Genomic DNA, 57,671 nt, shown 5'->3' on the forward strand with positions numbered 1-57,671 from the left:
CCCGGCAATCATGCTGCTCGACCTGGAGATGCCCCGGCTCGACGGCATCGACGCCGCCCAGCGGCTGCTGGGGCTGGTGGACACCCAGGTCATCATCGTCACCCGGCACGCACGGCCCGGCACCCTGAAACGGGCCCTCGCCGCCGGGGTGCGCGGCTTCGTGCCCAAGTCCACCCCCGCGTCAGAGCTGGCCACGATCATCCGCTCGGTCGCCGTCGGCGAGCGGTACATCGACGCGCGCCTGGCCACCGCGGCGCTCACTGAGGAAGAGAACCCGCTCACGCCCCGGGAGGTGGACGTGCTCCGGCTGGCCCGGGACGGCCTGGCCACCCGGCACATCGCGAAGCAGCTCGGCCTGGCGCACGGGACGGTGCGCAACCACATCTCCGCCGCCATGGCCAAGCTCGCCGCCGACTCGCGCACCGCGGCCGCGGCGGCCGCGTGGGAGCAGGGCTGGATCTAGCCAGCGCGGGAATGCTGGCCTCGCCTTGGCGCGCAGAGCGGCGTAGCCTGCGAGACCCAGACCCTCACCGTGTGCGCGCCAGAGGAGCGGAATGCAGGTCGGGGAATCCACTACCGTCAGCGGCCTGTCGACCCGTGAGCGGTTCGCGCTGGTCGAGCCTGTCGAGACCCCGTGAGCCGACCTACGAGATGGGCGCGCCACGCAGGCACGTCACCGGGTGTCGACACGCTCAACCAGCGAAGTGGCCGCAGGCATGCGTTCAGGCGGAGACGCGCGCCACAATCGCGCCGTGCGGGCGGTGCCCAGGTCCCGTGCGCGTGTAGGTCTCGACGATCTCGAAGTGAGCGGAGCGCAGCTCGTTGCTCAGGGCGTCGACGGGCCAGCGATAGGCGGTCGTGACGGCATGCTCGAACTGCTCGAGCACCGGGCCCTCGAAGAATCCGAGCAGGAGTTTGCCGCCTGGCCGCAGAATGCGGGCGAACTCGGTCAGCGCAGCCCGGAGGGAGCCTGGTTCGTGGTGGATGAGCGAGTACCAGGCGAGGATGCCCGCGACAGTACCGGGCGGGTTGGGCAGCTCGCCGATGTCGCCGACCTCGAAGGACACCCCAGGATGGGCCCGTCGGGCATGGTCGACAAAGCTCGAGACACCGTCCACGCCCCGCACATCGACACCACGAGATGCAAGGTGCCCGCTCCACTGCCCCGGGCCGCAGCCGGCATCGATCAGAGGACCATCAAGCTGGGCGGCCCATCCGGTGACAAACTGCAGGTCCGCCGGGTGCACCGACGCCATCGAGCCGAGCTGCTCCGTGTACTCCATGGCACGGCGGGCATACGCGGCAGTGATGTCGGCTGTCATGCTTCCGAGCCTAGAGAGTCACGGCGCTCACGGGTGGGGGCGCGTTGGTCTCGTTGGTCTCGTTGGTCGAGCGTGTCGAGACCCCGCGAGGTGTCTGCGTACCGGGTTCACTGGTTCCACGGTTCGCAGGTTGTCTCACCAGGTTTCGACAAGCTCAACCAGCGAAGGGGCGCGTTGGTCTCGGCGGTCGAGCTTGTCGGCGGGCCTAACGCGCCGCGAGGGTCGTGAGCAGCGCGGCCGGCAGCTCCGGCTCGGGCAGCGTCACCGCGAACAGGGTGCCGTTGGTGCGCTCCACGACGAGCGCGGGACCGCTCGCCACCACGATGGCCGAGCGGCCGGGGCGGATCCGGTAGCCCCAGCCGCCCCACTCCATCGGCGCGATGGTCTCGGCGCGCGCCGACACGATCTGGTCGAGCCGCAACCGTCGCAACGGCAGCCCAAGCAGCGCCGACATCACCCGCAGTCCGCGGCGGTCCACGCTCACCCGCAACCGGCCGAAGGCCAGGCACGACAGCGCCACCAACCCCACTGTCACCGCGCCGCCGGACCCCGGCCCACCGAGAACCGCACTCAGCACCGCGAGCGCCACGGTGGCCAGGCCCAGAACGCCGGCGAGCCAGAGGAGCAGCGGCACCCGGACGGTGGTGAACCAGGCGCCGGTCTCGCTCGCCGCCAACGGCACCGAGACGGGGGAGTACGGCTGCGGCTCAAACGGGCGCCGCGGCGACAGCACGAAGGGAATCAGGCCGAAGGCGCCGGCCAGCACACCGAGCAACGGCCAGCCGCCCGCGTCGGGTTTCGACGACCCTGTCACCAGGACGAGCCCGGCGGTCACCAGCCAGATGCCCGTGCCCAGTCCGGCGGCACAACCCGCGACGAGCAGCAACGTGCGACGGATGTCGGCGGTGCGGCGGGACAGAGCGGCCAGCCCCGCCAGCGCGGCGAGCAGGGCGATGCCACCGGTGATCGCCAGCATTAGCGCGGTCGGCGAGGTGGACGTCACCTCGGTGCCGTTCCACTGCCGAGGCAGCTCCGCCGGAAGCCGGTCGTGCCACTGCAGCGCCGTCACCACGACGGTGACAACCGGCAGCCACAGCAACCCGACCGCAAGCCGGTCGCGACTGGTGGCGCGCGGGTCGAGTGCCGGGGCGGCGTCGATGGTGGTCTGGTCTGGCATGGCTCAGCCTCTCGTTTGGATCAGGGTCAGCACGTCCGGCAGGGTCACGCCGAGCTTGCGGGCCTCGGCGAGCAGCGCGTCGGCCAGCTCGGTCAGGCGCACCGTTCCGGCGTCGGCATCCGCTCGCACCGAGGCGCCGCGGCCCTGACGCATCTCGAGAATGCCGTCGTCGCGCAGCTGCTGATAGGCGCGCAGCACGGTGTGCATGTTGATGTCGAGGGCGCTGGCCAGCTCGCGGGCCGGCGGCAGCCGGGTGCCCGGCGCCAGGGTGCCGTCGACCACCGACGCGCGCACCTGCACGGCCAATTGGTCGGCGATGGACACCGACGACGCCTGATCAACCCGAAACAACATGTTTGCAATGTTACTAGAACAATGCCGCCTGTGTTGACCCGCTAGGGCACACCGGCATCCGCGGCGGGCGCTCACTACGCCGTGCCAGCGTCACTGCTCCTCGTACCGTTGGCCGCGCCCGCTATAGCGGGCGCGGTCGCCCGTACGAGGTGCAGTGACGGACGGCGTTCCGTGTCCTCACCCCTCCCGAGATCAGGACAGCGGGGGCTGCGGCGCCGGCGGCTCCTGTTCCGTGCGGAACCCGATGGCCTTGTGGCTGCCGTCGCAGAACGGCTTGAGCGAGGAGACCCCGCAGCGGCAGAGAGCCACGGTCTTCCGCCGCGGCGGAATCACCTTGCCCGTGGGCGTGAGGATCTCGAACGGTCCGCGCACCAGCAGCGGACCGTTCGGGTACGCGGTGATGCTCACCGGCTCGGTGGCACCGGTGTCGGGCTCGTCGTCCCACTGGTCGTCAAACCGGGTGGAGGGCCGAGCAGTGGGCTGGGCGTCGGGCTCGGTCACGCGGGCACCGCGGCACTCTGCGGCACCCGCAGGGCCGAGGTGCCGGCCGTCCAGGCGTCGATCTGCTGCGCACCGGCCAGGCCGTCCACGTAGAGTCCGGCCGCGGCCCCGAAGAAGACGTCCTCGAGCAGCTCCGGTTCGTCGGTGGCGAGGGACCCGGCCAGGTCGCGCGCGGCGATCTGCTCGTGCACCGCATCCGCTTCGACGTGCTCGTCGAAGTAGAAGGTGACGTCGGCGTCGTAGCCCAGCCGCCTAAACCCGTTGCCGTAGAGGCGGTTGGGCAGCGACGAGGTCATCTCGAAGGCGGCGAGGTGCCCGGCGATGGCGCCGCGCAGCCGGCGGTGGGTGCCGAACATGGTCATCATGTTGCTCGAGGCCAGTGTGATCGCCGGCACCACGTCGACGTAGTGTCCGTTGGTGGCGTCCAGGCCCACGCCGCGCAGGGTGCGGGCGAACAGCTCGGCGTGCATGCGGTCGAACCGGCCGCCGCCGTACTCGTCGGCCTGGATCTCCACGAGCGCCGCCTTGGCGTGCCGGCGCAGGCGCGGGATCGCCCAGGTGTGCGGGTCGGCCTCCTTGAGCTGGTAGATCGAGCGCAGGATGAGGAACTCCCGCGCCTGCTCGTCGGTGGCCTTCTTCGCCAGGTAGCGGGAGACGCTCGGGCCGGTGTCCGAGCCGGTCAGCTCGAACAGCGCCGCGGCGACGCTCTCCAGTCCGGGTTCGGGCAGGTCGGGCACGGATGCGCGTTCGCGCAGTGCCTGTTCAAACGGGGCTTCGATCGCCGCGCAGAGCGCGAGCACCTCTGGGTGCCATTCCCAGTCGTCGTCGACGCCGTGCAGGCCGCTGTATCGCAGCTCGTAGGCCAGGAACAGGGCAGTCTGCAGATCGTCGTCCTGCACGATGTCGGCCGTGTCGGCCAGGGCGGCGGCGGTGCGCTCGCGTAGCGCTGAGGCAAGACCGGTGTCGGGGGCGGTGGGGGAGGTGTCGAGAAGTTCGAGCAGGGCACCGCTGACCGGGCCTCGGGAAGTGGGGAGTCGCATGTGCGTTACCTCGCTAGTCGGCTGGCTGGGCGCGCCCGGGTGGCATCGCCGCCAAGGTGGACGACGTTACACGCGACCACCGACACTGGTGTCGCGCCGCGCCCTTCGCGTCTGATCGCCTGGTCGTCAGGGCGCTTCTCGTCCGCCGAGGTGGGCTACGCGCGCCGGAACGTCATCCGCCAGTTCGTCTCCCACGACAGCCCTGCATCGTTCGAGAACGCCTGTTGCCAGGTGGGCTCTGGTCCGGTCGCATCCCAGATGAAGCGCACGCGGATGGGCACGCCGTGCAGCACGTCCTCGGCCAGGAAGGTGCCGATCCCGTCGGCGAACGCCCCGCGCACGGGTGTATCGAGCGCAGTCGGGTTGCGGCCGTCGAGCCACCAGATCGACCACTCGGCATCCGCCGTGGAATACGAGCGGAGGGCGACGGCCCGATAGTCGCCCGCCGGATGCCGGAGGAGGTTGTCTTCGAGGTTGCCCAACCCGCCCAGAATGCTGCGCGTGGAGGAGAGCCCCTCGAAGGTGGTCCAGGTATCGGCGCCGCTGAAGATACCGTCCAGCTTTTCGTGCCGAACCGTCCAGTCGCCGAGGATGAAATCGAAGTCGCCGGGTGCCTGTGGGCCGTTCGTCGACATAAGACTGTCCTTTGCTCGATGCGCGATGTGCCGGGCCGGGTCATCGTTTCGCCGATCGAATGACGGATGTCGGATGCTCGGCCCTGACAACCCTCCCAGCTTCCGAGGCCGCCCCCAAGGCCACTTGGCGGCGAGAGTGCTGGACCACTGCATCGGTGGTGCTCCCCGGCCTACTCGGTGCGCCCCGTGTGGCTGGATGCGCCACCTATAGCTGGCGCATCCAGCCACACGGGGTGCAGCGAAGCCCAAACGGATGCGTGGCACCCCGCGGCCGGCCCACCCGGGTTCAGTCGGTGCGAGACGCCGCCGACCGAATGGCCTGGGCCAGGTCGCCGGGGCGGCTCCACATCGGCCAGTGGCCGGTCGGGAGGTCGACGACGTCGAGGTGCTCGAGGGTCGCGACCTCGGCGAACATGGGATGGCCTGATCGGGCCAGCTCCAGCATCTGCGCGCTCGGGATCGAGCAGCACACCAGGGTGGTCGGAACCGCGCGCCGGGCATCGTTCGTGAGCCCGAGGGGCTGACGCAGCACGGGGCCGGGCTCGGGGACCGCCCGGGCCCGGAAGCGCCCGAGGGCCTCCGCGCTCAGCCCGTCGAGGCTCGCCTGCGGGGGGAATGCGTCGAAGGGCGGCAGCGGAAGCTCTTCCATTCCCTCTGGAAGGTCGGGGGCGAAGACGCTTCCGGCGGCGACCGGCCCGGAGTCGACCCACACCACTCGCCGCACAAGCTCCGGGTGCCGGTCGAGCACGAGGCTGACGGGAAAGTTCGCCCCGCTGTGAGCGACGATGATCGCGGGCTGCTCCGCGGAGACCCCGAGTCGAGCGAAGAGCTCCAGGATCGAGGCGGCTTGATCGTCGAGGGTCTTCGTCGCACGATCGGGGTCGTCGCCGTCGAGACCGGGCAGGGTCATCGCGACGGCCCGGGCATGGTCGGTTGTCAGATGGTCAAGGACGTCATCCCACGCCCACGCGCCGAGCCAGTGGCCGGCGATGAGAACGATGGTGGGACTGCTCGTTGTAGGTGTCATGTCACTACTCTCGTAGGCGCTACCGGCAGGTGTGTGTCACTATTTGTGTCATGAATTTGCTGCGAGTCGAACGGTGAAGCGAACTGAACGGCTCCACGCGTTGTCCGAGATGCTACGCCGCAACGGCTCACGGGGCTGCTCCGCCGACAGGCTGGCGAGAGAGTTCGACGTCTCCGTTCGCACGGTCAAGAGAGACCTCGCCGCGCTCGAGCGCAGCGGCGCGCCGCTCTGGTCCCGCCCCGGTCCGGGCGGCGGCTTCGGGATGGCCGTGGGCGCATCCTTGCCACCGGTCAGTCTGTCCCCGGCCCAGGCCGTCGCGCTCCTGGCGGCCGTGTCGGCCGCGCCCGATGCCCCCTACGCCGATCTGGCCTCGGCCGGCATCCAGAAGATCCTGGACGTGCTCGACCCCCGCACCCGAGCACGAGCCGACGAGCTGGCCGAACGGGTCTGGGTCAACCCGCCTCCCTCCTCGTCGCGAGCAATCAGGTCGGCTCTGGAGCAGGCGATGGCCGAGCAGCGCGTCATCCGGCTTCGCTACACGGCGGCAGACGGTGCCACCAGCACGCGTGACGTCGAACCCCTGCTCTTCGCCTCCACGAACGGCCAGTGGTACCTGGTCGGCTGGTGCCAGCTGCGCGACGCAATCCGCTGGTTCACCGTGTCGCGCATCGAGCGCGCCAGCGTCACCAAGACGGCCTGCAGCGGCCATACCCTCCAGGAGGTTGGCGAGCCCCCGGCGAACGCCAGACCGGTACACGCGCGCGGCGAGTGAGCCGCGCAGCGCCGCCACCGCACGCACTGAGAGCACTCGACCACACCGGGTAAGAAAAAGGCAGGGTTTAACCCTGCCATCGATCTGCCCGCACCTCCCTACTCTCAGGGACGGAGCCGAATTGTCTCCACAATCTCGGGAGTCTCAATGCGCGCAGCATGGTTCGGTCAGTCACAGGCGTCAGCACCATCAGCGCTCGGCAAACACCGGATGCGCCGCCTCCTCGCGCAGGTGACCGTCGCGTCGCTGCTCCTGGTCACGCTGGGCCTCGCCGGCCTGCCAGACCCGGGCAGTCAGGCATCCGCGGCGCAGACCGGGCTCGGGCAGCACGACGACGACGGCTCGGGCGGTGGCGAGGGGCCCCCGACGGCGCCACTACTGGTGCCGCCCACCTTCACCGCCGACTCGCCGCCCACCACCGCCACTGTGGGGACGGCGTTGTCCTACTCGTTCAGTGCGACCGGCACGCCGTCGCCCACCTTTTCCTCGGGAACTCTGCCCGACGGCCTCACCCTCACCTCCGCCGGGGTGCTTTCCGGCGTGCCCACTCAGAGTGGCGCGTTCACGTTCACCGTCGCAGCCGACAACGGAGTCGGCCAACCAGCCACCGTGACGCGCACGATCGACGTCGCCGGGCCCGGCACCGTCTCGTGGGACGCTCCACCTCCGGCCACGGTGGGCGTGCCGTACTCCTTCGCCATTCAATACACCGGATACCCGGCTCCCACCTTCACCACCTCCGAGGTGCTCCCACCCGGGCTGACGCTCTCCGCGGAAGGCGTGGTCTCCGGCACCCCCACCGCAGCGGGCAGCCGAGTGGTTACCTTCAATGCCGCCCAGCTGGTTAGCGGCAGCTCGCTCATCATGTTGGAGTTCGTCGTCAACGCCGCGCTCGCGCCTGACGCCGCCCCGATTCTCACCGCGGATGCCCCGCCCGCCACCGCGGACGCCGGCCAGCCCTACAGCTATACCTTCACCGCGACCGGAGTGCCCGCGCCCACCTTCCACCTGTCCAGCGGGCTGCTGCCCACCGGCATGACCCTCACCGCGGATGGCCTGCTGTCCGGGTCGCCGCCCAGCGGCGGCGCCTGGGACTTCACTGTGAGCGCCACCAACAGCGTCGGCACCGTCACGGGAGGGCCGCACACCATCACGGTGTCCGCAGCCGAGCCAGGCTATGTCGTCGGCTGGGGCAATGACTTCTTTGGTCAGGTCAGTGGCGTCCCCGCGCGCTCCGATATCACCGCGATTAGCTCGTCGTACTCGACTGCCCTGGCGCTCACCAACGCCGGCACCGTGATCGGGTGGGGTGATAACGCCGACGGAGGACTAGATGTTCCGAGCGGTCTCACCGGGGTGACTGCGATATCTGCCGGGATTTTTTCTTCGCTGGCATTGAAGAGGGACGGCACCGTCGTAGCCTGGGGGTCGGACCTCGCCGTGATGAGCTTCGCGGCAGGCTTGAGCGGGGTGGCGGCGATCGCAGTGGGGGACGACCGTGTTCTTGCCCTCAAGAACGACGGAACGGTCGTCGAGCAGATAGGCAGTTGGGCTGGAACTCGGCAACCAATGCCCGCCGGCCTTTCTTCCGTGACGGCCATCTCCGTGGGGGAGTTTCACGCCGTGGCGTTGAAGGCCGATGGGTCGGTTGTGATGTGGGGCGACGACCAGTTCGGTCAACTGAATCAAGGACTCACCGACGTCGTGAAGATCACGGCCGCAGGTCTCTACACTCTCGTGTTGCATCGCGACGGCACTGTGGAGACGGTGGGCACCGAGGCACCGAAGGGGGCACCGGCGCTGAATGGCGTTGTGGCACTCGCCGGCAATGATCAGGTTTCTTTCGCGATCACCACGGGCGGTGTTCTCCACGTGTGGGGCTCCGGGCCACCGCTTCCTAAGAATCTGGCCAATGTCATCGCGGTCAGCCCCGAGTACTACGCCAGCAACGCACTTATCGGGCGCGCGGCCCCGGCGTTCACTGCCGCCACACCACCGACGGCAGGCCACACCGGCACGCCCTACTCCTACACCTTCACCGCCACGGGCACCCCCACGCCCACTTTCTCAAACACGGGAGTCCTGCCGGCCGGCCTCACCCTCAGCCCCGAGGGCGTGCTGTCGGGCACACCCACCACGGGCGGCTCATTCGACGTCACCGTGACGGCGTCCAACGGGGTGGCCTCCCCGGCCGAAGCCCCTGTCACCATCACCGTTGACGACCCGCCGGCTTTCACTGCGTTCACCCCGACGGATGCCTCGGTGGGCACCGCCTATTCGTATCAGTTCACGGCTACCGGCTACCCCGCACCCACCTTCACGGTCCCGTCCAGCGACCTGCCGCCGGGCCTGACCCTGAGCCCCGAGGGCCTGCTCAGCGGAACGCCCACCGCCGCCGGCGACTACTCCTTAACCGTCACGGCCAGCAACAGCATCACTCCCGACGGCGTGCCCGCCAAGGTCAGCATCCGCTTTACCGCACCGCCCGTGTTCACGGCGGATGAGCCCCCGGCGGCCGCGCTCGGCGTGCCCTACTCCTACACGTTCACCGCCTCCGGCAGCCCGGCGCCCACGTTCACCCGCACGGCCGGCGCTCTGCCGAAGGGCCTCACCCTCAGCGCCCAAGGCGTGCTCAGCGGAACTCCCCAGGTGAGCGGTGACTGGCGCTTCACCGTCACCGCGGACAATGGCACGGCAACACCCGCCGTGAGCAAGGAACACGTCCTCCAGGTCAGCGAGGCCGCCGTCTTCACCGCGGACACCCCGCCGACCGCAACCATCAACCAGGCCTACTCGTATACCTTCACGGCATCCGGGCATCCGGCACCCACCTTCGCGAAGTCCTCCGGCACCCTGCCGGCCGGCCTCACCCTCAGCGCGGACGGTGTGCTCTCGGGCACCCCCACGGCCGGTGGCATCTCCTTCTTCACTATCACCGCTGACAACACCGTCGACCTGCCCGCATCCAGCACGCACCGATTTGTCGTCAGCGCGCCGCCGGTGTTCACCGCCGATACTCCGCCGAACGCCGAGCTCGGCCAGGCCTACTCCTACTCGTACCTGGCCACCGGCACGCCTCGACCAGACCTCAATTTGTCCTCCGGCACGCTGCCGGCCGGGCTGACCCTGACCAACGGGGTGCTTTCGGGAACGCCCACCGAGCAGGGCACCTTTGAGTTCACGGTGTCCGCCGACAACAGCATCGGTTCTCCGGTGCTGGCCGGCCCGCGCACGCTTGTCGTCACCGCGGCACCGCTCTTCACCGCGGATGCGCCGCCGCACGCGACAGCCGGCACGGCTTACGACTACAGCTTCGCGGCATCCGGCACCCCGGCACCCCGGTTCAGCGTGACCGCGGGCACCCCGCCCGCTGGCCTCACCCTCACAGCTGACGGACGCCTCAGCGGCACGCCCACCACCGGTGGCGTGAGCACCTTCACGGTGTCCGCCGGCAACGGCATCGGCGCACCCGCCACCGCGGAGGTCACCTTCACCGTGGAGCAGGCCCCGGTGCTCACCACCGCGACCCCGCCCGACGCCACCCTGAACGCGCCGTACTCCTATGCGTTCACGGCCACGGGCACCCCGGCGCCCACCTTCGCCCTCAGCACGGGAAAGCTGCCCGCCGGGCTCACCCTCAGCGACGGGGGACTGCTCACCGGCACGCCCGTCAAGGGCGGTGAGTTCGAGTTCACGGTGACCGCTGACAACGGCGTCACCCCGGTCGCGTCCAGCCGTACGCTCACGATCAGCGTCACCGATGCCCCGCTGTTCACCGCGGTGACGCCGCCGTCCGCGGTGGCCGGCGAGCCATACTCGTACGCCTTCGCCGCCACCGGCAGCCCGGCGCCCACCTTCGCGCTGACCGCCGGCACCCTGCCGGCCGGCCTCACCCTCACTCCCGACGGGGTACTCTCGGGCACCCCCACGGCGGCCGAGTCGCCGTCGTTCACCATCACCGCCAGCAACGGGGTGGGCGCCGACGCGGTTTGGGTGGTTCCGGCGCTGCTGGTCAACCCGGGCGAGCTCGACACGGTGATCGTGGCCCCGCCGGCCACCGGCGGAACCGGCTACCCCGTCGTAGCGGGCGCGCCGTTCACCTTCGGGGTCGACGGGCAAGACGCCAACGGCAACCCGTTGCCAGGCCAGGTCGCCACCTTCAGCGTTGCTGCCGGCAGTGTGTTCCCCGGCGTCGTCAGCGGCAACACCATCACCTTCATCAAGGCCGGCACGCACACCATCACGGTGACTGTCGGCACGGTCAGCACGACCATCGAGGTGGTCGTGGCCGCCGGCCCGCCCGCCGAGGTGACGCTCGTGCCCAGCACGCTCACGGTGAAGCAGGGCGGCTCCATCACCCTCGCCGTCTCCGGGGCGGATGCCTACGCGAACGACACCGGTGACCTCACCGGCCAGGCCGTCTTCACCAGCGACTGGGATGTCGACGTCATCGACGGCGCCACGATCACCTTCCCGCACGCGTCCCCGCACGTGATCACGGCCACGCTCGGCACCCTCACGAGCAGCGTCACGGTGGAGGTGGTGCCGACCGCGGTCACGCCCACGCCCACGCCCACCACGCCGCCGACCCCGGAGCCCACGCCGACCACGGCGCCGACCCCCGAGCCCACGCCGACCCCGGCGCCGACCCCGCAGCCGACACCGACCGCATCCGCGCCCGGTGTAGCGACTTCCTCGCCCACGCCGACGTCAGCGGCACCCCACGATTCCGGGCTCGCCAAGACGGGAACGGACCCGCTGCCCGGGATCATCGCCGGTGGGGCATCCGTGCTCCTCGGACTCCTGGTGCTGATGCTGGCCCGCCGGCGCCGCGCCATCCGCTGATCGAAGGGCGCCTCGGGTGACTCAGTGCACCCTGTGTGGCTGGATGAGTCCGCTATAGCGGGATCATCCAGCCACACGAGGTGCAGCGAAGCCCGGGCGGGCCTGCCGCCGGTTCTACTTCGGCGCCGCCCCGATCGACCAGATCCGGGTGGGCGGCGTACCGTTCACGGCGTAGTCGCCCACGATCCGCGCCTTGAACACCCACGGGTTGTGGCTGGCCGCGGTGCGGGCGTTGCGCCAGTGCCGGTCCAGGTTTCTCGACCGGGACACCCCGGACGCCGCCAGCGCGTCGAAGATGTCGGAGGTGGCCCGGGTCGCCAGCGCCACCAACACCACCTGCGCCTGCGCGGTTGCGAGCTCGGCGAGGTCGTTGAGCCGTTCCTCCTCGACCACATCGTCTAGGAACGCACCCTCATAGACCCCTTGCAACGCCCAGGCCGCCTTCTCCATGATCGCCTCGGCCGCGAACGCCTGCGCGGACACCTCGCCGACCACCTGCAGAATCTGTGGGTCGGTGGCGAAAGATGGCGCGTTGCCGTGCGAGAAGATGCGGGTGCGGGCCTTCACCTCGGCCGCGATCTCCACCTCGGCGGCCTTGACCGTGCCGGCCAGCACCGCCAACAACACCGCCTGGTAGAACGCGGTCTGGTAGGTGAACCTGGTGTCGAAGTCGATCACGTTCTCTTCCGTCACGACGGCATCCACGAACGTGCTGGTGCCGCTGCCGGTGGTGCGCTGGCCGAAGCCATCCCAGTCGTCGCTGTGCGTGACGCCGGGCTGGTGTGCGTTCACCACGGCGATTACGTTCTTGCCGCTGTCGCCCACCTGGGCGAAGGTGTCGATCCAGTCCGCGAAGATGCTGCCGGTGGAGTAGTACTTGGTGCCGTTCACCACCAGCTCGCCGGGCCGGCCGCCCACCTTCGGGCGCACCCGCGTGATGACGTCACCGATGGTGACGGTGCCCACCTCGGTCCAGGAGTTGCCGACGATCTCGCCGTTCACGAACCGGGCCAGCCACCGGTCGCGTTGGGTGCCGGACGACACCAGGCGGTCCTCGACGAAGGCGAAGTGCCCCCGCAGTGCCTGCGGAATGTTCGAGTCCGCGGCGGCGAGTTCGGTCAGCAGCCGAAACAGCTGCGGCAGGCTTGCGCCGAGGCCGCCCGCGGCGACGGGCACCCGCAGGGCACCGAACCCGGCTGCCGTGAGCTCCTTGATCTGCTCGTACGGCAGCTGGTGGTCTTGTTCGCGAGCGGATGCGCCGGCGGCGATCCGGGCGAAGATCGGCCGGAATCTCGCGGCCAGGTCGGCGTACTCAACGGCGGCAACGGGGGAGGAGGTGAGCGTGGTCATGGGAAGGACACTAGGTCAGCGGTCGCTGGAGCCGCGCGGAGATGACGGTTCGAGTCTGCGGAGATGACGGTTCGTGTCTGCGGGACGCCTGGCTCTGGTCGGTCGAGCTTCAGCGATGACGGGTCGCATGGCTCTCGTCGGTCGAGCTCGAGAGACGTCGGGGTGTGGGGCAAGGCCGGTGCCACGCTCGGATGGCGCCGGTCTGTTCAGTACTCGATGTGCGGTGCGGCTACTGTGCCGGGCGTAGAGCCGACAGGATCGTCGCGTAGCGGAGCAGGAACGTGGGCTCGTCGAGGTGCTTGCGGCGCAGCCATCCTGTGACCTCGTTGTTGTGTTTGCTCGCGTTGCACGACGGGCAGGCGGGAACAACGTTCTCGAGGGTGTACCGGCCGCCCCGGGAAATCGGCATGACGCAGTCACGCTGGAGCGCCGGACCCTGGGCCTGGCAATAGGCGCACCCTCCCCAGGCCGTGAGGAGGTCGGCCCATTCTGAGGCGGTGAGGTCGTTGTCGACGCGGGCGAGTCGTCCGCGCCGGCGCTTCGCATATCGTGCGCTCGCTGCCGCCGACACCTTGGTCGGGAATTTGCGGGGAGAGGGCACATCTCAACGGTACTCCGGCCGCTCCTGCCGCGCGTGCCGCTGGCCTGCAGCGCTCAGTCGAGCGCGACAGAACCCAGAGCGGGGAAGTCCGGCGGTGTGTAATCGCTGACCGTGAGCGACTGGATCGCCGACATGTCCCACGCGCCGGGTACCTCGATCTCCTGCGTGCTGGCACTCGGGTCGATCACGGCGATTTCGTAACCGCCCGCGGCGGAGCCCCAGTACCCGTCTGCATCCTGAACGAGCGCATCCTCGTTGAGATAGAGACGCAGATCTGCTGCGTCTCCGGTGTGAAAGTTGTCGAGCAGGACCCAGACCGACCCGTCACTGCGGCGCTCAATGTCGACGGTGCCCTCGGTGGTTGCTCCTTGCGAGACGAACGTGCCGCTGAGCGGGAGTTGCTGTTCGAACGCGCTGAGCTCTGAGGCTTGGGCGTCCCCGGAAGTTGTCGGAGAGCTGCTGGAGGTGGCGGTCGGTGACGGGACAGGGTCCGCGGCCACGGTGCATCCGCCCAACAACACGGCGACCGGAATCCCGACTGCGCCAACCCACCGAAGTACTCGTCTCCGCCCCATGCTGTTCACCCTAGGTGCCAACCGCCGTAACAGCCCCTAACTGGGGTAAGTGCGGCAAACCCGCCGCCCGCCGCGCCTGGTTTGCCGCACTTAGGCTGACAACAGGAATCACCGACAATAGTTGGGGGACTAACGTAATGAGCCCGGATGGATTCGGAGCACTGCTCGCCGCGTACGGCGGGATCCTGGTCACAACGGTTGGCCTACCATTTGCAGCGTCCTTCCTCTTGGACGGCGTCGTTCAAGTCGTTCGGAACAACGGCTTGAGACTCTTCTTGGGCGCCCTGGGTTTGTCCGTGTTGGTCGCCCTGGTCGGCTACCTGCTCTGGCAGTACGGCAGTACCAATGCCGCCCTTGCCCCGTCAACGCTTGAGAGCATGGGAACGATCGCGCAGATGCTGTTGACCTTCTCGACGGGCCTAGCGCTGATCGCATTCGTCAGCCGCACGGCAAGACTGCTCTGGAAGTCGCGGCGCGCGGCATCATGAAGGCTGTTCCATCCACGCGACCTCGTGAGAGTCCCTGACCCGGCGCGGTCCTGGCGCCGGGGTGCAGTCGGTACCCACGGCGTGACGTGACCCTTCGCGAGGTGGGCCCTCGGCCCAAGTCGGCCTGCAATCACCTCCGCCGCTTGAATCGCAGCCACAGCGGCCGTCCCGGCATTTCCACCCGGAGCCCCGGCGAGCCTCCCGCTCGCCGGAGCCGGGCGCTCGCCAGGTTCTTCACCGTGGAGGATCAGAACGTACGCCCTGCAGCCGCGCGATGGCGTCCGCCGACTCCACAGTCTCTCGGTGGTCGGCGCCCAGCACGCGCGACTGGTCGTCGATGAGGTGCAGTCTGGCCGAGAGCGCGCTGTCATCACCGAGTTCTTCCAGCACATCTGCGATGTAGGCTCTGGCGCTCAGCACGTCGGTGTGGTCTGGCGGGAGCGTCTCGCGGAGTCCTCCGAGAACCTGCAGGTGTACCCGCAGGGATTCCGGGTAGCGCTCAGCCATGCCGAGCGCTTGCGCGAGATACCCCTGGGTCTGAAGCGTCAGATTGTGCTTGGGTCCGAGTATTCGAATCTGATCCTGAACGACCTCTTCAAAGCGCGTGATCGCCTCTTCGAAGATGTCCTCCTCCCAAACCGCGACTGCCATATCGGCTCGCAACTTCAGAGCTTCCTCCGAGCTGGCGGGCAGGGTTGCGAGCTCCTGCGCCCACAGCGCGAGCATGACCCGTAGGCCGTCAGGCGAGAGTCCAGCGGACTTGGTGGCGATATCTCGGGTCAATGGATGGTCGTCACCAAGGACTCGGCGAGCATCCTCGAGAAGGACCGAATAGTCCTCTCTCGCCTGATCGATGTCGCCACTAAACCACAGCGCACGGGCGATGGCGGCCCGAATTCTGAATATCAGGTAGTCCTCGAAGGGAACGAGAGCAGCGTAGAAGGATAACGTCGTGCGATATTCGAGAACGGCCCGCCGAGCCAGTTCTGGTCTGGGGCTTCGCAGGTTATCGCCCAATGCGCCGTTGGTTAGCACGTCGGCCAAGAGCATCCGGTCATGCGCGGTATCGGCGTCATCCGAACCCCATCGCCCGATCAGTTCTTCACCAACGGCGACAGCCTCGTCGGTGCGATGGCTGTCTGCCAGCGCGCTCATGTAGCTGCGCAGTAGTTCGCGCGACTCGATTCCGGCCTCTAATGCGTACGTGATGAGCTTGAGACGCTCTGGAAACTCGCGGTAGGAGTCGAGCTCGACCAGCAGCATGAAGATTGCGGTCTGCAACGTGGAGGGCGGAATCTCGTAGCCTGCAGCGTGCAACGCGATGGCGAGTCGCGCCACAAAACTGTCGGGGGAACGCGGCGAGTTGGGTTCGGGATCGTCATTCCGGGGGTCGAGAGCCCGCGTGACTTCGGTAGTCAGCAGCTTGCGCACTTCCCTGCGGTCCGACTCCCAGAGCAAGGCATCGTCCGCGGCGGCAATCTGCCTCTGCTCTGCCGCGGCGAACTGCCAGAGGTCGAGTCCGGCGGCTGGTCTCGCCCACGCCCTGCTGGAGACCCGTCCATCGAGAACTCCGGCCGATTCGTCGATTTCACCGGCATCAAATTTCTCGATCACATCGAGCAGCAACGACGAGCTCCACTCCGTCGCGCGCCCATGCTCGTGGTTGATGAGTTCCGGAATACCCAGAGCTGCGATCACCAGGCCGCGCCGAACTGGCTCGTCGAGGTCGTCCCATTGCTCTTTATACAGACCATGCAGCGTGTCGGGCATGCCCAGCAGGTCGTTCTCCGTGAGCTCAAGCTCGCGAGCCTGAAACCGCTTGAGCTTCGGGATCTCGCAGAACAGCTCGAGCGCGAGCGGATTGGGGTACTTCGCGAGGATTCTCGCGCTGGTCGCGCTGGTGACCCGAGGAAAGTAGAACTTGAGGATCTCGGCCAGCCCGGCCTCCGGAAGTGGGCCCAAGTCGGCGTTGAGGGGGAAGAGACCGTCGTCGTCGCCCAGCACCCCGTCGGGCGTGATCCGGATGGTTCGGGCGCCGGCCATTGCCGCTCCGGTCGATGACCCGGGGTCGATATGGCCGTTCCAGGCCGTCGTTACGATGAGAACGGAAGCGTTCCCGCCGGCGAGGTGGTCAAGCAACTCGATCAATGTCTCGTCAGCGGTGTGTAGGTCTTCAACGAACAGCACAAACGGCAATGCCGGAACCGCGAAACGGCCTACTGTCGCGACAGTTTCGGTGATGAGGTCGCCATGGTCCGGGGCGATAGCGTCTTCCCTGCGGAGTTGCCCCGTTCGGGCGACCTGGTTGCGCCCCGCTTGATAGGCGCGCGATGCCAGCCACTCCACCAGGCCGAGACCCGGGATGGTCGCACCTGCAGCTGCGAGTATCTGGGTCTTGAGCTCGTCGCCCGCTTCCCGGAAGCCGGCCACCCCGAACTCGCGCAGCAGCTGCTTGAAGGCATGGCCCCGAGATTTTTCGAGCCAGGCAAGATCGAGGTACGCTGCGTGAGCCTGGAGGTAGCTGAGGTCCTGGCTGAGGGCTACCGTCGGAACACTATTGCGGATGCTTGTCGATACCCCCCACCACATGTAAGTGGGTAAGCTCCCGCTTTGGTGGGTCACGACTGGGTTGACGACTTTGCGTCGCGCCGCCACACCACCCGTTTCGTGATGCAAACTGAGCATCGTTCTCGGCCAGTAAGCGGGTTCAGTTTGCCGTCCGGCCAGGGCTGCGTAGAACTCGCGTGCGATGCGGGTCTTTCCAGTGCCTTGCGGTGCCTCGATGCTGATCCAGATCGGTGCTGCGCCTGTGGAGATCTCGTCGAACGCCGCGAGTATCCCGTCCACGATGGCTTGGCGTCCCTCACCCTGGAATTCAGGCTCCCGGACAGTCGCGCGATTCGTGCTGTCATTTACATCGTTCACTTTTTCCCCCTTGACGATTTTGAAACCAGCAAGCCGAATCTTGCTGCTGCTAACGGTTAAGTTCAAAGACGTTGTTGGTCCACTCCGACCATGTCGGCTAGAACTGAGTCCCTCTGGGCGCGAAGCAAACCGTCGGCCACTTCATCGGGTGATGGCTGTCGGCGACGGGACTGGACCCGCGGCCACGGTGCATCCACCTAACAGCACGCAGACCGGAATCCCGACTACGCCAACCCACCGAAGTACCCGTTTCCGCCCCATGTTGTTCACTCTAGGTGCCCCGCGCAGTCACGGCCGCGAATAGCGGTCTGACCGGGCGGTCTATTCTCGTGAGGCGAAGCCGGTGGGAACGTGTGTGGCACGGCGGCTCTGGGCCCACTGGGGTCAGGGCGTCGGCGCGACGGCCCCTCCGGTGAGGACGATTTTCGCCTGGTAGTCCTGGAGAATCTCGACCGTGATGCCGGTCAGAGCAGGGTCGGCGGCGAGTGGTTGCAGGTGGGCGAGCATCGGTTCTCGACCGGTCGAGTCGCCGATGGTGACTGCCAGGGACCTGCACACACTCAGGTCAACCCCGGCCACCGCGGGATCGGTGATGAGCGTATCGAACGCCGCGAGCAGCAGACCGGTCGAGGCGCACGGCCGCCCGTCGTCAGTGACCAGCATGAAGGCACCGTGCTCGTCGCTCTCGGTAGCCATCACCGCCACGGGCACCTCCGTGCCGTAATCCCGGAAGACGGCGGTCATCGTGGCGGGTGCCGTATACACCAACGGGACGTCCCAGCCCAGCCCGGCGGACTCCACACGGTCGTCGTGGAGCACGGTGAACACCAGATCGGCGTCCTGCTCGGCCTGCTGAGCATCCGTGCCCACCGACAGGGTGACGTTGTGGTAGTTCAGAGAGATGCGCAGGCCATCGGCCGTGGAGTCGGCCAGGTAGGAGGTGGCGTCCTGCACGAGCGCTCGCACGTCGCCCTCGGTGGCGTCGTCCGCGATGGTCCCCTCAACGCGCGGATCACACAACGCCTCGCAGCCCGTCAACCTGAGCTCGGTGGACTCCACGATCGGCTTGCTCGCCAGCCAGGAGTTCGCCTCATTGCCGGCGACGGAGCAGCCGGTCAGGATTCCCGCCGCCACCAGGCCCAGCAGCACGGCGACGGCCAGCCTACGGGTCGACCGGCCGCCGTCACGCGACAGCAGCGTACTCATCCGTGTGGTCATGCCTGCAGCTTAGGGGTGTGCTGGGACGCATCTCGGGAGCAGTGCTCAGTAGTGAAGCCCTGGCTCACTCCGGCGGGCATCGCCCTCAGGTGTTCCCGAGTCCCGGTCTTCGGACTCGGTCCTTCCCGGTAGCAGAGACAGTGGGGCGCCCGCGGCAGGCGGCAGGCGGCAACCGGCTCCGCTGCCGCGCTGGACACCATCTCGAACTCGTCGCCGGCTCCGACGGCTACGGCCATAACCAAGCCGAAGGCCACGGATGCGACCCAAACTGTGCCGTCGCGTGCGAGCCCATCGCATCCGACGTTGATTGCGCCGGCGCGCCAGCCAGCGATGCGGGTTCTCGGCGCGCTCGCCGCCCGGTCGTCGTGCAAGGCTTGCCCCTGTGAGAGAGAAACCACAGACCGAACTCAATGTCGGCACCACATGGTCTTCGAGCGTGGTCTCCGCGGCGCTGACGTTCCACTGTGGTGCGTTCCTGTTGTTTCTGATCAGCATCCCCGGTTTCGGGCGCTGGAGCAGTGCGCCCGAGAATCTCTGTACCGGCTCGATGCAGGCCCTGGCTTCGTCGGCCTCGGCGCCGTCTGCAGAATCCTGAGCAGCTCGGTGCTGCGCTCGTCGACCTCGGCGTCCCGGGTGGTGCTGGGCGACCTCGGCGTGGTGGTGCTCGCCATTGCAGTGCTCGCTGCGATCAGCATCCCCTCCGACACCTCAGGCGCAGTGTTTCTGGGCATTATGGTCCTGTTCCTACTGGGGGTGCCCGTGACGGCCGCGCTGAGTGGGATGTCGGTGTTGGTCGAGCAGTATCGGTGGTTGCAGATCGTGGTCACGGTGACCTTGGTTCTCAACGCTGGCGTGGTCGTGGTGGGCTTGGGTCTTCAGATCGCCGGCTAGATCCAGCCGGGCAGACGAAGAGGGTGTGACCCACCGTGGTCGATCACACCCGCTCCTGCTGCAGCCGGATGTCGCGGTACACCTTGATCGACTTGGGTGGAGAGTGCCAGGTTCCTTTCGTTAGGCGGGCGCACTGCGTTGGTCGAGCCTGTCGAGACCCCGCGGGGTGTCTGAATACTGGTCCCGCGGCGCCCGCAATTCGTCTGTTCTGTCAGTAGGTTTCGGCAGGCTCAACCAGCGGTGCGGTCGCGATTCGCTTGTCGTCTTACTGGGTTTCGACGCGCTTGATCAACGGGGGTTCGGCAAGCTCGGGTGCAACTGAGCGAACGCACGCACCAATCCGCCCAAAAGGAAGGGTTTTACCCTGCCATCGATCTGCACCCCACCCCCTAACGTCGAGCACGGAGCCGCAAAACTCCACTATCTCGGGAGTCGCTAATGCGTGCAACACGGTTCGGTCGGTCACAGTCATCGATGCGCCCAGCCTCTCCGCCAGCGCGTGCTCAGCACCGGATGCGCCGCCTCCTTGCGCAGACCACCATCGCGTCGATGTTGCTGGTCACGCTGGGCCTCGCCGGCCTTCCGGGCTCGCTGAACCAAGCATCCGCAATGCAGACCGGGGTGCCGGCGCCCGGCGACGACGGCTCGGGCGGCTCGGATCCCACAATGGCTGCCCCTATCTTCACCGCGGCGGCGCCACCTGCCACGGTGGACGTGAAAACGCCCTACAGTTACGCCTTCGCCGCGACCGGCACACCGGCGCCCACCTTCTCGCTCTCCGCCGGGAGCCTGCCCGACGGTCTCAGCCTCACCCCCGCCGGAGTGCTGGCCGGCACGCCCACCCGTGGCGGCAAGTTCACCTTCACCGTCGCGGCCGCGAATAACGCCCCGCCCCAGGCTGAATCTCCGCAGGTTATCGAGGTTTTCGCTCCCGGCTACATTGAGCCGGTCGCCGACCAGTTCGCCACAGTGGGCGTTCCCTTTTCATTCACGCCTCAGATCAGCGGCTATCCCACGCCCAACCTGCTGATGCAATCGTGGGGAGACTTTCCTGAGGGGTATTGGTTCGCTTCGGACGGCACACTCTCGGGAACGTTCACGGTCCCGGGAAAGTACGACTTGGGGTATTTCGTCTACCGGCTGGACGACGATGGCAGTGGTAATGGCACGGTCACTTCCTACGCGAGGTACACATTAACTGTCAGCCCCGCCCCCGGCGCGGCCCCCGTCCTCACCGCGGATGCACCGCCCGCCACCGCAGCCGCCGGCCAGCCGTACAGTTACACCTTCGCCGCCACCGGCACGCCCACGCCCACCTTCAGCGTGTCCAGCGGTGTGCCGCCCACCGGCATGACCCTCACCCCCGAGGGCGTGCTCAGCGGCACGCCCACCGAGCAGGGCAGCTTCACGTTCGCCGTGGCCGCCGCCAACAGCATCGGCAGCCCTGCGGTGGGCGCCTCGCACACCCTCGTGGTCACCGCCCCGCCGGTCTTTGCCTCGGATGCGCCGCCCCGCGCAACCGCCGGCACGGCCTACGACTACACGTTCGCGGCATCCGGCACTCCGAAGCCCACGTTCAGCCTGACGGCGGGCACCCTGCCTGACGGCCTCACCCTCACGCTTGCCGGAGGCCTCAGCGGCACGCCCTCCACCGGCGGCGTGAGCACGTTCACGGTGTCCGCGAGCAACGGCATCGGCGCCCCCGCCTCCACGGAGGTCACCGTCACGGTAGATGAAGCGCCCGCACTCACCGCCGCGACCCCGCCCGACGCCACGCTAGGAGCCCCGTACTTCTACGCGTTCACGGCCACGGGCACCCCGGCGCCCACCTTCGCCCTCAGCACGGGAAAGCTGCCCGCCGGGCTCACCCTCAGCGACGGGGGACTGCTCACCGGCACGCCCGTCAAGGGCGGTGAGTTCGAGTTCACGGTGACCGCTGACAACGGTGTCGCGCCGGTCGCGTCCAGCCGTACGCTGACGATCAGCGTCACCGACGCCCCGCTGTTCACCGCGGTGACGCCGCCGTCCGCGATCGCCGGCGAGCCCTACTCGTACGCCTTCGCCGCCACCGGCAGCCCGGCGCCCACCTTCGCGCTGACCGCCGGCACCCTGCCGGCCGGCCTCACCCTCACTCCCGACGGGGTGCTTTCGGGCACCCCCACGGCGGCCGAGTCGCCGTCGTTCACCATCACCGCCAGCAACGGGGTGGGCGCCGACGCGGTTTGGGTGGTTCCGGCGCTGCTGGTCAACCCGGGGGAACTCGACACGGTGATCGTGGCTCCGCCGGCCACCGGCGGCGCCGGGTATCCCGTTACGGCGGGGGACCCGTTCACCTTCGTCATCGACGGGCAGGATGCCAACGGCAATCCGTTGCCGGGCCAGGTCGCGACCTTCAGTGTTGCTGCCGGCAGTGTGTTCCCCGGCATCGTCAGCGGCAACACCATCACCTTCATCAAGGCGGGCACGCACACCATCACGGTGACGGTCGGCACGGCCAGCACCACCATCGAGGTGGTCGTGGCCGCCGGCCCGCCCGCCGAGGTGACGCTCGTGCCCAGCACGCTCACGGTGAAGCAGGGCGGCTCCATCACCCTCGCCGTCTCCGGGGCGGATGCCTACGGGAACGACGTCGGCGACCTCACCGGCCAGGCCGTGTTCAGCAGCGATTGGGATGTCGACGTCATCGACGGCGCCACGATCACCTTCCCGCACGCGTCCCCGCACGTGATCACGGCCACGCTCGGCACTCTCACGAGCAGCGTCACGGTGGAGGTGGTGCCGACCGCGGTCACGCCCACGCCCACCACGCCGCCGACCCCGGACCCCACGCCGGCCACGCCGCCGACCCCCGACCCCACACCGACCACGCCGCCGACCCCCGAGCCCACGCCCACCACCGCGCCGACCCCGGAGCCCACACCGACCGCTTCCGCGCCCGGTGTAGTGACACCCTCGCCCACGCCGACCTCAGCGACGGCGGCACCCGCCAAGGCTGGTCTCGCCAAGACGGGAACGGACCCGCTGACGTGGCTTCTGGCCGGTGGGGCGTCCGTGCTCCTCGGACTCCTGGTGCTGATGCTGGCCCGCCGGCGCCGCGCCATCCGCTGATCGAAGGGCGCCTCGGGTTGCTCCGTGCGCCCTGCATCACGCTGCCGATCAGCTGCGGATGCCGCCGCTGCAGCCGCGACCCCGAGCCCCCCAGTGTGGGGGTGTGATCCCCGATGATCTGGGCCTTCAACCCCGCGGGCGGTGTCTGGCTTTGGTGCAGGCGCTGTGCCCGTGCCGGTCCAGACCCTCTGAGGAGCCGTGTGTCCACTCAGCGTGATTCAGCCCTCGCGCTAGGCGAGTCCTGGTCAGCCTCGGGAGGAGACCGTGAGGTCGGGCCCCGGATGCAACACGGCATTGACGATGGCACGGACGGCCAACTCGCTGGCCTCGGCCAGCTCGATCTCCGTCGGATGCAGCAGCCACTGCAGCTGCAGTCCGTCCATCACGGCGAGGATGCTCGGCGACGCGGCGTGGATCGTCGCGGGTTCCGTGACGCCCTCCTGCCGGCACAACACTGGGAAATTCAGTTGTCGGCGTCAGCGCCCACCCGCGACAGGAGCTTGAAGTCCGTCAAGCATGATGCGCAGAAGGAATCGGCTCTGCGGACTGTCTGCCCCTGCACGCGCGGCACGAGCGGAGTGAGCGATGCCGCAGAGGAGTAGGACAACGTCTGACGCCGCGACATCCGGCCGCCGGCGACCAGCTCGGCGCCCCGAAAGATCATTCTCCGGTCATTCTCACACGACAGTCCGGCAGCGGCCCAGGATGCCTCTTGTCCGGTCCGCTTCAGGTTAGGCGGCGGACTCGAGCCAGGCGGCGACGGCGGCACGGGCGGCCGCAGGTTGCTCGTGGAAGAGCAAATGGCCGGCACCTTCGATGACGGTGAACCGGGCCGTGGGCATCGCGGCGGCCATTTCTTCGGCGCTGTCGAGCGGGATGAGCCGGTCCTGGGCTCCGTGGATGATGGCGGTCGGGCAGGTGATAGACGGCAGCATCGAGCGCAGGTCGGCGCGCTGCACCACGGCCCGTTGCTGACGGAGGAACGCCGATGGTCCGACCGGCTCGGTCATCGCACGCCAGGTAGCCAGAAGAGAGTCGTTCGATATGTTCTCCGCGGCGACAACGCCGGCGAAGGCAGCATCCACCAAGGCGGAGAACTGGCCGTCTTCGACCAGCGCGGACTGCCGTGCGCGCGCCTGCACCTGTTCGGCGGTATCGGCGCGGGCGGAGGTGCTCACCAGGGCCAGCGCGGTGACCCGCTCGGGCGCCTGGCGAATGACCTCGAGGGCCACATACCCGCCCATGCTCGTGCCGAGAACGGCGATCTCACCGGCGTTCTCCTGCAGGATGCGGGCTGCCATCTCCGCGATCGTGTCGTCTCGACGGGTGTCGGCGAGGGTGACCTGCCCGTGCCTCCAGACCGTGTCGAGCACGGGCGCGTACGCGAGGGGAGAGCAGAGCAGCGGTGGGATCAGAACGATGTTCACGGGGGCAGTCTCGTTGCGGCCACCGACATCCGCCCCGCGCGGTCGTGGATGATTCGGGCAGCGTCACCGCGAACAGGGTGCCGTTGGTGCGCTCCACGATGAGGCCGGGGCCGTCGGCCACGACGATGGCCGACCGGCCGGGCAGCACTCGGTACCCCCAGCCGCCCCATTCCATCGGAACAATGTTTCGTTGGGGCACGAGTCAGCGCGAGCCGTGCCGGCGCGATCCTGCTTCCGCCACCCGGTCGACGAGCCGTTGCAGCGAATCTTGGAGCCGTCGAAAAGATCCGGGCTGCAACGTGACGCTCGCCTCATCCATGTAGGTATCCCGCCGAATCTCGAGCATGACCGAGCTCACTCGGGTGTCGCGGTGGTAGTGCTTGAGCGGCACATAGGCGCCCGCGAACGGCGCGTTCGAATTCGTGGCGAGGTGGCCGAAGCTTTCCGTGACGGCGCCCAGCAGGTCATCGGATGCATGGAACGAGTCGAACCCCACGCACAGCGGCGCCCGGTAGCCACCACCGTGAAGCTCATAGGCAAGCTCGTGTTGCGGGTAGGAGTGCACGTCGATGATCACCGCGTGCCCGTGCGCAGCCAGGGTCGCGTCGACCAGCTCCGTGAACCGCGCCGAGTAGGCGGCGAAACGTTCGAGGAGCGGTGCGGTGTTGCCGGGGGAGACCCGGCGGATCTCCTGCCTGTGGGAGCCGTGGGTGTACAGCACGCCCATGCCCACCTGGTTCATCTCCTCGGACTCGTCGGGAAACCGCTCCACGTCCACGGCAAATCGGGAGAGCCCATTGATGACCGCGCTCGCGCCGGTCGTGCCGGCGACGAGGGTGTCGGTGAAGTGGTCGGTCATCGCATCCTTTTCCACCTCGAGCTCATCTGCCGAGATCAGGAAGTCGCTCAGGTACTCGGCCGGGATTGCTCGCCCACCGTGGGGCGCGTGCAGGATGATCGGGGTGCTGGCGGACTTGTCGATCACCCGGAAGAGCTCGTCAGTGGTGTGAGTTGGTGCGGTGTCGGTCATTCGGGTCCCCTTCGTCGATGCCGTCGAGACCGAGTGTCGCAGGGGGCACCGACAGTGCGACCGTCGACATCGGTTCGGTGCATGCGCCGACGGTCGCTTGGTCCTCGGCGGAGCCCCAGACACCGTCCGCATCCTGAATGAGCACATCTCCTTTCAATAGAGACGCGGATCTACGGCGGCGCCGGTGTGGAAGTTCGTCAGCAACACTTAGACGGACCCGTCACTGCGACACCCAGCGCCGAGGGTGCATATCGCAAACAATATAGAAAACAGATGATCTCACTCTGATACGGTCTACCCATGCCCGCTCCACACCCCACCCCGCCCGCAGACACCACCCCCGAAATCGACTGGACCTCCGACGGCATCGAGACCGAGCTGGGCTGGTCGCTCACCGCGATGTACCAGGGCCACTCCCGGGCCGGCAGTGTCGCCGTGGCCAAGGTGCCCGGCGGCCCGCGCGGCTACCAGGTGCTCGTGGCGATCACCACCGAGGAGCCCACCTCGCAGCTCGCGTTGGCGAACCGGCTCGGCATCGACAAGACCGCCATGACCTACATCATCGATGCGCTCGAGACGGATGCGCTCGTCGAGCGCCGCCCCGACCCGCGCGACCGGCGAATCCGCCAGGTGTACCCCACGGAGGCCGGTCGGGCCCGGCTCGGCACCGCCCGCGTCGCCCTTCGTGCAGTCGAGAGCACGCTCATGGGCGGACTGTCCACCGACGAGCAGACCCAGTTGCGGCGGCTGCTGGCCAAGGCTGCCCTCGGCGCCGGCGCCACCGCGGCCACCCTCCCCGCTGCCCCGCACGACTCGAACGTTCCGGTGCCCGCCCCCGAGCGATCCCGTCGCCGCCCCACACCTCCCACAGAAACAGAGACCCCCTCATGACCACTTCAGTTCTCGTCGCCGGCGCCACCGGCGACCTCGGCCAGCGCATCGTGCGCGACCTACTCACCCACGACACCCGCATCCGCGTGCTCACCCGCCCGGGCAGTGGCACCGCCGCCGCCCTCTACGGCGCCAACGACCGCATCGACATCGTCACCGCCGCGTACACCGACCCCGCCGCCCTCACCGCCGCCGTCTCCGGCACGGATGTGGTCGTCTCGGCCGTGAGCGGCACCCGCCCGGTGATCGTCGACGCGCAGCGTGCCCTGCTCGCCGCGGCCGTCGCGGCCGGGGTGCCCCGCTTCATCCCCTCTGATTACTCGTCGGACTACCGCCAGATCGCGCTGGGCAGCAACCGCAACTTCGAGCTGCGCCGCGAGTTCGCCGCCGACCTCGATGCGGCCCCGATCCAGGTCACCTCCGTGCTCAACGGTGCCTTCGCCGACATGCTCACCGGCACCGCGCCGATGATCGCGTTCGGCCGCCACAAGGTCATGTACTGGTCCTCCGCCGACCAGATCCTCGACTTCACCACCAAAGACGACGTCGCCCGGGTGGTCGCCCTCGTGGCCCTCGACGCCGACGCGCCCCGCGTCGTGGAGATCGCCGGCGACCGGGTCACCGCCCGCGGCGTGGCCCAGACCATGTCGGAGCTGACCGGCACCCCGTTCAAGCTGCAGTTCGCCGGCACCACCGGCACCCTGTCGCTGCTCGCCAAGGCCGTGCGCCGCTTCTCCAAGACCACGGATGCGCCCTTCCCCGTCTGGCAGGGCATGCAGTACTTCGTGAGCATGTTCAGCGGGCAAGCCCAGTTACACCACGTCGATAACGACCGGTACGGCGACCATGAGTGGACGACCGTGCGCGATGTTCTTGCCGCATACGTGGCCAGTCAGCCTGAGGTATAGCGGGCAGCCGTCGAATCCGTGGAGTTGGCGTCGAATGTGACCTTGGAGAACTGATGGTCGACCCGGGCGAAACTGCCGAAGCGAAGGAGCATCTCCTCACCAGGAGCGAGGCCGTCGCTCTCCATGACGCAGACTCATGCGGCTCAGGCGCTGCGGGTGCTGCCGCGAATCGAAAAATCTAGCCTCACTTCCACCCAGGTGCAGCTCTGGACCGAAGCCTTCGCCACAGCCAGTGCCGTGCCTCTCAAGACGAAGGGGTGGCTCGCCACCGAGTTCTGGCCCCTTAGGAGCTGGTTCTCGAGCTCGTCGATGTCGCTTTCATACTGCCGTCACCTCGATGATTGCGTTAGAAAATTGAGTGGAGCGTCACGTAGGTGAGCAGGACCGCGCACAGCCCACCAAAAATGGAGAGACTATGTCCCCACCGAACATAGGTGTCTTGGTGTCGCTGGCCCTGGTAAGAGTCGGCAACGGCGTGTAGAAAGAATCCCACGAGAGAAACGGTGGCAGCCCACAATGCAAGACTCGCGGTGACTAGACCCGAAATATCAAGGCTGATCATCACATTTGTTGCGCCGACGAGGGCTAATAAGATGACAGCCGCGAGTAGCCAGAGCCTGTGCTTGAAGGCGAGGCGCTTAATCCCTGTGTATGGATACCTTCTCTGCAGAGTGAGACGATCCGTCTCGGACGCTACCACCTGACTTGGATTCTGCGCGTCTCTGTTCGCGAAGTCAGGCGGTGTTGCTATCTCCGACCACGTAGACCCGAGCTTGTCCTCGTGCTTCAGGAAGAGGAGGTACTGCCGTGTGTGCAGACGAAGAACGAACGACTTCCACGCGCCGCCGTCGTCGATGCCTAGACTCTCGCCGTATGCGTTGCGAAACTGAATTACGTTTCCGACGATCTCATCGAGATTCCACGTAAGGAAGCCGGATTTCTTTGTCTCCCATTGCCATCTCCATGGTTCGCGATGGCGGCTCGACAGAGGCTTTCTGGCGTCGCGACTGATTTTTCTATCAACCTTCCTAGGGCTGTCCGGTTTGGCGTGCACTTGCGCCACATTGTCTACCCGTTCCACGCACCAATAAAGCTGAAAGTACGCGCGGATCAATGTGGCCCTGTGCGAAACGTCGGGCACCGAACACGAATATAGGGCAGTGGCGATCGTGTCGCGTGCTTCGGCCACTTCGCCTGTTGTTAGCTCTCGGTGGATATCCGCAAGCGCTTTCTGCTTTTCTCGCTTGCGAGTGCCTAGCATGTAAAAGCCTGCGACGACGGCTATTGCGACCGGAGTTGCTGCTCCAATCCATGAAACAACCTCGTCCACTGTTCCCCCTTGTTAGCACCCTGAACCTAGCAGGCTGTTGCGCGCCTTCGCGCCCAAGTCGAAGTGGCCCCGCGGTGCTCGTGAGGCTCGCAGGAAACATTGAAACGGACTCCCCTAAAGCGACGGTTTGGTGAAGAGACCGCCGACCATTCACGACTGCACGGGCACCGTCTGAGGACAATCGCAATCGCGGCCGGGCGAAACGTGAAAGCTCAGTGAGCGCCCGCGTCTCAGGTGGGTCGACACGCGTAGGGCGCTGACCTCGGCATTGTGCTGGTTCGCTCCGGTAGCATCGGGAAGGCTGGCCTACTCGGGCCAAGCGAAGCAGACGGGGGCGTCGTGACCAAGCCGTGGCTATCCGCAGATGACTCTGCTGCCCGTAATGAAGCCCATAGTCGCACCGCCCGCACCTGTGTCGCCAAGAAAAGCCAACTAGTTCGGAGAAGCGCCCGCCGGCGCGAGTTCCAGACCGCCACGTCGGACGACTGGGTAGGCGCCGACTGCGCCACCAAGTCGGGCCGTGACGAGGCAGGGGTCTGACAGCTTGCGCATCATCAACAACGTTACCGATCTGCTCGGAGACGACCTCAAGGCCGAGATCACCTCGGCCTCCAAAGTTCGCATCGCCGCATCCACCTTCTCGATTTTCGCGTTCGAGGCGCTCCGCAAAGAACTTGAGCACGTATCTGAGTTGCAGTTCATTTTCACCTCGCCCTCCTTCGCGACGCAGGAAGTCACGGATAAACTGCGCAAAGACCGACGAGAGTTCTTCATCCCGGAGGGGAATGCAGAATCTAGCCTGTATGGCAGTGAGTTCGAGATAAGACTCCGCAACAAGCTCACCCAGCGCGCTATCGCCAAAGAGTGCGCCGATTGGGTGCGCCGCAAGGTGACCTTTAGATCCAACGCAACAGGAAACCCGATGCAGCCCTTCGCAGCGGTCGACGATGGTGCGGCGTACTTCCCGATCCAGGGTTTCACAACGACCGATTTGGGGTACGAAAGTGGCCCCGCCGTCTCAAATGTTGTTACCAAGTTCGAAGGGCCGGCCGAGACACAGCAGTTCCTCGACTTGTTTGACCAAATCTGGAACAACACCGGCCAAGTCCGCAACGTCACTCAAGCGGTCTACGAGCACATAGCGAGCGTGTACGCGGAGAACTCACCCGCGCGTATCTATTTCCTAATTCTCTACAACGTGTTCGCTGATTTCCTTGAGGACATCAGCGAAGATGTATTGCCGAACGACCGTACTGGTTACCAGGAGACGAAAATTTGGCAGAGCCTCTACAACTTCCAGCGCGATGGCGCCACCGGCATCATCAACAAGCTAGAGACTTACAACGGTTGCATACTTGCCGACTCGGTGGGTCTTGGAAAGACTTTCACCGCATTGGCAGTGATCAAGTATTACGAGCTGCGCAACAAGTCGGTGCTGGTCCTTTGCCCAAAGAAGCTTGCCGAGAACTGGACCAACTACAACGCCAACCTCACCACCAACGTTTTCGCGTCCGATCGATTCAACTACGACGTCCTGGCTCACACAGACCTGTCGCGTACGAGCGGCGAGTCGCTTGGCTTGCGATTGGATCGAGTCAATTGGGGCAACTACGACCTAGTTGTGATCGATGAATCGCACAACTTCCGAAATGCCGACTACGCCGAGGAGAAGGAATCGCGTTACCAGCGCCTCATGAGGAAAGTCATGCGCGAGGGCGTAAAGACGAAGGTGCTGATGCTCTCGGCAACTCCGGTGAACAACCGGTTTAACGATCTGAAGAACCAGCTCCAGCTCGCCTACGAGGGTGAGTCGGAGAACCTAGCTCAGCACCTTAATCTGTCCACAACCGTGGAGAAGGTCTTCTCTGACGCACAGCGGGTATTCAACGAGTGGTCAAAGCTGGGACCCGAGCAGCGTACGGCCGATCGCATCCTTCAGATGCTCGACTTCGACTTCTTCGAACTACTTGACGCAGTTACCATCGCTCGCTCCCGCAAGCACATCCAAGCGTTCTACGACACATCCGAGATCGGCGCGTTCCCGGAGCGCCGCCCTCCGTTGTCGATCCGTGAACCGCTCACTGATCTACCAGATGTCCCGGGGTTCAACGAGATTTTCGCGCAGCTGCAAGAACTCACGCTAGCCGTCTACACGCCGCTGGCGTATGTGTTCCCGAGCAGGCTTTTCAAATACGAGGACCTCTACAACGTCACTACCGGAAACGCCCGGTCCAACCTCGGACAGGCCGGCCGCGAGCAGGGTCTCAAGAAGCTCATGACGGTTAACCTGCTCAAACGGTTGGAAAGCTCAGTCGAGGCCTTCCGTCTGACGCTCGTGAAGATTGAGCAGGCGGTGGATACAAAGCTCCGGCGTTTGTCGGCTCACAACGGTCACTTGACCGATGACCTCGATCTGACTGACTTCGATTTTGATGTCGACGATGAAGATGACGCCAATATTGAAGCGATTTCTTTCGGTGAGAAGATCAAGATCGACCTCAACGACATTGACATCGAATCCTGGCAACGCGACCTCTGGAATGACCGGGAGACGCTTCGAGAGCTGCTCGATGAGATGCGCAAGGTCACCCCAGACAACGACCGCAAGCTCAGCAAGCTCAAGCAGCTCATTGAGAACAAGGCGCGTCAGCCAATCAACGATGGCAACCGCAAAGTCCTAGTGTTCTCGGCGTTCGCTGACACCGCCAACTATCTCTATCGCGAGCTTGCCGACGTGCTCGTTGCAGTAGGGCTGGAGGCGGCCGTTATTACAGGTGGCAGCCATGGGGCAAAGACCACGCTCGGAACCGGGTTCGACTTCCAGCAGGTCATGGCGATGTTTTCACCACGATCGAAACAGCGACACCTAACCATGCAAGACGAGACTCGTGACCTCGACGTGCTCATTGGCACCGACGTGATCAGCGAGGGCCAGAACCTCCAGGACTGCGACTACCTGATCAACTACGACATCCACTGGAACCCGGTCCGTATTATCCAACGCTTCGGCCGCATTGATCGCATCGGTTCTCACAATGCTCAGATACAGCTCGTGAATTTCTGGCCCGACATCTCCCTCGATGAATACATCAATCTCAAGGAGCGCGTCGAGAACCGCATGGTGATCGCAGACCTCGCCAGCACCGCAGATGACAATCTTCTCACCCTCGAAAACCCCGATGCGGCGTTCCGTAGAGAGCAGCTCCGCAAACTCCAAGACGACGTCATCGAGCTGGAGGACGTGCGAGCCGGGGTCTCCATTACGGACCTTGGGCTAAACGACTTTCGAATGGATCTGCTCGGCTACGTCAAGGTATATGGTGACCTCGCCACGGCTCCCAAAGGACTACACGCCGTCGTGCCGGCCGACCCGGGTGCAGGTCTCGTGCCGGGGGTGATCTTCGCGCTGCGCAACGTAAACGCCGATGAGAAATTCAACCGAGGCAACCGACTCCACCCGCACTACCTTGTCTACCTCGATGATCAGGGACAAGTTGTCGCCGACCACACGGAAGCCAAGCACCTACTTGATCTGATCCGGGCAGGGTGCCGCCCCTTCGATGAGCCCGTCGCCGGCGTTGTTCAAACCTTCAACGTCGCGACTGGCGAGGGCTCCCAAATGGGGCAGTACTCTTATCTGCTCACCAAGGCGATCCATTCGATGATCGACGTTACCGAGGAACGCGATATCGATAGCCTCTTTACCGGAGGTCAAACCTCGGCCCTGACCCAAACGATCACGGGACTCGATGACTTCGAATTGACGGCGTTTGTCGTTGTCGTCGACCCCGTCCAAGCGATGGAAGTCAATGGTTGATCTGCTGTATAGGTGGCCTGCCGCAGCCAAATTCGGCGGCCGTGTGCCCAAGGACAAGTTCTACGAGTACGGCAATGTGAGCTCCGCTGTGCGTGAGAAATTCGTGTCCGAGGTTCAGCGCATTACCTGGGCCTACAAGCTTGCCGAATCTACTATCAACCTCCACGGCAGCACGAGCGTGCCTGAGTTACAGGTCTTTCAAATTGACACCAAGATCGGCGATGTCGCCGATCAGGTCCTGTCCGCGATCGACAGGGCGATTCAATACCCGATTATCTTCGAGATCACGCGAGCAACCTCCGGGGAACGGCAGGTCCGGATGGTCGCAGCATACAAGCAGCTCAGCGCGGGTGCTTTGAAACTTAGCGCCTACTACTCGACCGGTTGGCACCCCGCCGATGCAGAACGGCAGTCGCTCCCTGCAGCAATTAGCTTGCCTGCCCTTTACTCGGCGATCCTGGTGTCGCTGACGCCGGTGACGGTACGGCACGATGAGGAGATGCCAGAGCTGGCCAACAGGCTGGTAACCGTGCGGAAGCTCGAACGCGAGATCACCGTCCTAGAGCGCAAGCTCCGAACCGAGCCGCAGCTCAACCGCAAAATTGAGCTGCGCCGCGCCCTCAAAACTAGACAACAAGAACTCGAACAGCAGAGGTAACCCGTGGAGAAACTACGCATGACGTCGGCAGACTTGACCGACGCCAATATCGACAGGCTCGCCGTCCTGTTCCCGACCGTCGTGACTGAGTCGATTGACGCTGACGGTAACGTCCAGATGGCCGTCGATTTTGATCTGTTGCGCCAGGAGCTCTCCGACCACGTTGTTGAGGGGCCTCAGGAGCGTTATCGGCTCGATTGGCCGGGCAAGCGAGCAGCCGCGTTCGCTGCCAACGCGCCCATCGCCAAGACTCTACGTCCGGCCCGTGAGGAGTCCGTCGACTTCGACTCCACTAAGAATCTGTTCATTGAGGGTGACAATCTGGATGTGCTCAAGCTGCTCCAGGAGTCTTACCTCGGCAAGGTCAAGTTAATCTACATCGACCCGCCATACAACACTGGACGCGACTTCATATACGACGACGATTTCGCGGAGACAACAAGTGAATATCTCCTTCGTTCTGGCCAAGCAGACGAAGAAGGACAAAGACTGGTTGCGCTGACCGACAGCGATGGTAGATATCACTCTGACTGGCTGAGCATGATGTATCCCCGGCTCAAGCTCGCGCGCAATCTGCTTCGCGAAGACGGTGTCATTTTCATCTCGATCGACGATCACGAAGTCGACAATCTGCGAAAGGTCTGCGCGGAAGTGTTCGGAGCACAAAACTTCGTGGCACAAATCATCTGGCAGAAAGTTTTCTCTCCAAAGAACTCAGCGCAGTGGTTCTCAGAGGACCACGACTACATTCTGGTGTTCTCCAGAGACAAGTCTCGGTGGGTGCCCAACTCGCTCCCAAGAACCGACGAGATGGACGCCCGGTATAAGAATCCTGACGAGGACCACAGAGGGCCATGGACCTCGTCAGACCTTGCTGCTCGCAACGCCTACGCTGCCGGACTGTATCCGATCACGACGCCAAGCGGACGGGTCATTGATGGTCCTCCACGCGGACGATACTGGGGTATCTCGGCGGCACGGTTCAAAGAACTTGATGCTGATGGTCGCATTTGGTGGGGCGAGGCAGAAGACAATATGCCGCGATTGAAGCGGTTCCTTTCAGAGATGTCGGGCGGACGTACCCCGCAGACTCTCTGGCCCTACTCTGAGGTTGGGCATACTCAAGAAGCCAAGAAGACGCTTCTCAAGTATGTGCCGTTTGAGCACACGGAGAATGTGCTGAACTCGGTGAAGCCCGTCCGACTGATCCAGCGCATCCTTCAACTTGCTACGTCACCTGACACGCACGATATCGTTCTCGACTTCTTCAATGGCAGCGGCACAACACCTCACGCTGTATTCGCTCAGAACGCTGCAGATGGAGGGAACCGCCGATTCATCTCTGTGCAGATCGATGAGCCGCTTCCGGTTCCTGAGCCTACGTTCAACTCGATTCTCGGGATGAGTCTTGAACGTATCAAGAACGTCGCTGCTGAACTCGCCACGGGGATTTCCGTCGGTGACCTCGGGTACCGATTGGCACGTGTGGACACGACGAACATGGCAGATGTATTGCGCGTGCCTGATGACACGAACCAGCTCGCGCTCGACTCGCTTGAGGGCAGCATAAAGCCAGGTCGCCGTGGCGAGGATTTGTTGTTCCAAGTTTTGCTGGACTGGGGCCTTGAGCTCACGGCGCCCATAAGCGTCGAGCAGATTGAGCGGAACGAGGTGTTCGTCGTCGAGGATGGTGCCCTGATCGCCTGCTTCGACGAGCAGGTCAGTCCAGGGGTCGTTCATTCGATCGCGAAGCGTCAGCCGCTGCGCGCTGTGTTTCGCGATTCCGGCTTCGCCTCGGATGACGCGCGGATCAACGCGGAGCAGGTCTTCCGTGAGGTGTCTCCGGCGACCGACGTGAAGGCGATCTGATCGGGATGAAACTACAGTTCAAGGTCCAGAAGTACCAGACCGACGCTGTTGACTCGGTCGTCGAGGTTTTCGAGGGTCAACCCAAGCGCGACGGCATGTCCTATCGAATCGACCCAGGCAAGGTGATGCCTGCTTCGAACCCGACGCTGTTCGAGACGAACGATACGCCGGAATCTGGTCTTCGGAATGCAGACATTGCGCTCTCCTCTGCTCAACTGTTGGAGAACGTTCATAAAGTTCAGCGGTCTCGTAACCTCCCGCTTTCAACGACACTTATCGACAGCAAGGCGGCCCCCGGGGCTCCGAACCTGGACGTTGAGATGGAGACGGGAACGGGCAAGACATACGTGTACATCAAGACGATCCTGGAACTGCACAAGCGGTACGGCTGGTCGAAGTACATCATTGTTGTGCCCTCAGTTGCGATCCGTGAGGGCATCAAGAAATCCCTCGATGTGACAGCGGAACACTTTCAGCAGCACTATGGGACGAAGCCACGGTCGTTCATCTACAACTCCTCCCAATTGCACGAGATCGAGCGGTTCAGCTCCGATGCTGGGGTGCAGGTGATGATCATCAACATTCAGGCATTCAACGCGACAGGTAAAGACAACCGCCGTATCTACGATGTGCTCGATGACTTCCAGTCGCGGCGCCCGATCGACGTAATAGCGGCGAATCGACCTATCGTCATCATTGACGAGCCGCAGAAGATCGGCGCTGCGAAGTCCCTCGATGCTCTCTCGCGCTTCCACGGCCTCATGATGTTGCGCTACTCGGCCACTCACAAAGTTGAGCACACAAGGGTGCACCGCCTCGATGCCTTGGATGCATACAACCAGAGGCTTGTGAAGAGAATTGCGGTGCGAGGCATCACAGTAAAGGGGCTAGCCGGATCCACCGCGTACCTATACCTGGTTGCGATCGAGATCGCCAAGGGTGCCAAGCCGCGTGCTCGGATTGAGCTCGAAGTTCAAACCCAGACTGGCATCAAACGTCAGTTCAAGCGCCTCGACGTCGGTGCGAACCTGCACGATGTGTCGAACGGCATTGAAGCCTACAAGGGCTTGTTCATCACGGAGATCGACGCGAGCCGTGACGTGATCGAGCTGAGTAACGGTGACGTTGTGATCGCCGGACAGCTTGCCGACCGCGACGTCACGGAGGAGACGAAGCGGCGCATCCAAATTCGCGAAGTCATTCGCGCCCACCTCGATAAAGAGCGTGCGCTGTTCAGCCAAGGCATCAAGGTACTTTCGCTATTCTTCATTGATGAGGTCGCCAAATACCGTGACTACGGCCGCGAAGACACCCTCGGCGACTACGCCCGCATATTCGAGGTGGAATTTGCCGCGATTCGCGACGAGGTGCTCGGCGAGCTGGCGATCGATGACGTAACTGGGGAATTCCAGCAGTATTTACGGCGCGATGAGATTCGACGGATACACGAAGGCTACTTCTCGATCGACAAGAAATCCAAGCATCAAGTGGACGGCAACGTCTCCGGCCGTGGCGACGACAAGGGCCAGTCGAACGACATTGATGCGTACGACTTGATATTGAAGGACAAAGAGCGACTGCTCTCGCTCACAGAGCCAGTCCGATTCATCTTCTCCCACTCCGCGCTACGCGAGGGCTGGGACAATCCCAACGTGTTCGTTATGGGCATGCTCAAGAAGAGTGATAACTCTATCTCCCGGCGCCAAGAGATCGGCCGTGGCCTGCGACTCTCCGTAGACCAGCACGGCATCCGCATGGACAACCCCGCGACTGTACACGATATTAACGAGCTGACGGTGGTGACTGATGAGTCGTACACCAACTTTGTTGCCGGTCTTCAGAGGGAGATTTCGGAGTCCCTTGCTGGCCGACCACGCAAGGCAACCCCCGAGTACTTCGTTGGCAAGACTCTTGAGGATCTTCCAACCGGAACCATTCACGCGATCACGCTAGATGAGGCAAAACAACTTCAGCACTGGTTGACAATTAATGCGTTTATCGACTACGAGCAGCACCTCACCGACAAGTGGCTCGGTCGCGCCGAATTGACTGAGATGCCCGAGCTACCAGCCTCGCTGCAGCCGTATTTTTATCAGGTTGGCGAACTAATCGACGCTCTCCACGTCGCGATGCCGGAGATCACCGATGGCCGCAAGCCAAAGAGGATCCCGCTCAACGAGGCGAACTTCGCGCGGAAGGAGTTCCAGACGCTGTGGGGCCGGATTAACCGTAAGGCGGTCTACCAAGTCGAGTTTGACTCAGACGAGCTCATCCTCGAGTCGATTAGGTACCTGGATAAGCACCTGAAGGTCGCCGCGATGCAGTACGTCATCCGGGCAGGGCAGCAGCGCGAGAAGTTGGAGGCTGACGACCTCGCCGGCGGCTCGGGGTTCGCGGTGTCGTCCACACAGACTCACACTGAGACCGTTAGTGCGGGATCGCAAGTGAAGTACGACTTGCTTGGTGAGATCGCCGAGAAGACCCAGCTCACCCGTCGTACGGTTGCCGCGATCTTGCGAGGCGTGGCGCCGGGCACGTTTGGAAAGTTCCGGCTCAATCCGGAGCAGTTCATCACCGAGGCCGCGAGGTTGATCAACGAGCAGAAGGCGACTGTCATCGTCGAGCACTTGGCGTACGACACTCTGGAAGACCGGTTCGACTCAGCGATCTTCACTGAGAATCAAACGGCACAGGACTTCAGTAAGGCGGGCGCCAAGCTCAAGAAGCACGTTTACGACTTCGCAGTGACCGATTCGAAAATCGAGCGCGCGTTCGTCACCGAACTCGACACAAGTACGGAAGTCGCTGTTTACGCGAAACTCCCGCGCGGGTTCTTCATCCCCACTCCGGTCGGTAATTACAACCCAGACTGGGCGATCGCGTTCACAGAAGGCAGCGTCAAGCATGTCTACTTCGTAGCTGAAACCAAGGGCTCTCTTTCAACGCTCCAGCTCAAAGGAGTGGAGGACGCCAAGATCGAGTGTGCGCGCAAGTTCTTCGCCTCCATCAGTGAGAAGAACGGCCAAGACGTCTCCTATGACGTCGTTACCGACTACACAGAGCTGATGCAGCTCGTGACGGCGTAGGTCCATCTGTGGCCGATTCTCGGAGCGCTTTCAAAGGCTTGCAACCTCGGTCCAATTGGAGTCGATAGGTGACGATGAACCCGCCGACGCCGCCGAGTTGTCGAACGCGACGGGCGGGATTTTCTAAGCCTCACCCGGTCTCCGTGGAAGTAGCTTCCAGGAAGCTAGTCCATCCACCGAAGATTCATCGCTCAGGGACATCAGTCCCGGGTCTCTACAAAGATCGGTCATAGTGCTCACGCAGGTAACGTCCCCACAGCAGGTTTTCTTCTCCCCGCAGCGCTTGGTCGTACCGCTGTTTCAGCGACCATATGTGTGGTCGCGCGAGAATCAATGGGAGCCGCTGTGGAGCGACGTGACGCGACTTGTGGATGCCATAGCGACTGGTGACAGCGAGGCGACGCACTTTCTCGGCGCAGTCGTCCTTCAGGCGCAAACAACCGCTCTCGGAGAACTCCCGCAATACACCATCATCGACGGACAGCAACGGTTGACGACTCTGCAGATTTTGCTTGACGCGCTTCATGCTCAGTTAGATGCGCGCGGCTATGTCGCACTGGCCGGGCAGGTCCTCGCTCTCGTTGAGAACCCGGAGTCCTTTAGGCAGAAGCCTGCCGACCGATTCAAGGTCTGGCCGACGAACCGGGACAGACTGGCATTCGCGGCAGCGATGTCCGCAGTGGCACCGATTGACCATTCCAACCTGCCGGCGGGCCGGCTGGTCGATGCACACGAGTACTTTTTCGTGGCGATCGGGGAATGGTTGGATGCCGAGCCGGAACAAGTCGATAGACGCGCTGGACTCCTTGTACCAGCCATCATGACGAGGCTCCAGATCGTCTCGATTCAGTTGCTTTCACACGAGGACGCACAGGAAATCTTTGAAACCCTGAACGCTCGGGGAACACCGCTGACGGCGGCTGACCTGATCAAGAACTTCCTCTTTCAACGCCTGGAGAAGGATGCGGAGGCTACTGAGCGCGCCTACCACGCCTATTGGGCGGACTTCGAAACGGCGTTCTGGGAGACCGAGGTCTCTGCCGGACGAATCAAGTACGCCAGAAGTTCGTTGTTTCTCACCCAATGGCTAACTGCTAAGACCTTGAAGGAAATCCCTGCGAGAGAGGTCTTCATGCAGTTCAAGCGCTACGTGAGCGAGTCTGGCACGGACGTACTATCTCTGGTGCAGTCACTCAGCGCCGCTGCCAATCGCTACAAGGCGTTCACCTTGGGAGCCGCTGCTCGCGATGGGGCCCTAAGCCGCCTTGACCTCTTCGTCTACCGGACGAGTACCCTCGACTCCGAAATCGTTAAGCCTCTGCTCATCTGGCTAGGTGAATCGAACCAAGCGGCGATCTCCGTTGAGGAGAGAAACGGTCTGCTAGATAGTCTGGAGAGTTGGTTCGTGCGTCGGGCGCTCGTTCGGGCACAATCGCAGGGGACCAACAAGCTGATGCTTGATCTTCTCACCCAGCTGACAAAACGGCCCGCTGGGACCGGAGTTGATGCGGTTGCCCGGACGTTTCTCTCCACCCAGACGTCGAGCATTGGTTACTGGCCAGACGATGCGGAACTGCGCCGTGAACTAACTGATTTTCAGGCCTACAAGAAGTTCCGGAAAGGGCGCCTTCGAATGGTGCTCGAAGCGATCGAAGACCGTCTACGAGGCTTCCCTGACGGCGGCTCCTTCTCCGTGTCGCCGGTGTCTAGGGGCGTATGCACTATCGAGCACATCATGCCCCAGGAATGGCGCGCAAACTGGAGTGGAGGCGAGGATCCTGAGACCGAGGGGGAGCGAGACAGCCTGGTTCAAACCCTCGGAAACCTGACCTTGGTCACGCAGAGTCTCAACGCGAGAATGTCGAATGCAGCTTGGTCTGCCGCGAATGGCAAGCGTGCTGCGCTCATCCGACACGACACGTTACTTCTCACGCGAGACGTCGTGCACGAGCACCCTGAGTCATGGGCGGACGCGGATATTCGAGAACGCACTGAAGGCCTCCTCGAAGCGTTGACCTCCACGTGGCCGGTGCCGGACGGACATCGCGTTTCGAGTGACCGAGCCGTTGAGCGCGCCCAGTACCGAACCGAGGTCATCGACCTCGTGCGCGCTGGCCTGATCAAGGCGGGAACAACGCTGTATGCAAAGCCAGCTGCGCATAGAGGGAAGACCGCATCTGTAAACGCGGACGGCACTATTGCCATGGACGGTATCTCTTTTGGAACTCTGAGTGGCGCGGCTCGTCATCTCTCGGGCGGTGGTGCTGTAGCGGGCTGGAGCTTCTGGACAATTGATGCCGGGTACACGCAAACCATGGCCGACGTTCGAGATCAACTGGCTCTCGGCTCGAGTACCCTGAGCGACCCCGCCCCTGATCCGCGATCCTGAGCTAAATGGCGGCATCGACGCTGGCGGCTTTAATCTATAGCACCCACTTCAGGGGCCAAAAGCGGTGTGATCGACCGCCATGGCTCAGCCGTGGAGTGCAGTGAATCGGCGGCGCTCAACCCATGTCGCTTAGGGAAACGGGCGGGTTCGATCGAACTGGACGGTAATGCCGCCTCGGTAGGGGCCTATATATTGGCTATTAGCCAACAGGGTTGGTCAGGCTAGGTGCCGGGCTTTTGCACAGCAATGTGTATTGAGGCTGAGATCACCAAAGATCGCAGTTGTGGGAGCGTACTTTCAACCCGGCCCAGCCGCCCCCTAGGGAGAAACATTGTTGCGCGTTTCTGAGCTTGAGCTGGACGAGGCATGCGCGAAGCTGATTCGCAAGCATGAACGTTACATGAGGGAGTTGCGAATCGACGACGTCAGGAGGTCTCGAAGACGTACGTCCCCCGCTAACGCGCAAGTCCGTCGGCCGACCTACTGGGACGTGGATGCGGGATTCGACCCGTATAAAGTACGGCGAAACGCCAGTTCGATCGTACGTGCAGTCAACTTGGCGCTGGCGAACCGTGATTACCGCCCACGTCCGCCGATTGCCCACTCCGTTCCAAAGTCGAGCGGAGGAAATCGCGTAGTTTCAGTCTTCCAAATCGTCGACTCTTTGGTTTCTCGGATTGCGTACAAGTCTTTGATGACTAAAAATCGCGCTTTAGTAAGCGCGCGATCGTACGCCTATCGGGACGATCTCTCTACGCATGACGCCATTCAGTATGTGGCAAGCGAGTTCCGCACGGTTGAACGTATATTCGTTGCTGAGTACGATTTCTCGACATATTTTGACTCAATCAGTCATGAGCACCTGCGACAGTCACTGGACCGCCACGGATTCCTGATGACGGGACGCGAACGCGACGTGATCGACGCCTTCCTGGCCACCCCGCTCGAAGAGGAAGCCACCTATAATTCCAGAGCCCTACCGAGACTCAGCCAGGTCGGGATCCCGCAAGGCACCTCGATCTCACTTTTTCTGGCGAATGTCGCCGCATGGCAGATGGACCGGTCGTTAGAGCGAATTGGGGTTGGCTTCGTAAGATATGCAGATGACACTCTGGTCTGGTCTCGTGACTACGGCCAGATCACTGACGCCGTTAACGTGCTCAAGGCACAGAGCGCTGAAATTGGCGCAGATCTGAATCCTCACAAGTCCAAAGGCATTCGTCTTTTCACGCCACCAGCTGAACCCTCAGAAATTGCAAGCACAGACACCGTTAATTTTGTGGGCTACCGTTTCGCTCGCGGCGTGGTGGGGGTTAACGACAGCGTCATTAGGCGGATTAAGGGCCGTGTCCATCAGCTCGTGTGGGCCAACCTGCTGCAACCGCTTGATCAGGGAACCTTGAATCGGGCGAGAATCGCCCCGCGCTTTGATCGCGATTATGCTGTTCTCCTGGGACAGATCCGACGGTACTTGTACGGGAATTTTTCAGAGAGCAAGCTCCGAGAACTCGAGCGGGGGGCTGTCAAAAGAATCCGCTTTCCGGGTATTTTGTCTTACTTTCCTCTTGCAAACGACGCGCAACAGATGCAAGACCTCGATGGCTGGTTGGCAGACACTCTCTATCAGGCGTTGCGTAAGCGTGCACGACTCGCTAGGGCCGCGGGAATCTCGGTCCTTCCAATGCCCCACGGACTGTCCAAGGCAGAGCTGCTCGTGGCGTCATCGCTCACGTCAAAGGGAGCTGCGGTCGATCTTCGAGTGCCGTCAGTCGCCCGATTTATGTCGGTTCTAAATCGAGCGGCTACGGAACACGGACCAAATGTGGTGAGTCGTGGCACAGGCGCAGAGGTCTATCAGTACTCCTTTGTGGACTTCGCGTCTTGATCGCATGGGCGTCCGGGCATCACGGTTACGTCCTATCTAACGCGCAAGCGACCCACGAATGATGGGCAGGGCGGCCTCGGCGGCCTTGACGCTGGTGTGGTGCTTGCCGCTGGGGAAGCCGCAGGCCACGGCGACCTTGAGGTCGGCGCCGGCGGGGATGGTGAGTGGCAGCATCGAGGGGGAGACGCAGACCGAGTAGGTGCCCAGCTCGATGGCTTCGGCGATGAGGGCGGTGACGTCGGCGGCAGTGGCCTCGGGCTTGAGCAGGGTGTGGTCGATCGTGCGGGCGACGCTGGCGGCGTCGGGGGAGATGGAAGTCATGGGGTGTGTCCTTAGTTGGTGACGAGCTCGGGGGTGCCATGCGCGGCGGCGGGGGTGCCGGCGGTGGTGGCGAGGGTGGCGTGTGCGGCGGTGAGGACGGCGTCGAGGTGGATGCCGCGGAGGCGCAGCACCTCCGGGCCGCTACCGGACTCGCCGAACTCCTCGACCGAGACCACTTGGCCGTCCAGGCCCACCCAGCGGTACCAGGCGTCGCCGCGGCCGGCTTCGACGGCGACTCGGGCGCGCAGCGCGGCCGGCAGCACGGACTCGCGGTAGTCGGCGGTCTGCTCGGCGAACCACTCGACGCAGGGCATCGAAACCACGCGGGCGTTGATGCCTTCCTCGGCGAGCCGGGTGGCGGCGTCGATGGCGAGGTGCACCTCGCTGCCGGTGGCGAGGATGGCCAGGTCGGTGCCGTCGCCGTGTTGCCACCGCACGTAACCGCCGGCCGTGACCCCGGCGGGCGTGAGCTCAGTGCTGGCCAGCACGGGCAGGTCTTGCCGGCTGAGGATCAGCGCGACCGGGCGGTCGGGGGTGGCGAGGATGCGGCGCCAGGCGGCGACGACCTCCACGGAGTCGGCGGGGCGCACGATGTCCAGGCCGGGGACTGTGCGCAGCGACGCGATCTGCTCGACCGGCTGGTGGGTGGGGCCGTCTTCGCCGACGGCGACGGAGTCGTGGGTGTAGACGTAGACCGCGCCGAGACCCATGAGCGCGCCGAGGCGGATGCTCGGGCGCATGTAGTCGCTGAACACCAGGTAGGTGGAGGCGAACGGTCGCCACGGGCCCTGCAGGGCAATGCCGTTGAGGATGGCGGCCATGGCGTGCTCACGGATGCCGAAGCGGATGAATTCGCCGGCCGGGTTGGCGGCGGAGAACCGGGCGCCGTCGACCTCCACGGTGGTGGAACCAGCGAGGTCGGCCGAGCCGCCCCAGAGCGGAGCGGAGCCCTGCAGCGCGCGGAGCACGGCGCCGTTGGTCTTGCGGGTGGCCATCGGGTCGCCGGGCTCGCCGAGCTTCACGGTGTCGAGGGCGGCGGTGGAGAATTCGCCGCCGCGGAAGGCCTGCCAGCGCGCCGCGGCCTCGGGCTCGCGGGCGGCCCAGGCGTCGAGGTCGGCCTCCCAGGCGGTGTGCATCCGCTCGCCGCGGGTGAGCGCGCCGCGGGTGTACTCGAGGGTCTCGGGGGAGACGAGGTCGTGCAGGGGAGCGTCGGGGGCGAAGCCCAGCATTGTCTTCACGAGCGCGAGCTCGTCGGCGCCGAAGCCGCCGGAGTGTGCGGCGGAGGTACCGGCGAACTTGGCCGACGGGGCGCCGATCACGGTGCGGAGGGCCACCAGGGTGGGCCGGCCGGTGCGCTCGGCGGCCTCGCGCAGGGTGGCCTCGAGGGCGTCGAGATCGGCGGGGGTGTCGATCTCGAGCACCCGCCATCCGTAGGCCCGGTACCGGGCGCGCACGTCTTCGCTGAAGGTCTCGTCGGTGCCGGAGTCGATGGTGATGTGATTGTCGTCCCAGATCAGCACGAGGTTGTCGAGGCCGAGGGTGCCGGCCAGGCTGCTCGCCTCACCGGAGACGCCCTCCTGCAGGCAGCCGTCGCCGGCGAGCACCCAGGTGGTGTGGTCGAGCAGGGCGGAGCCGGGGGTGAACACGGCGCTCTCGTGCCGGGCGGCCATGGCCATGCCCACCGCGGAGGCGACGCCCTGGCCGAGCGGGCCGGTGCTCATCTCCACGCCCACGGTGTGGTGCACCTCGGGGTGGCCGGGCGTCTTCGAGCCCAGGGTGCGGCTCTTGGCCAGGTCGTCGAGGGTGAGGCCGTAGCCGGTGAGGAACAGCTGGGTGTAGAGCAGAAGGCTAGCGTGACCGGCCGAAAGAACGAAGCGGTCGCGGGCGGGCCAGTCGGGATGGGCGGGGGAGTGCCGCAGCACTCGGGAGAACAACACGTGGGACACTGGTGCCAATGCCATGGCGGTGCCGCCGTGCCCATGTCCTTTGGCCTGCACCACGTGTGCGGCCAGGGCCTGGGCGCTTGCGACGGCGCGGGCGTCCAGCTCGGCGGACGTCATCGGTGACGGGAACTTCTTCGTTTCAGTAGCCATGCGAGATACTTTGGTATACAAATGTACTTAAGTCAAACAATTGGTTCGGCACCTCCCGCAGACCGGGCGGATGCGTTCGGAAGACGGGAATCCCATGGCACACGCTCTGTCCACCGGCTCGGGTGTGGTGCTTGACCTCATCCGCTCCGGCCGTGCCACCACTCGCACCGACCTCATCGAGCAGCTCGGCTGGTCGCGCATCACCCTGGCCCGCCGGCTCGATGAACTGCTGCACGCCTCCATCGTGATGAGCGTGGGGCAGCTCGACTCCCGCGGCGGCCGCCCGCCCGAAGAATTCGCCGTGAACCCGGATGCCGGCCTGCTGCTGGCCGTGGACATCGGCGGTTCGCACACCCGCCTGGCCATCACCGACCTGGTGTCCACCATCCTCAGCGAAGACGAGGCCGACATCGGTCTGAGCGAGGGGCCCGCCGAGATCTTCGAGTGGGCCGGCCAGGTGTTCGACCACATGCTCGACCGGCTCGGCAAGACGCGCGCCGACGTGGTGGGCATCGGGGTGGGCGTGCCCGGCCCGGTCGACTTCGTGACCGGCCGGCTGGCCAGCCCGCAGGTGGACACCCAGTGGAACGACGTGCTGGTGAAGGAGTACTTCGACGGCCGCTACGACCACGCCGTCTTCGCCGTGGACCGGGACGTGAACATCATGGCGCTCGCCGAGGCCCGCCGCGGCTGGACCGAGTACCGCGACGTGGTGGTGCTCAAGGCCGGCATTGGCGTGGGTCTGGCATTCGTGCTGGACGGTTCGATCTACCACGGCTCCCGCGGCGGTGCCGGCGAGCTCAGCGCCGTGCGCGTCGGCGGGGAGCGTACCGTGCGGTTGGAGTCGATCGCCAGCGGCGCGGTCATCCGCAGTGAACTGCTCAGCCTGGGTCGCCGGGTTCGCACCAGCAGCGACATCGTGGGCCTGGCCAACGACGGCGACCCCGCCGTGCTGCGGCTGCTCGCCGAGACCGGCACCGAGATCGGCCAGAGCCTGGCCCACGTGGTGGGGCTGCTCAACCCGCAGGCCGTGGTGGTCGGCGGCAACCTGGCCCAGGCCGGCGAACCGTTCCTCGGCGCGATCCGGCAGGCCATCTTCGCCGGCGCCCGCGACTTCGCCCTGCAGGGCCTCGTCGTGGAGAAGTCCCGGCTCGGCCACATCGCCGGCGTCACCGGAGCCTCGCTCATCGCCCAGGACGCCCTGTTTGAGGCCGACCGCATCAGCCGGCTCACCCGCGGCGGCGGCATCGGCGTCTCACTGCACACCCAGCCGGCCTGAGCCGAATCGGCGCAGTCCGCCACGACCGGCACGGCCCTGCCCGCTCCGGCGCGGCTGGCTAACGGCTCAGCTCGGCTTTGCCCCGCGGCGGCACTCCCGGCCGCCTGATCTGGTGCGCCCGCGGCCGGCGACCCCGGCGACCGATCCGAATTTACTTTGGTGCACTTGTAGACAAAAGGTCGCTTAGGCTTATACAGTCAAGCCAGTCGCCCTCGCGGGCCGGCTGCACCGGAAACAACAAAGGAGTTCATTCGTGGCACTGAACCTGGCCGAAGCCCTCTCGTCGATCGAGACCCAGGCGGAAGCCGCCGACTGGCGGGCCGCCATCCGTCTCGCGGGCGCAGGCCTGGTGGCCGGTGGAGCCACGACGGATGCCTACACCGACGAGATGATCGACGCGGTCGAGAAGCACGGACCGTACATCGTCATCGCTCCCGGTGTCGCTCTCGCGCACTCCCGCCCGTCGCCCGCGGTTCTCACCGGGGGACTGAGCTGGGTTAGCCTGGCCACCCCCGTGGAGTTCGGCAATAAGGCCAACGACCCCGTCACCCTCGTGATCGGCCTGGCCGCCAAGGACCACGACGCACACCTCCAGGTGATGCGGGCCCTGGCCGGCGTGCTCTCCGACGGCCCCGCGATGAAGCGTCTGGCCGTGGCCGACACCGCCGACGAGGTGCGCGCCGTGCTCGGCGACCTCGCCGCGGCTGCCGCGTAACGCGGCCCGTACGCATCCGTTTTTCTCACACTCGTCTCACCCAATCGAAAGGCACCCCATGAAGATCGTCGCCGTCTGTGGAATGGGCATTGGAACCTCAGTGCTGCTCAAAATGAACGCCGAGAAGGTTCTCGCCAAGCTCGGCATAGACGCGGATGTTGAAGCCGCCGACATGGGCGTGGCCCGTGGCGCCGCGCAGACCGCCGAGATCGTGCTCACCTCGGAGGAGCTGGCCGAGGAGCTCGGCGACGTGCCCGCCGAGGTCATCATCATCAACAACTTCTTCGATCTCGAGGAGATCACCGAGAAGCTCACCGCCGCCGTCGAGTAACCCCGTCACCGTCTCTCTCTCACAGAATTAGGAGCTCCCACAATGGAGTGGCTTGTCGTCGTACTGAATTTCATCGGGCAGCAGATTCTCAACGTGCCCGCGTATCTGATCGGCATCATCACCGCGATCGGGCTGATGGCGCTCAAGCGCAACTCCGGGCAGGTGATCGGCGGTGCCCTCAAGGCGGCCCTCGGCTTCCTGATCCTCGGGGCCGGCGCCAACGTGGTGGTGGGCTCGCTCGACCCGCTCGGCAACCTGATTCTCGCGGTGACCGGCGCCCAGGGCGTCATCCCCACCAACGAGGTCATCACCGCCATCGCGCAGGAGCAGTTCGGTGCGCAGAGCGCCTATGTGCTCACGCTCGGCTTCCTGGTGATGCTCGCACTGGCTCGCTTCACTCCCCTTAAATATGTATTCCTCACTGGGCACCACATGGTCTTCATGGCCACCATGCTCACCGTGGTTCTCTCCGTCGGCTTCGGCGACGGCGCCAGCTGGCTCGTCGTGCTCATCGGTGCGCTGCTGCTCGGCGTGATCATGGTCGTGATGCCAGCGTTCGTGCACCCGTGGACCAAGAAGATCACCGGCAACGACACCATCGCCATCGGCCACTTCGGCACCCTCGGCTACATCGCCGCCGGTGCCGCCGGCCAGGTCGTGGGCCGCAACAGCAAGTCCACCGAAGACATCAAGTTTCCGCAGGGCCTGAAGTTCCTGCGCGACTCGATGGTGGCCACGTCACTGTCGATGGTGCTCATCTATATGGTCTTCGCCGTGTGGGGCCTGATCGCCCTGCCGCTGCAGGATGCGCTCGACATCTTCGGGTCCGCCGACGCCGGCGCGTTCATCATGGCCGCGTTCGCGCAGGCGCTGCAGTTCGGTGTGGGCGTCGCGGTCATCCTCTACGGTGTGCGCACCGTGCTCGGTGAGCTCGTTCCCGCCTTCCAGGGCATCGCCGAGAAGGTCGTGCCCGGAGCCCGCCCGGCCCTGGACATCCCGATCGTGTTCCCGTTCGGCGCCAACGCCGTGCTGATCGGCTTCCTGAGCTCGTTCGCCGGTGGCCTCATCGCCCTCGGTGTGCTCGCGGTGTGGCTGAACCCGGTGTTCGGTCTCGCGCTGATCCTGCCCGGTATGGTGCCGCACTTCTTCACCGGTGGTGGAGCCGGTGTCTACGGGAACGCGACCGGCGGACGCCTGGGCGCGATGATCGGTGGTTTCGTCAACGGCGTGATCATCACCATCCTGCCCGCGATTCTGCTGCTGGTTCTCGGCGACTTCGGCTTCGCCAACAGCACCTTCGGCGACGCGGACTTCGGCTGGTTCGGCACCCTCGTGGGTGTGAGCGTCGGCGTCGGCGGTGGCCTCGCGGTAGTTCTCGCGATCCTCATCGCCGTGGTGCTCGTCAGCGTCGCGATCGTCTACCAGATCCGCGTTGTGGACAAGGGCTGGGTGCCCGGAGCCAAGCGTGACCTGTGGATCGCCGAGGAGAAGGCGGCCGAGAAGGCTGTGCTCGACGCCGAGAAGGCCCGTCGCAAGGCGGAGAAGGAAGCGGCGGCCGAGGCCGTTTAGCTCCAGCCTGTCTCGCCAGAGGGCGGCTCCGCGGTGCGGGGTCGCCCTCTGGTGTTGTGCGGCACTGGAGTGGGCGGGATCCGCGCGCATGGTGAATGTACGGGTGTGCTCGAGTGGGCGGGCCACGGTCTGGGCTGTGCGCGGGTCGGGCGCCGGTTCGTGGGCGGCGTGCCACCCGCGAAACGGCGCCATCCCCGCGGACCGCGGCGGAGCCCCGTCGAGAGGTGGCCCACGCGGGCGCGGACGTTCGTCGGGACGCGACCACGGCCTCTGTTGAGGGCTGTTGTCGTCGGTCGGGCTACTCGAGCACGGCGTACGCCTCGAGCTCCACGAGGACGTCGGGTTCGAAGAGGAAGTCGATGCCGAGCACCGACACCGGCGGCAGTGGCTGCGGCAGGCCCAGCTCGTCGGCGACGAGGTCGATGCCGGCCATGAAAGCCTCGAACCGGCCCGGGGCGGATGCGTCGGTGAGGAAGAAGCGCAACCGCACGACATCCGCGAGATTGGGGCGCTCCACGCGTGGCCTGGACCTGCTCATCGGATCCGCATTGACTTCGGGTGCCGGGCGCGCACGTCTGTGGACTTTGCGGCTCGGGCTCCTCGTTATTGCGTGAATTGAGAAAGGGGCGGGACTCGTGTCGCCGCGGTCGCGTGCCAGGAGGCCTCGATCATGGGAAAGATCTCATCGAGGGTGTTGAGCGGTTGTGAAGTTGCGCGCGCGACGGAATAAACGGAGACGATGAAGCGGGACATGGTTTGAGCTGCAGTCGGGGTGAGCCCCAGCTCAGGATCGGCTTTCAGAGCATCCGCTAAGGATGCCGCGTGGCGCGTCAGCATCGACTCCTCGTAGCTGTGCAGAGTCGCGGACTCGTCGATCATGCTCCAGATCGGGCGCGCGGCGTCGGAGCCGCAGTGCCGGAGCATGACCTCGAGCTCCCGGCGCAGAGCTTGGAGCACCATTTCGTCCTCGCGCCGGTCGGTGACCGCACGGACGAAGCGTTGCTCGAAGACGTCATCAAGTTCGAAGACAAGCGCTTCTTTCGAGGCGAAGTGAGAGAACAATGTCGTCACAGCCACGTCAGCATCAGCCGCCACGTCGCGAATGCCCACCTCGTCATAGCCGTGGGTAAGAAAAAGGCGTCGAGCAGACTCGGCGATCCTGCGGCGGGTCTCCGCCTTCTTGCGCTCGCGGCGGCCCACGGGGACGCTTTCTATGGTCATGGACCCATCCTAGCAAAACACTTACGGATACGAAACGCTAACGGTTAGTGCTAGCTTCGGTACATGAGAAAAGTAAGTTTCGCCGCTTTCGGCGCCCCTGAGGTCCTAACGCTGATCACTACCGACAAGCCCCAGCCGGGCTCGGGTCAGATCCGCATAGTCGTCAAAGCAGCTGGGGTGAACCCTGTCGATTGGAGGATCCGGGAGGGGCAACGCCAGGCGACGCATCCGATCGCGCTTCCGTCCGGCATCGGCCAGGACGCATCGGGCGTTGTGGATGAGATAGGTGAGGGGGTGGAGGGCGTCGCTGTGGGTGACCTCGTTTTCGGGCGGGGGTTCGAGACGTATGCGGAGTACGCGCTTCTGACGTCCTGGGCTCCGATTTCCGACGGGCTGAGCTTTGAGGAAGCAGCCGGCTACCCGTCCGTCGTCGAGACGGCCCTTCGTGCCATCCACGAAGTCCGGGTGCAGCCGGGTGAGACCCTCCTGATCAGTGGTGGTTCTGGTGGTGTCGGATCCGCGGCCGTACAGATCGCCCGGGCGCGGGGCATCACTGTCATCGCGACGGCCGGGTCTAGCAACCAGGACTATTTGCGAGATCTAGGTGCTGTGCCGACCACGTACGGCGACGGGTGGGTGAACCGGGTCCGTCAGATCGGCCGCGTCGACGCTGCGATCGATATTGCGGGTTCAGGCGTGATCGCCGACCTCGTGGAATTGACCGGTGACGCGAACAAAGTCGTCACGATAGCCGACCTCGCCGCGCCCGAGCACGGGGTGCGGTTCTTGGGCGTCGGCGGAGACATGTTCAGCGCGCTTGCGGTGGCCGGCGATCTCATTCGCGACGGCCGACTCGTCATTCCCATCGACACGGTGTACCCCCTAGCCGAAGCGGCCGCGGCACAGGCAGACAGCCAGGCAGGGCACACGAGAGGGCGACGCGTGCTTGTCCCCTGACTGATCGCCTGCCAGCCCCGTGATGTCCCATGGTGGATCCTCGACCGCTCGAAACGTCTGCCAGAGACTGAGATGCCTTTCGCAGAGCACGTGCTCGTCGTGCGTGTCGACGAGATGGTGCTAGCGGAGAACAAGGCGCCACTTGGCCGGGATGACACAGGGACGGAACGAAATGACGCTTCGCCCATCCGGCGCGTACTCGACTGGGACGGCCATCTCACAGGGGATGTCGTCGCTCGGACGTGAACGAACTGTTGCCTCCACGAGCACGACCTCGGCCGCACCGAGCTGCATGATCTTCCTTTCATGACGTGGATCTGCGGTGGATCAGTCGGTTCGGGTGAGGCAGTCGAGAATGATCGACCATTGAGTGGGGCTGACCGCGAACGCGTTCGGGCGGTTGGGCATCGTGAATAGTTCGAATTCCTCGAACTCGGCGAGCCCTTTGAGAGCGGATCGGGTGACCAACGGCTCAGCGAAGACGTTGCCATCCAAGGGCACGAACAGTCAGCGCTCGCGGCTAAGGTTTGTCGAACCGCCTCCGGATGGGCGCCGGACCCGCGAAATGCCGAACTCGCCCTAGTCGAGCACGGCGTACGCCTCGAGCTCGACGAGCACGTCGGGTTCGAAGAGGAAGTCGATGCCGATCACCGACACCGGCGGCAGCGGCTGCGGCAGGCCCAGCTCGTCGGCGACGAGGTCGATGCCGGCCATGAAGGCCTCGACCCGACCCGGGGCGGATGCATCGGTGAGGAAGAAACGCAACCGTACGACATCCGCGAAGGTGGCGCCCGCGCCGGCCAGGCCGAGCGCGGTGTTGCGGAGCACCTGGGCGACCTGCCCGGTGAGGTCGCCCGTGGCGATGCGGGTGGCGTCGCCGTCGCGGGAGATCTGCCCGGCGACATGCACGTGGCGGGTGCCCGTGCCGACGGCGACGTGGTGGTACGGCGTCGGCTGGAACATGTTGGCGGGGGAAAAGGTTTCGACGCTCATGTGAGGTTGCTTTCGTTGAAGTCGGTTGGTGGTATCCCCTGTCTACCTAGTGCACGAAAGAAACTTCAACGGGACTAGGTGTCATGAATGACACCTCCCAGGCCGGCTCCGCGCTCCTTCAGGTGGATGCGCCGCACCGCGAACTGCTCGACCAGGTGCTCGACAAGTGGTCGCTGCAGGTGCTCGACGTGCTCTGCGGCACGAATCTGCGCTTCAATGAGTTGCGCCGTGCGATTCCCGCGATCGGGCAGAAGTCGCTCACCGCGTCGTTGCGCCGGCTCGAGCGCAACGGCATGATCGAGCGCGTGGTGCTGCATGCCCGCCCGGTGGCGGTGGAATACCGGATCGCCCCGGTGGGCAACACCCTCAACGGACTCGTCGATGCACTGCTGCGCTGGACCACCGAGAACATGCCCGAGGTGCGGCGGGCGCGGGAACGGTTCGACGCCGAGGAGCGCTAGCTCGCCGGCGGACCCACCGTTGGGAACGCCTGAGACTCATCCGTTCGACTGCGCCGAGAGATACTCATCCTGTAGCTCCGTGTCCGAGACGTTTCTGCGCCGTGGCGCAGCCACCTTCGCGAGCCAGAGCAGGGCGGCCGAAACAAAGACAAGGATGACGCCGGAACCGAGAAAGATCACGACCATATTGAATACCAATGCAAACCAGTAGGAGAATCCGGTGAGAGTGGCCGTGCCCATGATCATGAACGCCGCGTTCAGGGCAATGAGTGCGGCGATGACGAAGATGACGACGTACTGGCTCGATTCGGCCCTGTGCAGCGCCAGGACGTAGGTCAATCGAACATTGCCAAGGAAGTGGAGTTGCTTTTCTTTCTCCGAGAGCTTCCGTACGGCATCGTAGTAGGGGCGTAAACGCTCTGTTCTTGCGGCTTCGCTGGCGTACTGCTTCTTTTGCCGTGCTCTCTCACGCGCCGCGGCCCTGTCGTGCTCGTACTGACGTTGGCGAGCCTCCTCTCGTTCACGTTGAGCCTGCTCTTCCCTGAACCGACTGCGGCCGGCCTCCTCTGCATAGCCTCGCGTGAAGTCGTCACTGTGGTTGCTGGGCGCACTATCACTGCTGCCGCTGCCTGAGGATGACTGCCCCGGACGCGATCTTTCCTTGTCATATGAGGCTCGCCTTGCGGGATCACTCAGTGTTTCCCACGCCTGCTCGATCACTATGAAGAGTCCAGACGTTCCTCCGGTATCAGGATGAGCCTGCCTCAAGAGACGTTTGTAGGCGGACCGAATCTCTTCAGCTGACGCGCTCTTCTTGACGCCCAGTAGCTCGTAGTAGTCCGGAGTCACTTTTCACATCCCCAGGCGCAGCGCGCACGATCGTCGTGTCTAGTTGGAGCCAAGTGGTCGTTGTTCAATTTCTCCTAGTCATCCTTGCGCAGTCGGTGGCAGAATGCCTAGCATGAGCGGACCAAAACTGATCTGGGGCACGGCCTATATTTGTCGCAGTTGCGGCACGTCGATCACGACGCCGTCCAGCTTCACCAAATGCCCGGTCTGCGGAATCAAGATCAACTAACTCGGCACGGGGCAGTCGGCATGTTGTTCACCAAATAGTGGTGCTCGCTGATTTCAGTTTGTGTGTTTATTTCCGGCGGTGAAATGAACGAAGCTCTGCTGGCTAGCAGTGACTAAGAATGAGATTGCGGCGCAGAGATGTACTCCCGCGAGCTAGTGGTGCACGGCCTTGTCGATCTTCTTCGCGTTCTTCTTGCTCAGCTTGAACAACTTGCTGCGCGCCTTCTTGAGCTTGGGGTCGTGCCAGGCCTGCTGGGCTCGGATGCGCATCCGTTCGAGCCGGTGTTTGTCGTGCCGGGTGCCGAGTAGGTAGAAGACGGCCGCGATGGCGGCGAGGGCGAGAAGGCGAGGGACGGTCATAGCGGCCTGCTTTCTGGGGGAGAGAAGGCGGTGAGGCGCGGGGCGCATGGTGCCGGTGGTTGCGCAGCGAGTGTAGCGCCGACGTGCCGGCCGTGATGCCTGGTCGTGCGTGCGGGCATCCTCGAGCGCAAAGGCTGCCGCGGTCTGCGCGTTACGCGGGCACGGCGCCGCTTCGCCGGCGGCGCGCCACGGGCGGAACGGCGCGGCGCCCGCGGATCGCAGCAGCGGCCGTCCCTCGTGCTCCACACGCCGGCGCACAGACCAGTGCCCCGGAAACAATCCCGGCGCACGGGGCATCCGTCGCTATCGCGCCAGGAACTGGAGAACTGCCGCGTTCCACTGATCGGCGTGGCTCACGGTCACCCCGTGCGGGGCGCCCTCGATCACGACGAGATCCGACCCCGCGATGGACGCGTGGGGGCGGCGGCACGCCCGCACCGGATGCGGCGGCCGCGATTCTGCGGCATGTGGCGGACACCGCCGACACCCGGTTGCGTCTGCTCGTCGGAGACGACGCACCCGCACAGGTCGTCGCAGCCCTGGACAGCCGACGCCGGAACTACGCCCGCGACCCGCGCTTCGTCAGCGCGGCTGAGGCTGCCGCCGAGCCCACGCACTGATGGGGCATCCGGTCGTCGGGTCGTGCTGTCTGCGGCCCATCCGGATGCCACGCTTCTGCTCTTCGTCGACAATGACCGGTTGAGCTATCTCGAACTCGCGCCGCACGGTGACGATGCGTTCTCCGAGTTCCCCTTGGCGGCCCAGCTCTCCGCGTGACCCTCGGGTGAGGGCTCAGTTGCGGCGGGCTGTCACCCTGACGGAACGGTGACCCGGGTCGCGCCTCTTGTGCGTCGGCGGAGAATGACGATGACGGCTGCGATGATGAGCAGGGCGAGTACCGCGATGAGAATCACGGCCCAGCCTGGAAAACCCGCGGTCTCGACCACACTGGTCTCTCCCGACTCCGGGAACGTGATCTTAGCGGTCGTCTCCTTCACCAGAACCCCGCTCGTCAGCGTCACCGCGGCATCCCATGGCCCGGCAATCAGCCCGTGGGCGAGCGGGACCGTGACGGTTCCCGTCTTCCCGGGAAGAATCGTGGTGGCGAGACTGGTGGTGAAGGGACCGGCTGACGTTGTCCCGGGTCCGCCAGTGAGCGAGACCGCCCCGGAGATATCCACGGCACGACCGCCGGTGTTCTCGACGAGAGCGTGGACCTGCGGTGTGCCGTCGGCTGTTCGGGACGTTGTGAGTTCTTGGATGCTGAAGTCGGCCGGCGGCCCGTTACCTGGGCCGACAGAGAGATAGACCCGGATGCCGGTGCGGCTGGCCGTGTTGACATCGCCGGTCGTGGCGGAATTGACCTGCGCCCAAATGGTGGCATATTGCTCGGACTCGGCGGCGTCTTCGGGGACCGCGATCGTGACGGTCACTTCCGTTGAGTGGTGTGCGGGGAGGGACACGGTCGGCTGGTCGACGCTGATCCAGGTCGTGAGCTCGGTGGGGTTGCCATCGTCGGGGCTGAACTTGCCGTCGACGATCGTGGAGGCCGCGGCATACACCTGCGCGTCCCGTGAGACGTCATCGAAGTTGGAGATCGTGACCCGCCGCTGGATCGTGGTACCGGGCGTGAGGTTATCGACGATATTCGCACGGGCGCGGGAATCATCCTGGCTCTCGACAGGAATATCCAGAAGCTGGATCCCAACCCCGGCGCCCGCAGTGCCCTCGGGGATGGGGGTGGGGCTCGGCGATGCCGCGGAAAGAAGGGTCACAAGGGCCAGAGCGATGGCCACGGGTTGGAGCAAAACGTATTCTCTTCTCAGACGACGATCATCGTCATCGGGTCACACGGGCGGCGGTTGGGCCGCCCGTGCGACCGATTTGGTTGCGCTACGAAAAAGTCGGTGAAGACTCCGGACTATCCGGCTGTCGTGATCGACTGAGTGAAAGTTCCCGTGTACTCGCCGGCCAGAGCGTTGGCCGGGATCTTGAGCGTCAAATACGTGGTCCACGCGGCGTCGTTGTTACCGTGCACGTTGTAAGCCGAGTAGATCGTGCCGGTGGCTCCGGTCGACGGGTTGCCCGGCTGAACGGTGAGGACGCCGTTCGGCACGCCGTCGGTGGTGTTCGGGTTCACAAAGAAATTGTCGATCGGGAGTGCTTCCCCGGTCGTGGTGTTGACGAAGGGTGTGACTGAATAGGTGACTTCCCAGCCCTCGGTTCCCGCCCTCGTGTCGGTGATGGCCGTGCCCCTCAGGGCAACCTGGGACGACGCCAAGGAATCGGGGTCGTTGGTCTGAATCGGAGCCACCTCGCCGAAGTCGACCGAGTCCGGCACGGTGATTGACAGGCTGCCGCCCGCAACAGTGACGGTGGCTTCGGTGTCGTCGCTCGGGCTGATGACGGTGGCGAATGCCGGCGAAGCGAATGCTCCGGCGAGCGCAATTGCGCCCACGGCCGATATTGCGAGGCGAGTTGAATGACGCATGGGTTCCCCTTTGGGTGAGAGCAAATAAGGCCGCGTCGAGACCCGACGCAACAAAAACGAGAACAACGACACTTCATCGAGTTAGGCGCCGAACCTGAGTGTGGCGGAGCGGCCCAGTCATTCGCAACTTTTTGTACCCCATTTGGGGAAAATATGTCCCCCGAACGGGAAATGGTCCGGTTATGCGGCCTATCGGAGCCTTCCCAGCCCCGGATACGGTGCAGACGTGCGCGAGACCCCGGATGCGGCAGCGGCGGAAGACCGTCGGCGACGGGACGTGCCCACGGGCGTGGTCATGGTGGGTATGGCGGCGATCGCCTGGTGGCCGGCGTTCACCCTCGGCGCCTGGGGCGAGATCTTCTTCGACGACATCCTCGCGTTGTGGGCCGCATCCGTCGCCGCCCTGGTCTTTGTGCTCGTCGAGCGGCGTCCCCTGCGAGGGAGGCTGGGGCGAGGGCTGTTGTTGCTGCTCCCGTCGGTCTGGCTGCTGCTGAGCTTCGTCGCCCAGGACGCCGTGACCGATCTCGGCATCGCCCTGCTCGACTTGGCGGCGTTTGTGGCCGTGCTCATCGGCATCCCGTTCACGCTGTGGGTGTTGGTGCAGATCGTGTGGCCCGACTTCGCCGTCGGCACCCCACGCCGCTCGAAGTGGCTCATCGTGGTCGTGGTGCTCGCCGTCGTGATCGCGTCGTACGTGCTGGGCCTGAACCAGGCGCGGTTCCTCACCTGCGAGGACTTCTCGATCAGCGGGAACGCTCCGCCGGCTGGTTGCTCCCCGGCGGAGTCCCGGTGAGCGCCGCCAGCCCGGGATGTCGTGGGACGCGTGGGCTCTAGGGGTAGCCGGCGGCCACCTAGTATCGAACGTGGCTGGTCGCCCCGGACCCGTGCGGTGAAACGGGGCCAGGTGGGAACCATTCCGGCCCCGCCAGTGTTGTTGTGGATATGAAGACCATTGTGTACAGCCAGACCGGTGACCCGTCCGTGCTTCAGCTCGTCGATCGGCCGAAGGTTGAACCCGGCGCCGGCGAGGTGCGCGTGCGCGTCGTGGTGAGCGGGGTGAACCCCACCGACTGGAAATCCCGCCGCGGCTCCGCCCCGGGCGAGAAGCTGGCGTTCGACGAGGTGGTGCCCAACCAGGATGGCGCGGGCATCGTGGATGCGGTCGGCGCCGACGTGCAGAATGTCACGGTGGGTGACCGGGTGTGGCTGGCGCTCGCCGCCTACCAGCGGGCGAGCAGTGGGTCCGCGCAGGAGCTGGCCGTGCTGCCGGCGGAGCGGGTGTTCCCGCTGCCGGACAACGCCAGCTTCGACCAGGGCGCGAGCATGGGCGTGCCGGCGATCACGGCACACCGCGCGCTGACCGTGGCCGAGGACGGCCCGCGCCGGCTGCACCCCGGGGCGCTGGCCGGCACGACGGTGCTCGTGGCGGGCGGGGCCGGTGCGGTGGGGCACGCCGCGATTCAGCTGGCCCGGTGGGCCGGGGCATCCGTCATCACGACCGTGAGCTCGCCGGAGAAGGCGGCGCTCGCCGCGGCCGCTGGGGCGCAGCATGTGCTGACGTACACCGACGAAGACATCGTGGCGCAGATTCGGGCGATCGCCCCGGACGGCGTGGACCAGATCGTGGAGGTCGCGCCCGCCCAGAACGCCGAGCTCGACCTGGCCGTCATCCGCAACCGCGGTT

Annotated in this window: 49 protein-coding genes and 2 pseudogenes (2 of these 51 running past the window's edge); 24 read left to right on the top strand and 27 right to left on the bottom strand. The window is 65.1% G+C overall.

The annotated features are described in order from the left end of the window. Positions 1-463, top strand: the 3' portion of a protein-coding gene (locus tag DOE79_RS17770; protein ID WP_120339629.1) for a response regulator transcription factor. It extends 140 nt beyond the left edge of the window; only the last 463 of its 603 coding nucleotides appear in the window; its start codon lies off the left edge, out of view; it ends in the stop codon at positions 461-463. Positions 464-722: 259 nt separating this feature from the next. Here DOE79_RS17770 and DOE79_RS17775 read toward each other — a convergent pair whose 3' ends face one another. From DOE79_RS17775 to DOE79_RS17805, 7 genes are all read right to left on the bottom strand, one after another. Then, positions 723-1,322, bottom strand: coding sequence for a class I SAM-dependent methyltransferase (locus DOE79_RS17775; protein WP_120339630.1), 600 nt, complete (start codon positions 1,320-1,322; stop codon positions 723-725). A 205-nt stretch (positions 1,323-1,527) separates the two neighbouring features. Further along, positions 1,528-2,499 carry a hypothetical protein gene (locus DOE79_RS17780; protein WP_120339631.1) on the bottom strand — a complete coding sequence of 324 codons (972 nt, stop codon included), beginning with the start codon at positions 2,497-2,499 and terminating at the stop codon, positions 1,528-1,530. Positions 2,500-2,502: 3 nt separating this feature from the next. Further along, a complete protein-coding gene (locus DOE79_RS17785) occupies positions 2,503-2,853 on the bottom strand; it encodes a GntR family transcriptional regulator (RefSeq protein WP_120339632.1) in 351 nt (116 codons plus the stop codon). A 192-nt stretch (positions 2,854-3,045) separates the two neighbouring features. Further along, on the bottom strand, positions 3,046-3,354 hold the full coding sequence (locus tag DOE79_RS17790) for a CDGSH iron-sulfur domain-containing protein (protein WP_120339633.1): 309 nt from the start codon (positions 3,352-3,354) through the stop codon (positions 3,046-3,048). Then, positions 3,351-4,394, bottom strand: a complete 1,044-nt coding sequence (locus tag DOE79_RS17795) for an iron-containing redox enzyme family protein (RefSeq protein WP_120339634.1) — start codon at positions 4,392-4,394, stop codon at positions 3,351-3,353. Before DOE79_RS17795 ends, DOE79_RS17790 begins: the two co-directional genes overlap by 4 nt. Positions 4,395-4,549: 155 nt before the next feature. After that, on the bottom strand, positions 4,550-5,029 hold the full coding sequence (locus DOE79_RS17800; protein WP_120339635.1) for a DUF1579 domain-containing protein: 480 nt from the start codon (positions 5,027-5,029) through the stop codon (positions 4,550-4,552). 286 nt (positions 5,030-5,315) lie between these two features. Beyond that, a complete protein-coding gene (locus DOE79_RS17805) occupies positions 5,316-6,056 on the bottom strand; it encodes an alpha/beta fold hydrolase (protein WP_120339636.1) in 741 nt (246 codons plus the stop codon). A gap of 73 nt (positions 6,057-6,129) precedes the next feature. Between DOE79_RS17805 and DOE79_RS17810 the strand changes: the two genes are divergently transcribed. Together DOE79_RS17810 and DOE79_RS17815 are read left to right on the top strand one after the other, a co-directional pair. Continuing rightward, positions 6,130-6,828, top strand: coding sequence for a helix-turn-helix transcriptional regulator (locus tag DOE79_RS17810; protein WP_120339637.1), 699 nt, complete (start codon positions 6,130-6,132; stop codon positions 6,826-6,828). A gap of 147 nt (positions 6,829-6,975) precedes the next feature. After that, positions 6,976-11,673 carry a putative Ig domain-containing protein gene (locus tag DOE79_RS17815; protein ID WP_120339638.1) on the top strand — a complete coding sequence of 1,566 codons (4,698 nt, stop codon included), beginning with the start codon at positions 6,976-6,978 and terminating at the stop codon, positions 11,671-11,673. A gap of 114 nt (positions 11,674-11,787) precedes the next feature. On the opposite strand, the gene DOE79_RS17820 is transcribed toward DOE79_RS17815, so the two are convergent. The 3 genes from DOE79_RS17820 to DOE79_RS17830 form a co-directional block, all read right to left on the bottom strand. After that, the gene (locus tag DOE79_RS17820; protein WP_120339639.1) at positions 11,788-13,023 is read right to left on the bottom strand and encodes an acyl-CoA dehydrogenase family protein; all 1,236 of its coding nucleotides are present in this window, start codon (positions 13,021-13,023) and stop codon (positions 11,788-11,790) included. A gap of 229 nt (positions 13,024-13,252) precedes the next feature. After that, the gene (locus DOE79_RS17825; protein ID WP_245977003.1) at positions 13,253-13,624 is read right to left on the bottom strand and encodes an HNH endonuclease; all 372 of its coding nucleotides are present in this window, start codon (positions 13,622-13,624) and stop codon (positions 13,253-13,255) included. Between the two features lie 53 nt (positions 13,625-13,677). Then, positions 13,678-14,124 carry a hypothetical protein gene (locus tag DOE79_RS17830; RefSeq protein ID WP_120339640.1) on the bottom strand — a complete coding sequence of 149 codons (447 nt, stop codon included), beginning with the start codon at positions 14,122-14,124 and terminating at the stop codon, positions 13,678-13,680. A gap of 338 nt (positions 14,125-14,462) precedes the next feature. On the opposite strand from DOE79_RS17830, the gene DOE79_RS20815 reads away from it, so the two are divergent. Next, a complete protein-coding gene (locus DOE79_RS20815) occupies positions 14,463-14,687 on the top strand; it encodes a hypothetical protein (RefSeq protein ID WP_220094257.1) in 225 nt (74 codons plus the stop codon). Positions 14,688-14,921: 234 nt separating this feature from the next. Here DOE79_RS20815 and DOE79_RS17840 read toward each other — a convergent pair whose 3' ends face one another. Then, a complete protein-coding gene (locus DOE79_RS17840) occupies positions 14,922-17,678 on the bottom strand; it encodes a tetratricopeptide repeat protein (RefSeq protein ID WP_120339642.1) in 2,757 nt (918 codons plus the stop codon). A gap of 318 nt (positions 17,679-17,996) precedes the next feature. Further along, positions 17,997-18,830, bottom strand: a complete 834-nt coding sequence (locus DOE79_RS17845) for a hypothetical protein (RefSeq protein WP_120339643.1) — start codon at positions 18,828-18,830, stop codon at positions 17,997-17,999. 423 nt (positions 18,831-19,253) lie between these two features. Here DOE79_RS17845 and DOE79_RS17855 point away from each other — a divergent pair, with 423 nt between their 5' ends. Then, positions 19,254-19,721 carry a hypothetical protein gene (locus DOE79_RS17855; RefSeq protein WP_120339645.1) on the top strand — a complete coding sequence of 156 codons (468 nt, stop codon included), beginning with the start codon at positions 19,254-19,256 and terminating at the stop codon, positions 19,719-19,721. Between the two features lie 513 nt (positions 19,722-20,234). Continuing rightward, entirely contained in the window at positions 20,235-22,829 is a 2,595-nt protein-coding gene (locus DOE79_RS17860; RefSeq protein WP_162942825.1) for a putative Ig domain-containing protein, read from the top strand. Between the two features lie 245 nt (positions 22,830-23,074). Here the strand turns inward: DOE79_RS17860 and DOE79_RS17865 are convergent, their stop codons facing one another. The 4 genes and pseudogenes from DOE79_RS17865 to DOE79_RS17880 form a co-directional block, all read right to left on the bottom strand. After that, positions 23,075-23,284, bottom strand: coding sequence for a hypothetical protein (locus DOE79_RS17865; RefSeq protein ID WP_181445831.1), 210 nt, complete (start codon positions 23,282-23,284; stop codon positions 23,075-23,077). 21 nt (positions 23,285-23,305) lie between these two features. Beyond that, positions 23,306-23,422: pseudogene (locus DOE79_RS21195) on the bottom strand (hypothetical protein); the annotation flags it as partial. A 138-nt stretch (positions 23,423-23,560) separates the two neighbouring features. Next, positions 23,561-24,256, bottom strand: coding sequence for an alpha/beta fold hydrolase (locus tag DOE79_RS17875; RefSeq protein WP_120339648.1), 696 nt, complete (start codon positions 24,254-24,256; stop codon positions 23,561-23,563). 202 nt (positions 24,257-24,458) lie between these two features. Continuing rightward, entirely contained in the window at positions 24,459-25,286 is an 828-nt protein-coding gene (locus DOE79_RS17880; protein WP_162942826.1) for an N-formylglutamate amidohydrolase, read from the bottom strand. 300 nt (positions 25,287-25,586) lie between these two features. Between DOE79_RS17880 and DOE79_RS17885 the strand changes: the two genes are divergently transcribed. Together DOE79_RS17885 and DOE79_RS17890 are read left to right on the top strand one after the other, a co-directional pair. After that, positions 25,587-26,177 (top strand): MarR family winged helix-turn-helix transcriptional regulator, encoded by a 591-nt coding sequence (locus DOE79_RS17885; protein ID WP_120339650.1) that lies wholly within the window; start codon positions 25,587-25,589, stop codon positions 26,175-26,177. Next, positions 26,174-27,085, top strand: coding sequence for an NmrA family NAD(P)-binding protein (locus DOE79_RS17890; RefSeq protein ID WP_120339651.1), 912 nt, complete (start codon positions 26,174-26,176; stop codon positions 27,083-27,085). The genes DOE79_RS17885 and DOE79_RS17890 overlap by 4 nt, the downstream gene beginning before the upstream one ends. On the opposite strand, the gene DOE79_RS20670 is transcribed toward DOE79_RS17890, so the two are convergent. Both DOE79_RS20670 and DOE79_RS17895 read right to left on the bottom strand, forming a co-directional pair. Next, positions 27,070-27,210 (bottom strand): hypothetical protein, encoded by a 141-nt coding sequence (locus DOE79_RS20670; RefSeq protein WP_162942827.1) that lies wholly within the window; start codon positions 27,208-27,210, stop codon positions 27,070-27,072. The genes DOE79_RS17890 and DOE79_RS20670 overlap by 16 nt on opposite strands. A gap of 221 nt (positions 27,211-27,431) precedes the next feature. After that, positions 27,432-28,415, bottom strand: a complete 984-nt coding sequence (locus DOE79_RS17895; RefSeq protein WP_162942828.1) for a hypothetical protein — start codon at positions 28,413-28,415, stop codon at positions 27,432-27,434. A gap of 544 nt (positions 28,416-28,959) precedes the next feature. On the opposite strand from DOE79_RS17895, the gene DOE79_RS17900 reads away from it, so the two are divergent. The 6 genes from DOE79_RS17900 (at position 28,960) to DOE79_RS17925 (ending at position 42,119) form a co-directional block, all read left to right on the top strand. Next, the gene (locus DOE79_RS17900) at positions 28,960-32,232 is read left to right on the top strand and encodes a helicase-related protein (protein WP_120340419.1); all 3,273 of its coding nucleotides are present in this window, start codon (positions 28,960-28,962) and stop codon (positions 32,230-32,232) included. After that, positions 32,225-32,890, top strand: coding sequence for a DUF4391 domain-containing protein (locus tag DOE79_RS17905; RefSeq protein WP_120339653.1), 666 nt, complete (start codon positions 32,225-32,227; stop codon positions 32,888-32,890). Before DOE79_RS17900 ends, DOE79_RS17905 begins: the two co-directional genes overlap by 8 nt. A gap of 18 nt (positions 32,891-32,908) precedes the next feature. Continuing rightward, complete coding sequence (locus DOE79_RS17910) at positions 32,909-34,759, top strand: site-specific DNA-methyltransferase (protein ID WP_245977004.1); 1,851 nt, start codon at positions 32,909-32,911, stop codon at positions 34,757-34,759. A 5-nt stretch (positions 34,760-34,764) separates the two neighbouring features. Continuing rightward, positions 34,765-37,845 carry a type III restriction-modification system endonuclease gene (locus DOE79_RS17915; RefSeq protein WP_120339655.1) on the top strand — a complete coding sequence of 1,027 codons (3,081 nt, stop codon included), beginning with the start codon at positions 34,765-34,767 and terminating at the stop codon, positions 37,843-37,845. 232 nt (positions 37,846-38,077) lie between these two features. Further along, entirely contained in the window at positions 38,078-40,234 is a 2,157-nt protein-coding gene (locus tag DOE79_RS17920) for a GmrSD restriction endonuclease domain-containing protein (protein WP_220094258.1), read from the top strand. Between the two features lie 400 nt (positions 40,235-40,634). Beyond that, positions 40,635-42,119, top strand: coding sequence for a reverse transcriptase domain-containing protein (locus tag DOE79_RS17925; RefSeq protein ID WP_245977342.1), 1,485 nt, complete (start codon positions 40,635-40,637; stop codon positions 42,117-42,119). 48 nt (positions 42,120-42,167) lie between these two features. Here DOE79_RS17925 and DOE79_RS17930 read toward each other — a convergent pair. Together DOE79_RS17930 and tkt are read right to left on the bottom strand one after the other, a co-directional pair. Continuing rightward, a pseudogene (locus DOE79_RS17930) lies at positions 42,168-42,440 on the bottom strand (2-deoxyribose-5-phosphate aldolase); the annotation flags it as partial. An 11-nt stretch (positions 42,441-42,451) separates the two neighbouring features. Next, entirely contained in the window at positions 42,452-44,533 is a 2,082-nt protein-coding gene (gene tkt / locus DOE79_RS17935) for a transketolase (protein WP_120339658.1), read from the bottom strand. A gap of 94 nt (positions 44,534-44,627) precedes the next feature. Between tkt and DOE79_RS17940 the strand changes: the two genes are divergently transcribed. From DOE79_RS17940 to DOE79_RS17955, 4 genes are all read left to right on the top strand, one after another. Continuing rightward, positions 44,628-45,812, top strand: coding sequence for an ROK family transcriptional regulator (locus DOE79_RS17940; protein ID WP_120339659.1), 1,185 nt, complete (start codon positions 44,628-44,630; stop codon positions 45,810-45,812). 253 nt (positions 45,813-46,065) lie between these two features. Next, on the top strand, positions 46,066-46,527 hold the full coding sequence (locus DOE79_RS17945) for a PTS sugar transporter subunit IIA (protein WP_120339660.1): 462 nt from the start codon (positions 46,066-46,068) through the stop codon (positions 46,525-46,527). 58 nt (positions 46,528-46,585) lie between these two features. Further along, a complete protein-coding gene (locus DOE79_RS17950; RefSeq protein ID WP_066597021.1) occupies positions 46,586-46,858 on the top strand; it encodes a PTS sugar transporter subunit IIB in 273 nt (90 codons plus the stop codon). A 42-nt stretch (positions 46,859-46,900) separates the two neighbouring features. Next, the gene (locus DOE79_RS17955) at positions 46,901-48,427 is read left to right on the top strand and encodes a PTS ascorbate transporter subunit IIC (RefSeq protein WP_120339661.1); all 1,527 of its coding nucleotides are present in this window, start codon (positions 46,901-46,903) and stop codon (positions 48,425-48,427) included. Between the two features lie 298 nt (positions 48,428-48,725). Here the strand turns inward: DOE79_RS17955 and DOE79_RS17960 are convergent, their stop codons facing one another. Beyond that, positions 48,726-48,965, bottom strand: a complete 240-nt coding sequence (locus DOE79_RS17960; protein WP_181445832.1) for a RidA family protein — start codon at positions 48,963-48,965, stop codon at positions 48,726-48,728. A gap of 65 nt (positions 48,966-49,030) precedes the next feature. After that, positions 49,031-49,648 carry a TetR/AcrR family transcriptional regulator gene (locus DOE79_RS17965; protein WP_120339662.1) on the bottom strand — a complete coding sequence of 206 codons (618 nt, stop codon included), beginning with the start codon at positions 49,646-49,648 and terminating at the stop codon, positions 49,031-49,033. A gap of 63 nt (positions 49,649-49,711) precedes the next feature. Between DOE79_RS17965 and DOE79_RS17970 the strand changes: the two genes are divergently transcribed. After that, positions 49,712-50,605, top strand: a complete 894-nt coding sequence (locus DOE79_RS17970) for an NADP-dependent oxidoreductase (protein ID WP_120339663.1) — start codon at positions 49,712-49,714, stop codon at positions 50,603-50,605. A gap of 579 nt (positions 50,606-51,184) precedes the next feature. Here the strand turns inward: DOE79_RS17970 and DOE79_RS17975 are convergent. Beyond that, the gene (locus tag DOE79_RS17975) at positions 51,185-51,598 is read right to left on the bottom strand and encodes a RidA family protein (RefSeq protein WP_120339664.1); all 414 of its coding nucleotides are present in this window, start codon (positions 51,596-51,598) and stop codon (positions 51,185-51,187) included. Positions 51,599-51,681: 83 nt separating this feature from the next. Between DOE79_RS17975 and DOE79_RS17980 the strand changes: the two genes are divergently transcribed. After that, a complete protein-coding gene (locus DOE79_RS17980; protein ID WP_120339665.1) occupies positions 51,682-52,059 on the top strand; it encodes a winged helix-turn-helix transcriptional regulator in 378 nt (125 codons plus the stop codon). Positions 52,060-52,095: 36 nt separating this feature from the next. On the opposite strand, the gene DOE79_RS17985 is transcribed toward DOE79_RS17980, so the two are convergent. Continuing rightward, positions 52,096-52,908: a J domain-containing protein gene (locus DOE79_RS17985; protein WP_120339666.1), complete on the bottom strand. Its 813-nt coding sequence runs from the start codon at positions 52,906-52,908 to the stop codon at positions 52,096-52,098. 381 nt (positions 52,909-53,289) lie between these two features. Further along, positions 53,290-53,496, bottom strand: a complete 207-nt coding sequence (locus tag DOE79_RS17990) for a hypothetical protein (protein WP_120339667.1) — start codon at positions 53,494-53,496, stop codon at positions 53,290-53,292. Between the two features lie 467 nt (positions 53,497-53,963). Between DOE79_RS17990 and DOE79_RS20675 the strand changes: the two genes are divergently transcribed. Then, positions 53,964-54,116, top strand: coding sequence for a hypothetical protein (locus DOE79_RS20675; RefSeq protein ID WP_162942830.1), 153 nt, complete (start codon positions 53,964-53,966; stop codon positions 54,114-54,116). Positions 54,117-54,138: 22 nt separating this feature from the next. Then, positions 54,139-54,273, top strand: coding sequence for a hypothetical protein (locus tag DOE79_RS21080; protein ID WP_281270256.1), 135 nt, complete (start codon positions 54,139-54,141; stop codon positions 54,271-54,273). Positions 54,274-54,305: 32 nt separating this feature from the next. On the opposite strand, the gene DOE79_RS17995 is transcribed toward DOE79_RS21080, so the two are convergent. Both DOE79_RS17995 and DOE79_RS18000 read right to left on the bottom strand, forming a co-directional pair. Beyond that, positions 54,306-55,304, bottom strand: coding sequence for a COG1361 family protein (locus DOE79_RS17995; RefSeq protein ID WP_120339668.1), 999 nt, complete (start codon positions 55,302-55,304; stop codon positions 54,306-54,308). A gap of 113 nt (positions 55,305-55,417) precedes the next feature. After that, the gene (locus tag DOE79_RS18000; protein WP_162942832.1) at positions 55,418-55,987 is read right to left on the bottom strand and encodes a hypothetical protein; all 570 of its coding nucleotides are present in this window, start codon (positions 55,985-55,987) and stop codon (positions 55,418-55,420) included. 226 nt (positions 55,988-56,213) lie between these two features. On the opposite strand from DOE79_RS18000, the gene DOE79_RS18005 reads away from it, so the two are divergent. Beyond that, on the top strand, positions 56,214-56,780 hold the full coding sequence (locus tag DOE79_RS18005) for a hypothetical protein (protein ID WP_245977005.1): 567 nt from the start codon (positions 56,214-56,216) through the stop codon (positions 56,778-56,780). A 149-nt stretch (positions 56,781-56,929) separates the two neighbouring features. Continuing rightward, positions 56,930-57,671: the 5' portion of an NADPH:quinone reductase gene (locus tag DOE79_RS18010; RefSeq protein ID WP_120339670.1), read on the top strand. 293 nt of this gene lie beyond the right edge of the window; the window shows 742 of its 1,035 coding nt (coding positions 1-742); its start codon is at positions 56,930-56,932; its stop codon lies off the right edge, out of view.

This window comes from Cryobacterium soli, from assembly GCF_003611035.1.
GTDB classification, from domain to species: domain Bacteria; phylum Actinomycetota; class Actinomycetes; order Actinomycetales; family Microbacteriaceae; genus Cryobacterium; species Cryobacterium soli.

Excerpts from the sequence above, each read along its gene's own strand:
- DOE79_RS17775 (WP_120339630.1), bottom strand. The coding sequence starts at position 1,322 with ATGACAGCCGACATCACTGCCGCGTATGCCCGCCGTGCCATGGAGTAC.
- DOE79_RS17780 (WP_120339631.1), bottom strand. The coding sequence starts at position 2,499 with ATGCCAGACCAGACCACCATCGACGCCGCCCCGGCACTCGACCCGCGC.
- DOE79_RS17785 (WP_120339632.1), bottom strand. The coding sequence starts at position 2,853 with ATGTTGTTTCGGGTTGATCAGGCGTCGTCGGTGTCCATCGCCGACCAA.
- DOE79_RS17795 (WP_120339634.1), bottom strand. The coding sequence starts at position 4,394 with ATGCGACTCCCCACTTCCCGAGGCCCGGTCAGCGGTGCCCTGCTCGAA.
- DOE79_RS17800 (WP_120339635.1), bottom strand. The coding sequence starts at position 5,029 with ATGTCGACGAACGGCCCACAGGCACCCGGCGACTTCGATTTCATCCTC.
- DOE79_RS17805 (WP_120339636.1), bottom strand. The coding sequence starts at position 6,056 with ATGACACCTACAACGAGCAGTCCCACCATCGTTCTCATCGCCGGCCAC.
- DOE79_RS17815 (WP_120339638.1), top strand. The coding sequence starts at position 6,976 with ATGCGCGCAGCATGGTTCGGTCAGTCACAGGCGTCAGCACCATCAGCG.
- DOE79_RS17820 (WP_120339639.1), bottom strand. The coding sequence starts at position 13,023 with ATGACCACGCTCACCTCCTCCCCCGTTGCCGCCGTTGAGTACGCCGAC.
- DOE79_RS17845 (WP_120339643.1), bottom strand. The coding sequence starts at position 18,830 with ATGACCACACGGATGAGTACGCTGCTGTCGCGTGACGGCGGCCGGTCG.
- DOE79_RS17855 (WP_120339645.1), top strand. The coding sequence starts at position 19,254 with ATGGTCTTCGAGCGTGGTCTCCGCGGCGCTGACGTTCCACTGTGGTGC.
- DOE79_RS17860 (WP_162942825.1), top strand. The coding sequence starts at position 20,235 with ATGCGCCGCCTCCTTGCGCAGACCACCATCGCGTCGATGTTGCTGGTC.
- DOE79_RS17880 (WP_162942826.1), bottom strand. The coding sequence starts at position 25,286 with ATGACCGACACCGCACCAACTCACACCACTGACGAGCTCTTCCGGGTG.
- DOE79_RS17885 (WP_120339650.1), top strand. The coding sequence starts at position 25,587 with ATGCCCGCTCCACACCCCACCCCGCCCGCAGACACCACCCCCGAAATC.
- DOE79_RS17890 (WP_120339651.1), top strand. The coding sequence starts at position 26,174 with ATGACCACTTCAGTTCTCGTCGCCGGCGCCACCGGCGACCTCGGCCAG.
- DOE79_RS20670 (WP_162942827.1), bottom strand. The coding sequence starts at position 27,210 with ATGGAGAGCGACGGCCTCGCTCCTGGTGAGGAGATGCTCCTTCGCTTC.
- DOE79_RS17905 (WP_120339653.1), top strand. The coding sequence starts at position 32,225 with ATGGTTGATCTGCTGTATAGGTGGCCTGCCGCAGCCAAATTCGGCGGC.
- DOE79_RS17910 (WP_245977004.1), top strand. The coding sequence starts at position 32,909 with ATGACGTCGGCAGACTTGACCGACGCCAATATCGACAGGCTCGCCGTC.
- DOE79_RS17915 (WP_120339655.1), top strand. The coding sequence starts at position 34,765 with ATGAAACTACAGTTCAAGGTCCAGAAGTACCAGACCGACGCTGTTGAC.
- DOE79_RS17925 (WP_245977342.1), top strand. The coding sequence starts at position 40,635 with ATGAGGGAGTTGCGAATCGACGACGTCAGGAGGTCTCGAAGACGTACG.
- tkt (WP_120339658.1), bottom strand. The coding sequence starts at position 44,533 with ATGGCTACTGAAACGAAGAAGTTCCCGTCACCGATGACGTCCGCCGAG.
- DOE79_RS17940 (WP_120339659.1), top strand. The coding sequence starts at position 44,628 with ATGGCACACGCTCTGTCCACCGGCTCGGGTGTGGTGCTTGACCTCATC.
- DOE79_RS17950 (WP_066597021.1), top strand. The coding sequence starts at position 46,586 with ATGAAGATCGTCGCCGTCTGTGGAATGGGCATTGGAACCTCAGTGCTG.
- DOE79_RS17955 (WP_120339661.1), top strand. The coding sequence starts at position 46,901 with ATGGAGTGGCTTGTCGTCGTACTGAATTTCATCGGGCAGCAGATTCTC.
- DOE79_RS17960 (WP_181445832.1), bottom strand. The coding sequence starts at position 48,965 with ATGAGCAGGTCCAGGCCACGCGTGGAGCGCCCCAATCTCGCGGATGTC.
- DOE79_RS17965 (WP_120339662.1), bottom strand. The coding sequence starts at position 49,648 with ATGACCATAGAAAGCGTCCCCGTGGGCCGCCGCGAGCGCAAGAAGGCG.
- DOE79_RS17970 (WP_120339663.1), top strand. The coding sequence starts at position 49,712 with ATGAGAAAAGTAAGTTTCGCCGCTTTCGGCGCCCCTGAGGTCCTAACG.
- DOE79_RS17975 (WP_120339664.1), bottom strand. The coding sequence starts at position 51,598 with ATGAGCGTCGAAACCTTTTCCCCCGCCAACATGTTCCAGCCGACGCCG.
- DOE79_RS17980 (WP_120339665.1), top strand. The coding sequence starts at position 51,682 with ATGAATGACACCTCCCAGGCCGGCTCCGCGCTCCTTCAGGTGGATGCG.
- DOE79_RS17990 (WP_120339667.1), bottom strand. The coding sequence starts at position 53,496 with ATGACCGTCCCTCGCCTTCTCGCCCTCGCCGCCATCGCGGCCGTCTTC.
- DOE79_RS18000 (WP_162942832.1), bottom strand. The coding sequence starts at position 55,987 with ATGCGTCATTCAACTCGCCTCGCAATATCGGCCGTGGGCGCAATTGCG.